The 56092-nt window shown below is 47.1% G+C and carries 68 protein-coding genes, 4 tRNA genes and 1 pseudogene (1 of these 73 cut by a window edge); 11 read left to right on the forward strand and 62 right to left on the reverse strand.

From position 1 onward, the window contains the following. Positions 1-104 precede the first annotated feature (104 nt). Positions 105-503: pseudogene (locus H9J30_RS12030) on the forward strand (IS630 family transposase); the annotation flags it as partial. 123 nt (positions 504-626) lie between these two features. Here H9J30_RS12030 and rplQ read toward each other — a convergent pair. From rplQ to H9J30_RS12255, 45 genes are all read right to left on the reverse strand, one after another. Further along, positions 627-1022, reverse strand: coding sequence for a 50S ribosomal protein L17 (gene rplQ / locus H9J30_RS12035; RefSeq protein WP_007644470.1), 396 nt, complete (start codon positions 1020-1022; stop codon positions 627-629). A gap of 40 nt (positions 1023-1062) precedes the next feature. Further along, entirely contained in the window at positions 1063-2052 is a 990-nt protein-coding gene (locus H9J30_RS12040) for a DNA-directed RNA polymerase subunit alpha (RefSeq protein ID WP_011070632.1), read from the reverse strand. A 24-nt stretch (positions 2053-2076) separates the two neighbouring features. Further along, complete coding sequence (rpsD, locus tag H9J30_RS12045) at positions 2077-2697, reverse strand: 30S ribosomal protein S4 (protein WP_037421477.1); 621 nt, start codon at positions 2695-2697, stop codon at positions 2077-2079. A gap of 31 nt (positions 2698-2728) precedes the next feature. Continuing rightward, positions 2729-3121, reverse strand: a complete 393-nt coding sequence (gene rpsK, locus H9J30_RS12050; RefSeq protein WP_006083577.1) for a 30S ribosomal protein S11 — start codon at positions 3119-3121, stop codon at positions 2729-2731. 14 nt (positions 3122-3135) lie between these two features. Further along, complete coding sequence (gene rpsM / locus H9J30_RS12055) at positions 3136-3492, reverse strand: 30S ribosomal protein S13 (RefSeq protein WP_011070630.1); 357 nt, start codon at positions 3490-3492, stop codon at positions 3136-3138. A 114-nt stretch (positions 3493-3606) separates the two neighbouring features. Then, a complete protein-coding gene (gene rpmJ, locus H9J30_RS12060; RefSeq protein ID WP_006083579.1) occupies positions 3607-3720 on the reverse strand; it encodes a 50S ribosomal protein L36 in 114 nt (37 codons plus the stop codon). 21 nt (positions 3721-3741) lie between these two features. Continuing rightward, positions 3742-5082, reverse strand: a complete 1341-nt coding sequence (secY, locus tag H9J30_RS12065) for a preprotein translocase subunit SecY (RefSeq protein WP_011070629.1) — start codon at positions 5080-5082, stop codon at positions 3742-3744. Positions 5083-5089: 7 nt separating this feature from the next. Continuing rightward, the gene (rplO, locus tag H9J30_RS12070; protein WP_011070628.1) at positions 5090-5524 is read right to left on the reverse strand and encodes a 50S ribosomal protein L15; all 435 of its coding nucleotides are present in this window, start codon (positions 5522-5524) and stop codon (positions 5090-5092) included. 3 nt (positions 5525-5527) lie between these two features. After that, the gene (rpmD, locus tag H9J30_RS12075; RefSeq protein ID WP_006083582.1) at positions 5528-5710 is read right to left on the reverse strand and encodes a 50S ribosomal protein L30; all 183 of its coding nucleotides are present in this window, start codon (positions 5708-5710) and stop codon (positions 5528-5530) included. A 6-nt stretch (positions 5711-5716) separates the two neighbouring features. Continuing rightward, the gene (gene rpsE / locus H9J30_RS12080; protein ID WP_007644438.1) at positions 5717-6220 is read right to left on the reverse strand and encodes a 30S ribosomal protein S5; all 504 of its coding nucleotides are present in this window, start codon (positions 6218-6220) and stop codon (positions 5717-5719) included. A 12-nt stretch (positions 6221-6232) separates the two neighbouring features. Beyond that, positions 6233-6583 (reverse strand): 50S ribosomal protein L18, encoded by a 351-nt coding sequence (gene rplR, locus H9J30_RS12085; RefSeq protein WP_011070627.1) that lies wholly within the window; start codon positions 6581-6583, stop codon positions 6233-6235. 10 nt (positions 6584-6593) lie between these two features. After that, a complete protein-coding gene (rplF, locus tag H9J30_RS12090; RefSeq protein ID WP_011070626.1) occupies positions 6594-7127 on the reverse strand; it encodes a 50S ribosomal protein L6 in 534 nt (177 codons plus the stop codon). A 10-nt stretch (positions 7128-7137) separates the two neighbouring features. Next, positions 7138-7530, reverse strand: coding sequence for a 30S ribosomal protein S8 (rpsH, locus tag H9J30_RS12095; RefSeq protein ID WP_007644434.1), 393 nt, complete (start codon positions 7528-7530; stop codon positions 7138-7140). Between the two features lie 24 nt (positions 7531-7554). Beyond that, positions 7555-7860, reverse strand: a complete 306-nt coding sequence (gene rpsN, locus H9J30_RS12100; protein ID WP_011070625.1) for a 30S ribosomal protein S14 — start codon at positions 7858-7860, stop codon at positions 7555-7557. 10 nt (positions 7861-7870) lie between these two features. Continuing rightward, positions 7871-8410: a 50S ribosomal protein L5 gene (gene rplE / locus H9J30_RS12105; RefSeq protein WP_011070624.1), complete on the reverse strand. Its 540-nt coding sequence runs from the start codon at positions 8408-8410 to the stop codon at positions 7871-7873. Between the two features lie 12 nt (positions 8411-8422). Beyond that, complete coding sequence (rplX, locus tag H9J30_RS12110; RefSeq protein WP_011070623.1) at positions 8423-8737, reverse strand: 50S ribosomal protein L24; 315 nt, start codon at positions 8735-8737, stop codon at positions 8423-8425. A gap of 11 nt (positions 8738-8748) precedes the next feature. Further along, positions 8749-9117: a 50S ribosomal protein L14 gene (rplN, locus tag H9J30_RS12115; RefSeq protein ID WP_006083590.1), complete on the reverse strand. Its 369-nt coding sequence runs from the start codon at positions 9115-9117 to the stop codon at positions 8749-8751. Between the two features lie 177 nt (positions 9118-9294). Next, the gene (gene rpsQ / locus H9J30_RS12120; RefSeq protein WP_011070622.1) at positions 9295-9543 is read right to left on the reverse strand and encodes a 30S ribosomal protein S17; all 249 of its coding nucleotides are present in this window, start codon (positions 9541-9543) and stop codon (positions 9295-9297) included. Next, positions 9543-9734, reverse strand: coding sequence for a 50S ribosomal protein L29 (gene rpmC / locus H9J30_RS12125; protein WP_007644429.1), 192 nt, complete (start codon positions 9732-9734; stop codon positions 9543-9545). The genes rpsQ and rpmC overlap by 1 nt, the downstream gene beginning before the upstream one ends. Continuing rightward, positions 9734-10144: a 50S ribosomal protein L16 gene (rplP, locus tag H9J30_RS12130; protein ID WP_006083593.1), complete on the reverse strand. Its 411-nt coding sequence runs from the start codon at positions 10142-10144 to the stop codon at positions 9734-9736. The genes rpmC and rplP overlap by 1 nt, the downstream gene beginning before the upstream one ends. An 11-nt stretch (positions 10145-10155) precedes the next feature. After that, entirely contained in the window at positions 10156-10848 is a 693-nt protein-coding gene (rpsC, locus tag H9J30_RS12135; protein ID WP_011070621.1) for a 30S ribosomal protein S3, read from the reverse strand. Positions 10849-10857: 9 nt separating this feature from the next. Further along, complete coding sequence (gene rplV / locus H9J30_RS12140; protein WP_006083595.1) at positions 10858-11190, reverse strand: 50S ribosomal protein L22; 333 nt, start codon at positions 11188-11190, stop codon at positions 10858-10860. Positions 11191-11205: 15 nt separating this feature from the next. Further along, positions 11206-11484: a 30S ribosomal protein S19 gene (rpsS, locus tag H9J30_RS12145; protein ID WP_006083596.1), complete on the reverse strand. Its 279-nt coding sequence runs from the start codon at positions 11482-11484 to the stop codon at positions 11206-11208. 14 nt (positions 11485-11498) lie between these two features. Continuing rightward, a complete protein-coding gene (gene rplB, locus H9J30_RS12150) occupies positions 11499-12323 on the reverse strand; it encodes a 50S ribosomal protein L2 (RefSeq protein ID WP_011070620.1) in 825 nt (274 codons plus the stop codon). A gap of 16 nt (positions 12324-12339) precedes the next feature. Further along, positions 12340-12642 carry a 50S ribosomal protein L23 gene (gene rplW / locus H9J30_RS12155; RefSeq protein WP_037421480.1) on the reverse strand — a complete coding sequence of 101 codons (303 nt, stop codon included), beginning with the start codon at positions 12640-12642 and terminating at the stop codon, positions 12340-12342. Continuing rightward, the gene (gene rplD, locus H9J30_RS12160) at positions 12642-13247 is read right to left on the reverse strand and encodes a 50S ribosomal protein L4 (RefSeq protein ID WP_011070618.1); all 606 of its coding nucleotides are present in this window, start codon (positions 13245-13247) and stop codon (positions 12642-12644) included. Before rplD ends, rplW begins: the two co-directional genes overlap by 1 nt. A 17-nt stretch (positions 13248-13264) precedes the next feature. Next, positions 13265-13903: a 50S ribosomal protein L3 gene (gene rplC / locus H9J30_RS12165; RefSeq protein ID WP_011070617.1), complete on the reverse strand. Its 639-nt coding sequence runs from the start codon at positions 13901-13903 to the stop codon at positions 13265-13267. Between the two features lie 27 nt (positions 13904-13930). Next, positions 13931-14242: a 30S ribosomal protein S10 gene (gene rpsJ / locus H9J30_RS12170; RefSeq protein ID WP_011070616.1), complete on the reverse strand. Its 312-nt coding sequence runs from the start codon at positions 14240-14242 to the stop codon at positions 13931-13933. Between the two features lie 334 nt (positions 14243-14576). Then, positions 14577-15761, reverse strand: a complete 1185-nt coding sequence (tuf, locus tag H9J30_RS12175; RefSeq protein ID WP_023266119.1) for an elongation factor Tu — start codon at positions 15759-15761, stop codon at positions 14577-14579. A 71-nt stretch (positions 15762-15832) separates the two neighbouring features. Next, complete coding sequence (gene fusA, locus H9J30_RS12180; RefSeq protein ID WP_240131256.1) at positions 15833-17929, reverse strand: elongation factor G; 2097 nt, start codon at positions 17927-17929, stop codon at positions 15833-15835. Between the two features lie 78 nt (positions 17930-18007). Next, the gene (gene rpsG / locus H9J30_RS12185; RefSeq protein ID WP_011070613.1) at positions 18008-18478 is read right to left on the reverse strand and encodes a 30S ribosomal protein S7; all 471 of its coding nucleotides are present in this window, start codon (positions 18476-18478) and stop codon (positions 18008-18010) included. Between the two features lie 80 nt (positions 18479-18558). Then, positions 18559-18933: a 30S ribosomal protein S12 gene (gene rpsL, locus H9J30_RS12190; RefSeq protein ID WP_011070612.1), complete on the reverse strand. Its 375-nt coding sequence runs from the start codon at positions 18931-18933 to the stop codon at positions 18559-18561. A gap of 179 nt (positions 18934-19112) precedes the next feature. Next, on the reverse strand, positions 19113-23330 hold the full coding sequence (gene rpoC, locus H9J30_RS12195; protein ID WP_240131257.1) for a DNA-directed RNA polymerase subunit beta': 4218 nt from the start codon (positions 23328-23330) through the stop codon (positions 19113-19115). A gap of 83 nt (positions 23331-23413) precedes the next feature. Next, positions 23414-27451 carry a DNA-directed RNA polymerase subunit beta gene (gene rpoB / locus H9J30_RS12200; protein ID WP_240131258.1) on the reverse strand — a complete coding sequence of 1346 codons (4038 nt, stop codon included), beginning with the start codon at positions 27449-27451 and terminating at the stop codon, positions 23414-23416. Between the two features lie 242 nt (positions 27452-27693). Beyond that, positions 27694-28062 (reverse strand): 50S ribosomal protein L7/L12, encoded by a 369-nt coding sequence (gene rplL, locus H9J30_RS12205; RefSeq protein ID WP_007644333.1) that lies wholly within the window; start codon positions 28060-28062, stop codon positions 27694-27696. Positions 28063-28116: 54 nt separating this feature from the next. Beyond that, complete coding sequence (gene rplJ, locus H9J30_RS12210; RefSeq protein ID WP_011070609.1) at positions 28117-28617, reverse strand: 50S ribosomal protein L10; 501 nt, start codon at positions 28615-28617, stop codon at positions 28117-28119. A gap of 265 nt (positions 28618-28882) precedes the next feature. Continuing rightward, positions 28883-29584 (reverse strand): 50S ribosomal protein L1, encoded by a 702-nt coding sequence (rplA, locus tag H9J30_RS12215; protein ID WP_011070608.1) that lies wholly within the window; start codon positions 29582-29584, stop codon positions 28883-28885. A 4-nt stretch (positions 29585-29588) separates the two neighbouring features. Next, on the reverse strand, positions 29589-30017 hold the full coding sequence (gene rplK, locus H9J30_RS12220) for a 50S ribosomal protein L11 (RefSeq protein WP_011070607.1): 429 nt from the start codon (positions 30015-30017) through the stop codon (positions 29589-29591). 127 nt (positions 30018-30144) lie between these two features. Continuing rightward, the gene (nusG, locus tag H9J30_RS12225; RefSeq protein WP_011715455.1) at positions 30145-30696 is read right to left on the reverse strand and encodes a transcription termination/antitermination protein NusG; all 552 of its coding nucleotides are present in this window, start codon (positions 30694-30696) and stop codon (positions 30145-30147) included. Between the two features lie 9 nt (positions 30697-30705). Next, positions 30706-31077: a preprotein translocase subunit SecE gene (gene secE, locus H9J30_RS12230; RefSeq protein WP_011070605.1), complete on the reverse strand. Its 372-nt coding sequence runs from the start codon at positions 31075-31077 to the stop codon at positions 30706-30708. Positions 31078-31352: 275 nt separating this feature from the next. After that, complete coding sequence (gene tuf / locus H9J30_RS12235; protein WP_023266119.1) at positions 31353-32537, reverse strand: elongation factor Tu; 1185 nt, start codon at positions 32535-32537, stop codon at positions 31353-31355. Between the two features lie 115 nt (positions 32538-32652). Then, positions 32653-32728 (reverse strand) — tRNA-Thr (locus H9J30_RS12240). A gap of 9 nt (positions 32729-32737) precedes the next feature. Beyond that, a tRNA-Gly gene (locus tag H9J30_RS12245) sits at positions 32738-32811 on the reverse strand. Between the two features lie 35 nt (positions 32812-32846). Beyond that, positions 32847-32931, reverse strand: a tRNA-Tyr gene (locus H9J30_RS12250). A gap of 7 nt (positions 32932-32938) precedes the next feature. Continuing rightward, positions 32939-33014: transfer RNA gene (locus tag H9J30_RS12255), tRNA-Thr, on the reverse strand. A gap of 234 nt (positions 33015-33248) precedes the next feature. Here H9J30_RS12255 and coaA point away from each other — a divergent pair. Then, on the forward strand, positions 33249-34199 hold the full coding sequence (coaA, locus tag H9J30_RS12260) for a type I pantothenate kinase (RefSeq protein ID WP_240131259.1): 951 nt from the start codon (positions 33249-33251) through the stop codon (positions 34197-34199). On the opposite strand, the gene birA is transcribed toward coaA, so the two are convergent. The 4 genes from birA to H9J30_RS12280 all read right to left on the reverse strand — a co-directional run bounded on the left by birA (position 34200) and on the right by H9J30_RS12280 (position 36848). Next, positions 34200-35159 (reverse strand): bifunctional biotin--[acetyl-CoA-carboxylase] ligase/biotin operon repressor BirA, encoded by a 960-nt coding sequence (gene birA, locus H9J30_RS12265; protein ID WP_240131260.1) that lies wholly within the window; start codon positions 35157-35159, stop codon positions 34200-34202. Then, entirely contained in the window at positions 35152-36177 is a 1026-nt protein-coding gene (gene murB, locus H9J30_RS12270; protein ID WP_240131261.1) for a UDP-N-acetylmuramate dehydrogenase, read from the reverse strand. Before murB ends, birA begins: the two co-directional genes overlap by 8 nt. A 104-nt stretch (positions 36178-36281) precedes the next feature. After that, positions 36282-36518 (reverse strand): hypothetical protein, encoded by a 237-nt coding sequence (locus H9J30_RS12275; protein ID WP_240131262.1) that lies wholly within the window; start codon positions 36516-36518, stop codon positions 36282-36284. 69 nt (positions 36519-36587) lie between these two features. Next, positions 36588-36848, reverse strand: coding sequence for a COG3415 family protein (locus tag H9J30_RS12280; protein WP_240131263.1), 261 nt, complete (start codon positions 36846-36848; stop codon positions 36588-36590). A 370-nt stretch (positions 36849-37218) separates the two neighbouring features. Between H9J30_RS12280 and H9J30_RS12285 the strand changes: the two genes are divergently transcribed. Both H9J30_RS12285 and H9J30_RS12290 read left to right on the forward strand, forming a co-directional pair. After that, entirely contained in the window at positions 37219-37731 is a 513-nt protein-coding gene (locus tag H9J30_RS12285; RefSeq protein ID WP_240131264.1) for a DUF1993 domain-containing protein, read from the forward strand. A gap of 335 nt (positions 37732-38066) precedes the next feature. Continuing rightward, the gene (locus H9J30_RS12290; RefSeq protein ID WP_240131265.1) at positions 38067-38276 is read left to right on the forward strand and encodes a hypothetical protein; all 210 of its coding nucleotides are present in this window, start codon (positions 38067-38069) and stop codon (positions 38274-38276) included. A 92-nt stretch (positions 38277-38368) separates the two neighbouring features. On the opposite strand, the gene H9J30_RS12295 is transcribed toward H9J30_RS12290, so the two are convergent. From H9J30_RS12295 to H9J30_RS12325, 7 genes are all read right to left on the reverse strand, one after another. Then, positions 38369-38833, reverse strand: a complete 465-nt coding sequence (locus H9J30_RS12295; protein ID WP_240131266.1) for a GNAT family N-acetyltransferase — start codon at positions 38831-38833, stop codon at positions 38369-38371. A 126-nt stretch (positions 38834-38959) separates the two neighbouring features. Further along, complete coding sequence (locus H9J30_RS12300; RefSeq protein WP_240131267.1) at positions 38960-40276, reverse strand: ATP-binding protein; 1317 nt, start codon at positions 40274-40276, stop codon at positions 38960-38962. Positions 40277-40278: 2 nt separating this feature from the next. Then, complete coding sequence (locus tag H9J30_RS12305; RefSeq protein ID WP_240131268.1) at positions 40279-40941, reverse strand: winged helix-turn-helix domain-containing protein; 663 nt, start codon at positions 40939-40941, stop codon at positions 40279-40281. Beyond that, positions 40941-41207: a PepSY domain-containing protein gene (locus H9J30_RS12310; RefSeq protein WP_011074114.1), complete on the reverse strand. Its 267-nt coding sequence runs from the start codon at positions 41205-41207 to the stop codon at positions 40941-40943. The genes H9J30_RS12305 and H9J30_RS12310 overlap by 1 nt, the downstream gene beginning before the upstream one ends. Next, positions 41200-41763: a diheme cytochrome c gene (locus H9J30_RS12315; RefSeq protein WP_240131269.1), complete on the reverse strand. Its 564-nt coding sequence runs from the start codon at positions 41761-41763 to the stop codon at positions 41200-41202. Before H9J30_RS12315 ends, H9J30_RS12310 begins: the two co-directional genes overlap by 8 nt. A 52-nt stretch (positions 41764-41815) precedes the next feature. Beyond that, complete coding sequence (locus H9J30_RS12320) at positions 41816-42250, reverse strand: DUF1924 domain-containing protein (protein ID WP_240131270.1); 435 nt, start codon at positions 42248-42250, stop codon at positions 41816-41818. Between the two features lie 33 nt (positions 42251-42283). Continuing rightward, positions 42284-42880 (reverse strand): cytochrome b/b6 domain-containing protein, encoded by a 597-nt coding sequence (locus H9J30_RS12325; protein ID WP_240131271.1) that lies wholly within the window; start codon positions 42878-42880, stop codon positions 42284-42286. A gap of 206 nt (positions 42881-43086) precedes the next feature. On the opposite strand from H9J30_RS12325, the gene H9J30_RS12330 reads away from it, so the two are divergent. Both H9J30_RS12330 and H9J30_RS12335 read left to right on the forward strand, forming a co-directional pair. Then, positions 43087-43509 carry a ribosomal maturation YjgA family protein gene (locus tag H9J30_RS12330; protein ID WP_240131272.1) on the forward strand — a complete coding sequence of 141 codons (423 nt, stop codon included), beginning with the start codon at positions 43087-43089 and terminating at the stop codon, positions 43507-43509. Between the two features lie 75 nt (positions 43510-43584). Further along, positions 43585-44088 carry a hypothetical protein gene (locus tag H9J30_RS12335; RefSeq protein ID WP_240131273.1) on the forward strand — a complete coding sequence of 168 codons (504 nt, stop codon included), beginning with the start codon at positions 43585-43587 and terminating at the stop codon, positions 44086-44088. Between the two features lie 80 nt (positions 44089-44168). Here H9J30_RS12335 and exaC read toward each other — a convergent pair whose 3' ends face one another. After that, positions 44169-45689: an acetaldehyde dehydrogenase ExaC gene (gene exaC, locus H9J30_RS12340; RefSeq protein ID WP_240131274.1), complete on the reverse strand. Its 1521-nt coding sequence runs from the start codon at positions 45687-45689 to the stop codon at positions 44169-44171. Positions 45690-46056: 367 nt separating this feature from the next. Here exaC and H9J30_RS12345 point away from each other — a divergent pair, with 367 nt between their 5' ends. Then, a complete protein-coding gene (locus tag H9J30_RS12345; RefSeq protein ID WP_240131275.1) occupies positions 46057-47907 on the forward strand; it encodes a sigma-54-dependent Fis family transcriptional regulator in 1851 nt (616 codons plus the stop codon). 77 nt (positions 47908-47984) lie between these two features. On the opposite strand, the gene H9J30_RS12350 is transcribed toward H9J30_RS12345, so the two are convergent. Both H9J30_RS12350 and H9J30_RS12355 read right to left on the reverse strand, forming a co-directional pair. Next, positions 47985-49334 carry an ATP-binding protein gene (locus H9J30_RS12350; protein ID WP_240131276.1) on the reverse strand — a complete coding sequence of 450 codons (1350 nt, stop codon included), beginning with the start codon at positions 49332-49334 and terminating at the stop codon, positions 47985-47987. 14 nt (positions 49335-49348) lie between these two features. Beyond that, positions 49349-50035 (reverse strand): response regulator, encoded by a 687-nt coding sequence (locus tag H9J30_RS12355; protein ID WP_069454037.1) that lies wholly within the window; start codon positions 50033-50035, stop codon positions 49349-49351. A 358-nt stretch (positions 50036-50393) separates the two neighbouring features. Between H9J30_RS12355 and H9J30_RS12360 the strand changes: the two genes are divergently transcribed. From H9J30_RS12360 to H9J30_RS12375, 4 genes are all read left to right on the forward strand, one after another. Then, positions 50394-50882, forward strand: coding sequence for a Spy/CpxP family protein refolding chaperone (locus H9J30_RS12360; RefSeq protein ID WP_240131392.1), 489 nt, complete (start codon positions 50394-50396; stop codon positions 50880-50882). Between the two features lie 50 nt (positions 50883-50932). Then, complete coding sequence (gene fieF, locus H9J30_RS12365; protein WP_240131277.1) at positions 50933-51823, forward strand: cation efflux pump FieF; 891 nt, start codon at positions 50933-50935, stop codon at positions 51821-51823. Positions 51824-51870: 47 nt separating this feature from the next. Beyond that, positions 51871-52212, forward strand: a complete 342-nt coding sequence (locus tag H9J30_RS12370; RefSeq protein ID WP_240131278.1) for a hypothetical protein — start codon at positions 51871-51873, stop codon at positions 52210-52212. Positions 52213-52435: 223 nt separating this feature from the next. Next, positions 52436-52993, forward strand: coding sequence for a porin family protein (locus H9J30_RS12375; protein WP_240131279.1), 558 nt, complete (start codon positions 52436-52438; stop codon positions 52991-52993). Positions 52994-53060: 67 nt separating this feature from the next. On the opposite strand, the gene glnG is transcribed toward H9J30_RS12375, so the two are convergent. The 3 genes from glnG to H9J30_RS12390 all read right to left on the reverse strand — a co-directional run. Continuing rightward, positions 53061-54476, reverse strand: a complete 1416-nt coding sequence (gene glnG, locus H9J30_RS12380) for a nitrogen regulation protein NR(I) (RefSeq protein WP_240131280.1) — start codon at positions 54474-54476, stop codon at positions 53061-53063. 37 nt (positions 54477-54513) lie between these two features. Then, positions 54514-55560 carry a nitrogen regulation protein NR(II) gene (gene glnL, locus H9J30_RS12385; protein ID WP_240131281.1) on the reverse strand — a complete coding sequence of 349 codons (1047 nt, stop codon included), beginning with the start codon at positions 55558-55560 and terminating at the stop codon, positions 54514-54516. Positions 55561-55681: 121 nt separating this feature from the next. Continuing rightward, positions 55682-56092, reverse strand: partial view of a DUF4124 domain-containing protein gene (locus H9J30_RS12390; RefSeq protein ID WP_240131282.1) — the 3' portion only. It continues 123 nt past the right edge of the window; 411 of the gene's 534 nt are visible here — the last part of the coding sequence; the start codon falls outside the window, past its right edge; it ends in the stop codon at positions 55682-55684.

The following is a 56092-nucleotide window of genomic DNA, read 5'->3' on the forward strand; positions in this document are numbered from 1 at the left end:
ACGCTTTTCTCGGATTTAACTGATGCAGCAATGTCAGGATGGCTCATGAGCTGGAAGCTTAGAAAGTGTTGGCTAATTAGATCACATAATTAAGGAGATTGGTATTATATGGCGCCGTGTGTCCGGCAACGGGGGCGACACAAGCGATTATTGCCCCGCATGCCAATAGCGAATATATGCACGAGCATTTAAAACTGATTTCAACCGCCACCGCATTTAGACGCCATGCGTTGGTCATCATGGACGGCGCGGGCTGGCATCAACAGGATTTGGCCGATGACTTTGATAATCTGACGCTTCTCAAGTTGCCGCCTTATTCACCAGAGTTAAATCCGATAGAGCAGGTATGGCAATGGTTGCGTCAACATGTGTTGGCTAATCGTTGTTTTAGTGGTTATGACGATATTGTCGAACAGTGCTCTATCGCATGGAAAATCTTCATTGAGAAGAAAGTAAGAGTGATAAAATTGTGCTCTAGACAGTGGACAATTTTGACCAGTTAGTTAATGGAATTGGTATTACTTGATACTGTCATAAAGAAGCATTCTTTTTAACTATTGCTTGGCGGGACAGCTAAACAAAAAAGCCGAGCTATGAGCTCGGCTTTTTAAACTTTGTAACCTTAATTACTCAGCAGCTTCAACATCAACAGCTTGAGCAGCTTCTGGACGACCTACTAGCTCGATGTAAGCCATTGGGGCTTTATCACCAGCACGTAAACCGCACTTAAGGATACGGGTATAGCCACCAGGACGTTCCTGGTAACGTGGACCCAATTCAGTGAATAACTTACCTACGACTTCAGCGTCGCGAGTACGTGCAAACGCTAAACGACGGTTTGCAACGCTGTCACTCTTAGCAAGTGTTATCAGAGGCTCAACTACGCGACGCAGTTCTTTCGCTTTAGCTACGGTTGTCTTGATAATCTCATGACGAACCAGTGAGCTTGCCATGTTACGGAACATAGCTTGGCGGTGGCTGCTGTTGCGGTTAAGTTGACGACCACTCTTACGATGGCGCATGACCTAATCCTTATAACCTAAATCTGTACAAACCTGAGACTTATAGGTCGTCTGCTAAACTAGCTGGAGGCCAGTTTTCCAGACGCATACCTAACGACAGTCCGCGAGAAGCTAAAACGTCCTTAATTTCAGTAAGAGACTTCTTACCTAAGTTAGGGGTCTTCAGCAACTCAACTTCAGTACGCTGTACCAGATCTCCGATGTAATGAATCGCTTCGGCTTTCAAACAGTTAGCCGAACGTACAGTTAGCTCTAAATCGTCGACAGGACGCAACAGAATCGGATCGAACTCCGGCTTCTCTTCTTTCATTTCTGGCTCAGTCACATCACGCAGCTCGACAAACGCATCCAGCTGTTCAGCTAAGATGGTTGCAGAACGACGGATAGCTTCCTCAGGATCGATAGTACCGTTAGTGGTCATATCGATAACGAGTTTATCCAAGTCAGTACGCTGTTCAACACGAGCTGCTTCTACATTGTAGGCAATACGTGCGACTGGCGAGAAAGAAGCATCAACCAGCAAACGGCCGATTGGGCGATCATCGTCTTCTGTCTGTGCACGAGCAGATGCTGGCACATAACCACGACCACGCTCAACGCGAATACGCATGCTGATATCATTGTTACCTGTTAAATGACAGATAACATGATCAGGATTCACGATAGTGACATCACCATCATGCGTGATATCTGCTGCGATGACAGGGCCTGCGCCGGACTTGCTTAATGTAAGCATAGCCTCGTCTTTACCCTCGATAGTCACTGCTAAGCCTTTTAGATTTAGCAAGATTTCAAGGATATCTTCTTGTACGCCTTCCTTACTGCTGTATTCGTGCAGTACGCCGTCAATCTCGACTTCGGTAACCGCGCAGCCGGGCATAGACGACAATAGGATGCGACGCAACGCGTTACCTAAAGTGTGGCCGAAACCACGCTCAAGCGGTTCCAAAGTAACCTTGGCACGTGTTGAGTTAACCTGCTCGATATCAACGAGACGCGGTTTAAGAAATTCTGTAACAGAACCCTGCATTGTGTCCTCTCTTGTTTGTTAGCCTTACTTAGAGTAAAGCTCGACGATCAGCTGTTCGTTAATTTCCGCAGACAAATCGCTACGTTCTGGAATACGCTTGAAAGCACCTTCCATTTTCGCGCTGTCGACTTCAACCCATGTAGGCTTCTCGCGTTGACCAGCCACTTCTAAAGCCGCTTTGATACGAGCTTGAGTGCGTGACTTTTCACGGATGCTTACAACATCATTCGCAGACACTTTGAATGACGGAATGTTAACAACACGACCGTTAACCATAACTGATTTATGGCTTACTAGCTGACGTGATTCTGCACGAGTCGCACCAAAACCCATACGATAAACAACGTTATCTAAACGAGTTTCTAAAAGTTGCAGCAGGTTTTCACCCGTGTTGCCTTTTAGACGTGCAGCCTCTTTGTAGTAGTTACGGAATTGTTTTTCTAACACACCGTAAATACGACGAACTTTTTGTTTTTCGCGTAACTGTAAACCGTACTCTGACAAACGTGGCTTACGAGCGCCATGCTGTCCTGGTGCTGATTCCAGTTTACACTTTGAATCGATTGCTCTCACACCGCTTTTTAAGAAAAGGTCAGTACCTTCTCGGCGGCTGAGCTTGAGCTTGGGACCCAAGTATCTTGCCATGATCTTTCTCCAACTATCCTAATGAAACGCGTTATACACGACGCTTTTTAGGAGGACGACAACCATTATGAGGGATCGGCGTCACATCGGTAATGTTGGTAATTTTGTAACCAACAGCGTTCAGCGCACGAATGGCTGATTCACGACCTGGACCTGGACCCTTCACAAACACTTCAAGGTTTTTTAAACCGTAGTCTTGAGCAGCAGCACCTGCACGCTCAGCAGCTACCTGTGCAGCAAATGGCGTAGATTTACGTGAACCACGGAAACCTGAACCACCTGAAGTAGCCCATGACAACGCATTACCTTGACGATCTGTAATGGTGACAATTGTGTTGTTGAAAGAAGCATGGATATGAGCCATGCCATCTGCAACCTGTTTACGTACGCGCTTACGCGGAGAACGTGACGGAACTTTAGCCATTGTCTACCTTCCCGTTACTTCTTGATTGGTTTACGTGGACCTTTACGCGTACGCGCATTGGTCTTAGTACGTTGCCCACGAAGAGGCAGGCTACGACGATGGCGGAGACCACGATAACAACCAAGATCCATAAGACGCTTGATGTTCATAGAAATCTCACGACGTAAGTCACCTTCTACTAAGTATTTGGCAACTTCTTCGCGTAGGGTGTCGATTTGAGCTTCGCTCAATTCCTTGATCTTAGCAGTTTCAGCGATTGACGTAGCTGCGCAGATTGCTCTAGCGCGAGTACGGCCGATGCCGAAAATTGCAGTCAATGCGATGACTGTATGCTTTTGATCAGGAATGTTAATGCCAGCGATACGGGCCACTATGCACTCCTTAAGTTAAAGGCCAACTGCGAAAAGCCCGAAAGGATACTCGACAGTTGACAGATTTGCAAACAATATTTGTTCAGCCCAACAGTGGGCTGAACAATTTCACTTTTAGCCTTGACGCTGTTTGTGTTTTGGTTCAACACAGATAACGCGCACAACGCCACTACGCTTGACGATCTTGCAGTTACGGCAGATCTTCTTCACGGAAGCTCGAACTTTCATTTCATCACTCCGTAAAGCTACTTAGCGACCAAAACGATCTAAATTCGCTTTGTTAACTAGGTTAGCTTTCTTCATCACAGACTCATACTGATGTGACATCATATGGGTCTGAACCTGAGCCATGAAGTCCATGATTACGACTACCATAATTAGTAGTGAAGTACCGCCAAAATAGAACTGTACTTTCCACGCAATTAACATGAACTCCGGAATTAAACAGATAAAGGTAATGTATAACGCGCCTGCTAATGTCAAACGGGTCATCACTTTATCAATGTAACGCGAAGTCTGTTCTCCAGGACGGATCCCAGGGATGAATGCACCACTTTTCTTCAAGTTATCTGCTGTTTCGCGTGGATTAAATACCAGCGCAGTATAGAAGAAACAGAAGAAAATAATTGCTGCCGCATATAATAATGAGTAAAGCGGTTGTCCAGGAGACACAGCCAGTGAAAAATCACTTAACCATGACATAGACTCATTTTGACCAAACCACTGAGCCAGTGTGCCTGGGAACAAAATGATGCTTGACGCAAAAATTGGTGGAATTACACCAGCCATGTTTATTTTCAACGGTAGGTGGGTACTTTGCGCAGCGAATACCTTACGGCCTTGCTGACGCTTAGCATAGTTTACAACGATACGACGTTGACCACGCTCCACGAATACCACGAAATAAGTCACAGCAAATATAATTACCGCAAGCAACAACAATACTAACACATTCAGGTCACCTTGACGCGCCTGCTCAGCCGTTTGGCCGATAGCGGAAGGTAATCCAGCAACAATACCTGCGAAAATTAAAATCGAGATACCATTACCTATACCTCGTTCGGTAATTTGCTCACCTAGCCACATCAGAAACATAGTTCCAGTAACTAAACTCACAACGGCAACAAAGTAGAAACCGAATCCAATATTGACCACGAGGCCTGGGACTAAGTTTGGTAACCCTGTTGCAATACCGACCGACTGGAATGTACCCAGCACTAACGTACCCCAACGTGTATATTGACTAATTTTTTTACGTCCAGACTCGCCTTCTTTTTTCAATTCAGCCAGTGCAGGATGCACAACAGTCAATAACTGCATAATAATCGATGCCGAAATGTACGGCATGATACCTAATGCAAAAATGGAAGCACGCTCAAGGGCACCACCCGAGAACATGTTAAACATGCCAAGGATGGTTCCACTTTGCTGAGCAAACAGCTCTGCTAATACAGCTGCGTCAATACCAGGAATTGGTACAAACGAACCGGCCCTAAAGACGATAATCGCACCAATCACGAACAGGAGGCGAGCTTTCAACTCAGAAAGTCCACCTTTCGCGCTTTTTAAATCAAGTCCTGGTTTTGCCATCGACGTATTATTCCTCGATCTTACCGCCAGCAGCTTCAATCGCTGCACGTGCACCTTTGGTTACCTTCAGACCTTTAACGGTCACAGGGCGCTCAATGGTACCTGAAAGAACGATTTTCGCAAACTGGATGTTGCGAGTAATAACGTTCGCATCTTTCAGAGCGTTTAAGTCGATAACATCACCGTTAACTTTAGCCAGTTCGAGTACACGAACTTCAGCTGTTACCATAGCGCGACGCGAGGTAAAACCAAATTTAGGTAAACGGATCTTAAGTGGCATCTGACCACCCTCGAAGCCTGGGCGTACACCGCCACCGCTACGAGATTTTTGGCCTTTATGACCACGACCCGCAGTTTTACCTAAGCCTGAACCCATACCACGGCCTACACGCTTTGGTGCATGCTTAGCGCCTGCAGCTGGAGATAGAGTATTTAAACGCATCTATTAATCCTCCACCTTAACCATGTAGTAGACCTTGTTGATCATACCGCGAACAGAAGGAGTATCTTCTAATTCAACAGTGTGACCAATGCGACGCAAACCAAGACCCGTTAGGGTAGCACGGTGCTTCGGTAAACGACCGATACCGCTTTTAGTTTGAGTAACTTTTACAGTTTTAGTTGCCATGGTGCATTACCCCCGAATTTCGTCAACATTCAGGCCACGCTTAGCTGCGATTTGCGAAGGTGACTTCATGTGCACCAATGCATCGACAGTCGCGCGAACGATGTTGATCGGGTTAGTAGAACCGTATGCTTTAGACAGAACGTTATGAACGCCTGCAACCTCTAATACGGCACGCATTGCGCCACCGGCGATAATACCGGTACCCTGTGATGCTGGTTGCATGTATACACGTGAACCAGTATGACGACCTTTAACTGGGTGATGCAGAGTGCCTGCATTCAACTCAACGGTCACCATGTTACGACGGGCTTTTTCCATAGCTTTTTGAATTGCTGCTGGAACTTCGCGCGCTTTACCATAGCCGTAGCCGACCTTACCATTACCGTCACCCACTACTGTTAGTGCTGTGAAGCTAAAGATACGACCGCCCTTAACTACTTTAGAAACACGATTAACTGCAATTAATTTCTCTTGCAGATCGTCTTTTTGCTGAGCTTCTAATTTAGCCATTTTTATAACCCCTTAGAACTGGAGGCCAGCTTCACGAGCAGCATCTGCTAGAGCAGCTACACGACCGTGATACTTGAAACCAGAACGATCGAACGCAACATTCGTTACGCCTTTTTCGATCGCGCGCTCAGCAACAAATTTACCTACTGCTTTAGCCGCGTCTACGTTACCGGTACTCTTCAGTTGCTCTTTAACCGCTTTTTCCACGGTTGAAGCAGCTGCCACCACCTGAGCTTCAGGATTGATCACCTGAGCATAAATGTGACGCGGTGTACGATGTACAACCAGACGGTTCACGCCCAGCTCTTGGATCTTCTTACGAGCGCGAATAGCGCGACGTAAGCGAGATGTTTTCTTATCCATATCGCGTTACCTACTTCTTCTTAGCCTCTTTACGGCGTACTTCTTCGTCGTCATAGCGAACACCCTTGCCTTTGTATGGCTCTGGTGGACGATATCCGCGAATCTCAGCAGCGACTTGGCCAATTAACTGTTTATCAACGCCACGTAGGACGATGTCAGTTTGGCTAGGGCACTCTGCAGTAACGCCTGCGGGCAGTTTGTGTACTAACGGATGAGAGAAACCTAAAGTCAGGTCAATGTCAGCACCGACGAGTTTCGCACGGTAACCAACGCCAACTAACTTTAATTTACGCTCAAAACCTTGAGATACACCAACAACCATGTTGTTTACTAATGCACGTGTTGTACCAGCCTGTGCCCAAGCGCCAACAGCGCCCTCAACAGGAAGGAATTTGATCACGCCATTTTCAATAACAACATTGACCGCATTGTTGATCACTCGAGTCAGACTTCCTTTCGCGCCTTTGACGGTCAGGGTCTGTTCGTTTAAGGTCACCTCTACGCCAGCTGGAATAGATACTGGTGCTTTTGCTACACGAGACATTCCTAGCTCCTTATGCTACGTAGCAGATAACCTCGCCACCCATGCCTGCAAGGCGGGCGGCACGATCAGTCATCAGGCCTTTAGAAGTGGACACAATTGCGACACCCAGTCCGCCCATCACTTTAGGAAGTTCGTTTTTACCTTTGTAAATACGAAGACCAGGACGGCTTACACGCTGGATAGTCTCAACGACTGGTTGGCCTTGGAAGTACTTTAACGTAATTTCCAATTCAGGCTTGGCTTCATCTGCTACGGCGTAATCAGCGATGTAACCTTCTTCTTTAAGCAGTTTCGCAATAGCGACTTTCAGCTTAGCAGAAGGCATCTTCACAGATACTTTGTTAGCAGCTTGGCCGTTACGAATACGGGTTAACATATCCGCAATAGGATCTTGCATGCTCATATTAGCTTACTCCGTGACAAGTGCTTACCAGCTAGCCTTACGCAGGCCAGGAACTTCACCACGCATGGTTGCTTCACGTAATTTGATACGGCTTAAGCCGAACTTACGTAGGAAACCATGTGGGCGACCAGTTTGATTACAACGATTGCGTTGACGCGATGCGCTGGAATCACGTGGTAGAGCTTGCAGCTTTAATACTGCATCCCAACGATCTTCATCAGAAGAAGCTGGACTTGCAATAATCACTTTCAGAGCAGCGCGCTTTTCAGCGAACTTAGCTACGAGCTGTGCACGCTTTGCTTCACGTGCTTTCATTGATGTTTTTGCCATTACGCTACCCTTATTTCTTGAATGGGAAGTTAAAAGCGTCTAACAAAGCACGACCTTCTTCATCAGTCTTCGCAGAGGTAGTGATAACAATATCCATACCGCGAATTTTATCGATTTTATCGTAATCGATCTCTGGGAAAATAATCTGCTCACGCACGCCCATCGCGTAGTTACCACGGCCGTCGAACGCTTTAGCGCTCAGACCACGGAAGTCACGGATACGTGGGATTGCGATGTCAACTAAACGCTCTAAGAATTCCCACATACGCTCACCGCGCAGGGTCACTTTACAGCCAATAGGGTAGCCTTCACGGATTTTAAAACCAGCAACTGATTTACGAGCAACAGTTACTACTGGTTTTTGACCAGCAATTGCAGTCATGTCACGAACAGCATGTTCCATAACTTTTTTGTCTGCAACGGCTTCGCCAACACCCATGTTCAGGGTGATTTTCTCAATCCGAGGGACTTGCATGACACTGGTATAACCGAACTTTTGAGTCAGTTCAGCGACAACAGTCTCTTGATATTTATCATGCAGTTTCGCCATCGTTTACTCCAGTTACTTAACGAGTTCACTGTTCGATTTAAAGAAACGAACTTTTTTGCCGTCTTCAAATCGGAAACCAACACGATCCGCCTTGCCTGTGACAGGGTTAAAGATCGCAACATTTGATGCTTGAATCGGTGCTTCTTTCTCAACAATACCACCGGCTACACCCAGTTGTGGGTTTGGCTTTTGGTGTTTTTTGACAAGATTGATGCCTTCAACAATTAACTTACCAGTAGGTAATACTTGAGCAACTTTAGCACGCTTGCCCTTGTCTTTACCTGCTAATACGATTACTTCGTCTTGACGACGGATTTTAGCTGCCATTTTGAAGCTCCTTACAGTACTTCTGGTGCCAGCGAGACAATTTTCATAAATTGCTCATTACGCAATTCACGTGTCACTGGTCCAAAGATACGAGTACCAATCGGCTGCAGGTTGTTGTTCAAAAGAACAGCTGCATTCCGATCGAAGCGAATGACAGAACCGTCTGGACGACGTACGCCTTTCTTAGTACGGACTACCACCGCGTTATACACATCACCTTTCTTCGCTTTAGCGCGAGGAATTGCTTCTTTAACAGAAACTTTGATGATGTCGCCGATACCGGCATAACGACGATGAGAGCCACCCAAGACCTTAATACACTGAACTCTGCGTGCGCCGCTGTTACATGCGACGTCAAGAGTCGATTGCATTTGGATCATTTTAAGTGCTCCGCTATCGTTACTACACAATTCCCACTATGGGACTATAAACACCATTTTTGCTTTGAATTTAGTCAAAAATGGGGCGCAAATATAACACCATAAACATGGAATGTATAGTATTAAAAAACAAACGGCCCCAAATACTGGAGCCGTTTACCTAAATACCTAATATGATTAGGCCTTTGATACTACTTCAACCAGGGTCCAAGATTTAGTCTTAGACAAAGGACGACATTCGCGAATCGCGACTACGTCACCTTCATTGCACTGATTAGCTTCATCATGTGCATGGATCTTAGTCGTACGCTTAATGTATTTCCCATAGATTGGGTGTTTCACTTGGCGTTCGATAGCGACAGTAATGGTTTTATCCATTTTGTTGCTAGTGACACGACCTTGCAAAGTACGGATTTTATCAGACATTATGCACCCGCCTTAGAAGTAATAATGGTCTTAACGCGCGCAATATTACGGCGCACTAATTTCAGTTGATGAGTCTGAGTCAACTGACCAGTGGCGTGTTGCATACGCAGGTTGAACTGCTCACGCAGCAGACCAAGTAGTTCAGCGTTCAGTTCTTCAACGCTCTTTTCTCTTAGTTCGCTCGCTTTCATTACATCACCGTCTTAGTTACGAAGGTAGTCTTGATTGGAAGCTTGGCAGCAGCTAAAGCAAACGCTTCACGAGCGATCACTTCAGAAACACCATTCATCTCATAAAGAACCTTACCAGGTTGAATCTGACATACCCAGTATTCAACGTTACCTTTACCTTTACCCATACGCACTTCAAGAGGCTTAGAGGTAATAGGTTTGTCCGGGAAAACTCGAATCCAAATTTGTCCCTGACGCTTAATGTGACGTGTCATGGCACGACGTGCAGATTCGATCTGACGTGCAGTTAAACGACCACGGCCGACTGCTTTCAGACCAAAAGTACCAAAGCTAACTTCGGTACCGTTCGCGAGACCGCGGTTGCGGCCTTTGAACATCTTGCGAAACTTCATACGTTTAGGTTGCAGCATTGCCGGCTCTCCTATTTACCACGAGGCTTGCGCTTAGGTTGCTGCTGTTTCGGCTCTTCAATCTGTGGCAGCATTCCGTCCAGAACTTCACCTTTGAAGATCCAAACTTTAATACCAATCACACCGTATTGAGTGTGACTTTCAGAGGTTGAATAGTCGATATCAGCACGCAGTGTGTGCAAAGGTACACGACCTTCACGGTACCACTCAGAGCGCGCAATCTCAGCACCGCCTAAACGGCCACTAACTTCAACTTTGATACCTTGAGCACCAATACGCATTGCGTTTTGTACCGCACGCTTCATCGCGCGACGGAACATAACACGACGCTCTAATTGCTGTGCAATAGAGTCAGCAACTAACTTGGCATCTAGCTCAGGTTTACGGATCTCAGCGATGTTAATTTGAGCAGGAGTGCCAGCCAGTTTTGAAACTGCAGCACGCAATACTTCAACGTCTTCACCTTTCTTACCGATCACAACGCCTGGACGGGCAGTGTGAATAGTAACGCGGATGCTTTTCGCTGGGCGTTCAATAACAATCTTAGATACTGACGCAGCTTGCAGTTTGTCTGCAAGATACTTACGCACTTCCCAGTCGCTGTTCAGGTTATTTGCATAATCTGACTTATCTGCGTACCAGGTAGAGATCCAAGGCTTGGTGATACCCAGACGGATACCATTAGGATGTACTTTCTGTCCCATTGCTCTCTCCTAGCGATCTGATACAACCACAGTGATGTGGCTGGTACGCTTCATGATACGATCAGCGCGGCCTTTAGCACGTGGCATGATACGCTTCATAGTTGGGCCCTCGTCAACGAAGACGGCGCCTACTTTTAGCTCATCAATATCAGCGCCTTCGTTGTGTTCGGCGTTTGCGATAGCTGAGTCAAGTACTTTTTTAACCAGTACGGCGGCTTTCTTTGGGCTGAAAGTCAAAATTTCGAGGGCCTTAGCAACAGGCAAACCACGAATTTGATCAGCAACGAGACGAGCCTTCTGCGCAGACGTACGGGCAAAACGATGTTTAGCTAAAACTTCCATCTTATTCCTCCCGTATTAACGCTTCTTCGCTTTCTTATCAGCAGCATGGCCGCGATAAGTGCGAGTTGGTGAGAATTCACCAAGTTTGTGGCCGATCATTTCGTCAGTTACGAACACAGGAACGTGCTGACGACCATTATGGACAGCGATGGTCAAACCAATCATATTTGGAATGATCATAGAGCGACGTGACCAAGTCTTAATAGGCTTCTTGTCACCTGCTTCCATCGCTTTCTCTACCTTCTTCAGCAAGTGCAGGTCAATGAAGGGACCTTTCTTGAGAGAACGTGGCATGGCGAATCCTCTTACTATTTATTACGACGACGTACGATGTACTTGTCAGTGCGCTTGTTACTACGAGTCTTATAACCCTTAGTTGGCACACCCCATGGAGTCACTGGGTGACGACCACCAGAAGTACGGCCTTCACCACCACCGTGTGGATGGTCTACCGGGTTCATTGCAACACCGCGAACTGTTGGGCGAATGCCTCTCCAGCGTTTAGCACCTGCTTTACCTAACTGGCGTAGCATGTGTTCGGCATTACCAACTTCACCAAATGTTGCGCGGCAATCAACTGGCACTTTGCGCATTTCGCCAGAGCGAAGACGTAAAGTTGCATATGCGCCATCACGAGCAACAACTTGCACATAAGCACCCGCTGAACGCGCGATCTGAGCACCTTTACCAGGCTTCATTTCTACAGCGTGCACAACAGAACCTACTGGAATGTTGCGCAGTGGCATTGCGTTACCGGTTTTGATTTCGGCTTCAACACCAGACTGGATTTTATCGCCAGCTTGCATGCCTTTAGCAGCAAGAATATAACGACGCTCACCATCCGCATACAGTACTAAAGCGATGTGCGCAGTACGGTTTGGATCGTATTCCAGACGCTCAATTTTTGCAGGGATACCGTCTTTATCGCGTTTGAAGTCGATTAAACGGTAGTGCTGCTTGTGACCGCCACCAACGTGACGAACTGTGATACGGCCAGTATTGTTACGGCCACCACTTTTAGATTTTTTCGCCAACAGGCCAGCAAAAGGTTTACCCTTGTGCAGGTCAGAGTTCACCACTTTAACTACGTGGCGACGACCTGGAGAGGTTGGCTTACACTTAATAACTGCCATGATAATTCTCCTTTGCTTACTCAGCGCCGCCGACGAAATCGATGTCAGCACCTGCAGCTAAAGTAACGTAGGCTTTTTTCCAATCGCTACGACGACCAGTACGGCCACCAGTGCGCTTAGTTTTGCCTTTGCTCACTAAAGTGCGAACTGACTCAACTTCAACTTCAAATAGCTTAGCAACAGCAGCTTTAATTTCAGCTTTAGTTGCATCGATAGCTACGCGGAAAACAACAGTGTTGTGCTTCTCAGCATTCACAGTGCTCTTTTCAGAGATGTGAGGAGCAAGAATTACTTTTAGCAAACGTTCTTCGCGGATCATCATGCTAGCATCTCCTCGATTTGCTTAACTGCATCAGCAGTCACAAGCACTGTGTTGAACGCGATTAGACTTACTGGGTCTAGACCCGCAACGTCACGAACGTCAACCTTGTACAGGTTGCGAGCTGCTAAGAATAAATTCTCGTCAACTTCTGAAGTCACAATTAACACGTCTTCAAGGTTCATTGCTTTCAGTTTAGCTTTCAGCTCTTTAGTTTTAGGAGCTTCAACGCTGAATGATTCAACAACCACCAGACGGTCTTGACGTACCAATTCAGACAGAATGCTTTTTAGCGCGCCGCGGTACATCTTCTTGTTAACTTTTTGGCTGTGATCTTGAGTTTTAGCAGCGAAAGTTACGCCACCGCCACGCCAGATTGGGCCCTTAACACCACCCGCACGAGCGCGGCCAGTGCCTTTTTGGCGCCATGGCTTTTTGCCAGAGCCAGTTACTTCCGCACGAGTCTTTTGAGCACGAGTGCCCTGACGCGCGTTTGCAGCGTATGCTACAACTACCTGATGAACCAGTGCCTCGTTAAAGTCACGGCCGAAGGTAGTTTCGGAAACTTCAAGAGCGCTTTGCGCGTCTTTCAATACCAATTCCATTACTATCTCCTCAGACCTTAAGCTTTAACTGCAGGCTTGATGATCAGGTCGCCATTAGTTGCGCCCGGAACAGCACCTTTAACCAGTAGCAGGTTACGTTCAACATCTACACGTACAACGTCCAGATTTTGAGTAGTAACACGCTCGGCACCCATGTGGCCTGACATTTTCTTGCCTTTAAATACGCGACCAGGCGTTTGGTTCTGACCGATAGAACCGTTCGAACGGTGCGACAAAGAGTTACCGTGTGTCATATCTTGAGTACGGAAGTTCCAGCGCTTAACACCGCCTTGGAAACCTTTACCTTTAGATTGACCAGTAACGTCAACTTTCGCTACATCAGCGAAGATACCTACGTTTAGCTCAGCACCAACTTCAATGCCTTCGCCTTCACCGTCTGCCAGACGCAATTCCCACAGTCCACGACCGGCTTCAACGCCGCTCTTAGCAAAGTGACCTGCTTCTGGTTTAGTGATGCGATTGGCTTTTTTGGTACCAGTAGTAACTTGAAGCGCGCGGTAACCGTCAGTTTCTAAAGTTTTCACTTGAGTAACACGGTTGCCAGCAACTTCAATTACTGTAACAGGTATAGAAACACCATCTTCAGTGAAGATGCGAGTCATACCAACTTTACGACCAATAAGACCGATAGCCATCTCTCAAACCTCTTCTAAGGATCTCAATTAACCCAAGCTAATCTGTACGTCGACACCAGCCGCAAGATCTAAACGCATTAGAGCGTCTACAGTCTTTTCAGTTGGCTCTACGATGTCAACCAGGCGCTTGTGAGTACGTAATTCGTACTGGTCACGAGCATCTTTATTAACGTGCGGAGAGATCAAAACGGTATAACGCTCTTTGCGCGTAGGTAGTGGAATAGGACCACGTACTTGGGCGCCAGTACGCTTAGCAGTTTCAACGATTTCCGCTGTAGACTGATCAATTAAGCGATGATCAAACCCTTTTAAGCGGATACGGATTCTTTGGTTCTGCATTGACCAGAGCTCCTAAAATGGACACATAAAAAATCACCCTCTAGCTTCTTCCTTACTGGAAAAGCAGAGCGAGATGATTTAACCGTTCGACTCCCAATCGGAGCCGCTATGATAATGATAAGTTCAAAGACTTATCATTTAATTCGTTAACCTTAGTCAACGAGGGGGCCATTATACTCATCTTAAATCAGATTTCAAGCCCGCTGTGCAAATAGTCATCAAAAACTATTCAGCTTCAGAATGGCGTGCATTTTACACAAATTTCAGAATAACACCAGCCCAAAATAAAAAAGGAAGCCTAAGCTTCCTTTTCAGCACGATAGCTAATTCGCGATTAAGCGAAAATCTTCGCTACAACACCTGCACCTACTGTACGGCCACCTTCACGGATTGCGAAGCGTAAACCTTCGTCCATCGCGATTGGGCAGATCAGAGTCACTTTCATCTTGATGTTGTCGCCTGGCATTACCATCTCTACGCCTTCTGGCAGTTCGATAGTGCCTGTCACGTCAGTTGTACGGAAGTAGAACTGTGGACGGTAGCCTTTGAAGAATGGAGTATGACGACCACCTTCTTCTTTTGACAGTACGTATACTTCTGATTCAAAAGTAGTGTGTGGGTTGATTGAACCTGGCTTAGATAATACTTGACCACGTTCTACGTCATCACGCTTAGTACCACGTAATAAAATACCACAGTTCTCACCTGCACGACCTTCGTCAAGCAGTTTACGGAACATTTCAACACCAGTACAGGTAGTTTTAGTTGTAGTACGGATACCAACGATTTCTACTTCGTCACCAACGCGTACAATACCACGCTCAACACGACCAGTTACTACTGTACCACGGCCAGAGATTGAGAATACGTCTTCGATTGGCATCAGGAATGGCTTATCGATATCACGCTCTGGTTCTGGAATGTAAGAGTCTAAAGCTGCTGCCAGCTCAAGGATCTTCGCTTCCCACTCTGGCTCGCCTTCTAGCGCTTTCAGAGCTGAACCTTGGATTACTGGTAAGTCATCACCTGGGAAGTCGTATTCTGATAACAGTTCACGTACTTCCATTTCAACTAATTCTAACAGCTCAGCATCGTCAACCATGTCACATTTGTTCATGAATACGATGATGAATGGTACGCCTACTTGGCGAGACAGCAGGATGTGCTCGCGAGTTTGTGGCATTGGGCCATCTGTAGAAGCAACTACTAGGATCGCGCCGTCCATCTGTGCAGCACCAGTGATCATGTTTTTAACATAGTCAGCGTGGCCTGGGCAGTCTACGTGTGCGTAGTGGCGAGTTGGTGTGTCATATTCGATGTGAGAGGTATTGATGGTAATACCGCGCTCACGCTCTTCTGGAGCGTTATCGATTTGAGAGAAGTCTTTAGCTTCACCACCGTAGGTCTTAGCCAGTACGTGAGAGATAGCTGCAGTCAGAGTGGTTTTACCATGGTCAACGTGACCGATGGTGCCCACGTTTACGTGAGGCTTACTACGTTCAAATTTAGCTTTTGCCACGATATATTCCTTTCTTTTCAGAATAATCCTGCATTCACAGGACCATATTACATTTATGTCGTAACTGGAAATTAGCTACGAGATTCAATAATCGCTTTCGCAATGTTTTGCGGTGCATCAGTGTACTTCAAGAACTCCATGGAGTAAGAAGCACGACCCTGAGTTGCAGAACGCAAATCAGTTGCATAACCAAACATTTCAGAAAGAGGCACTACTGCATGGATTATTTTGATGCCACCAAAGCCATCATCCATACCTTCAATCAAACCACGGCGACGGTTTAAATCACCAACAACATCACCCATGTAGTTTTCTGGAGTAGTTACTTCTACTTTCATGCAAGGTTCGAGCAACACAGGTTTCGCTTCAAGCGCACCCTTTTTGAAGCCCATAGAACCCGCAATTTTGAACGCCATTTCATTCGAGTCCACATCATGATATGAACCGTCGAACAGAGTGACCTTCACGTCCAACACAGGGAAGCCAGCGAGAACGCCATTCTTCATCTGCTCTTGGATACCTTTATCAACCGCTGGAATGAATTCACGTGGAACCACACCCCCAACGATTGCGTTGATAAATTCGTAACCAGCACCTTCTTCATTAGGCTCTAGTTTTAACCAAACATGACCGAATTGTCCACGGCCACCTGATTGGCGAACAAATTTACCTTCAGCCTCAACTGATCCCCGAATGGTCTCACGGTAGGCCACTTGTGGCTTACCTACGTTGCACTCGACACCGAATTCACGACGCATACGGTCCACAATGATGTCTAAGTGTAACTCACCCATTCCAGAAATCAGTGTTTGTGATGATTCTTCGTCTGTTTCTACCCGGAATGAAGGATCTTCAGCTGCAAGCTTTTGCAGTGCGATACCCATTTTATCTTGGTCAGCTTTCGACTTAGGCTCAACGGCAATGGTAATTACTGGCTCTGGGAACTCCATGCGTTCCAAGATCACTTTGTGATCGTTATCACAAAGTGTATCACCCGTGGTCACTTCTTTTAGTCCAATAGCCGCGGCAATATCACCCGCACGAACTTCTTTCAATTCTGTGCGATCGTTAGCGTGCATTTGCACGATACGGCCAATACGTTCACGTTTCTGTTTGACAGAGTTATAAACGCCAGAACCTGATTCAAGTACGCCTGAGTAAACACGAATAAAGGTCAAAGTACCCACGAACGGGTCTGTAGCAATCTTAAATGCCAACGCCGCAAAGGGGGCATTGTCATCTGATGGGCGCTCAACTTCTTGCTCATTGTCGTCAATGCCCTTAATTGGTGGCACATCGACAGGTGCAGGCAAGAATTCTACTACCGCATCAAGAACCGCCTGAACGCCCTTGTTCTTAAATGCAGAACCACAGGTCGCTAAAACGATTTCATTATTGATAGTACGCTGACGCAGTGCCTGTTTGATCTCTTCTTCTGACAGAGTGCCTTCTTCAAGGTACTTGTCCATCAGTTCATCAGAGGCCTCGGCGGCTGCCTCAACCAGATACTCATGCATTTCAGCCGCTTTTGCTGCTAAATGTGCAGGGATCTCTTCATAAGAGAAGGTCATACCCTGGTCCGCTTCGTTCCAGTTAATGGCTTTCATCTTGATTAAGTCGATCACGCCGGTGAAGTTTTCTTCTGCGCCGATGTTTAATTGGATCGGTACACAAGTTGCCCCAAGGCGAGTTCTGATTTGCTTCACTACACGTTCAAAGTCCGCGCCTGCACGGTCCATTTTGTTGACAAATACGATGCGTGGAACGCGGTATTTATCAGCTTGACGCCACACGGTTTCTGATTGAGGTTCTACACCTGAAGCACCACAGAAAACCACAACAGCGCCGTCAAGAACGCGCAAAGAACGTTCAACCTCAATAGTGAAGTCAACGTGACCAGGGGTATCGATGATATTGATGCGGTGTTCAGTGAATTGAGCATCCATACCACGCCAGAAAGTGGTTACAGCGGCCGAGGTGATAGTAATACCACGCTCTTGCTCTTGCACCATCCAGTCAGTGGTCGCGGCGCCGTCATGCACCTCACCGATTTTATGAGACAAACCGGTATAGAACAGAACACGTTCTGTTGTGGTGGTTTTACCTGCGTCCACATGAGCACAAATACCGATATTACGATAACGCTCAATTGGGGTTGTACGAGCCACGATTATACCCTCTCGACCAAGACGGTTGTCTTGGCAATATCAACAACAATGGTGTGGGCCTAAGCCCACACCATCAGATTACCAACGGTAATGAGCAAAGGCCTTGTTAGCTTCAGCCATGCGGTGCACGTCTTCACGCTTCTTAACAGCAGTACCTTTGTTTTCAGACGCATCTAGCATTTCACCTGCTAGACGTAAAGCCATAGATTTTTCACCACGCTTACGTGCAGCTTCAACTAACCAGCGCATCGCCAGTGCGTTACGACGCACAGGACGAACTTCACATGGTACCTGGTATGTAGAACCACCCACGCGACGAGATTTAACTTCGACTGATGGGCGAACGTTGTCCAGGGCTGCTTCAAGGATGTCTAAATGGTTAGCGCCTTTCTTTTCAGCGATAACATCAAGAGCCTTGTAAATGATTTTTTCAGCAGTCGACTTTTTGCCGTCCTGCATAATGACGTTGATGAACTTAGCCAGCAACTCACTGTGAAACTTTGGATCTGGTAGGATTTTACGTTGTCCTACAACGCGACGTCTTGGCATAACAATTCTCCGTATGCTTCAGGGATTTCCAAAACTGGAATTCTCAAAATAAACTAGCTTGGCCTTACTTAACGGATACGTTAAGACTTAGGACGCTTAGCACCGTACTTAGAACGGCTTTGGCGACGTGAAGTCACGCCTGCACAGTCTAATGCGCCACGAACAGTGTGGTAGCGAACACCTGGTAAGTCTTTAACACGACCACCACGGATCAAAATCACGCTGTGTTCCTGCAGGTTGTGGCCTTCACCGCCGATGTACGAAGTTACTTCGAAACCGTTAGTCAGACGCACACGAGCTACTTTACGTAGTGCAGAGTTAGGTTTTTTAGGGGTAGTTGTGTACACACGTGTACAAACACCACGCTTTTGTGGGCACGCATTCAACGCAGGCACATTAGTCTTGTCGACTTTTGGCGCGCGTGGCTTACGTACCAACTGGTTTACAGTTGCCATGTATAGCTCCGAGTCAGTTGAATCAAACTCAACGATAAGGTGTGAAAAATCTATATCCCACAATGGTGGGACGCGGAATTTTAGAAAGGTAAAGCCTAACTGTCAAGAAATAGCCAACTTTTGCGGCATATTCCAATGAAAAAGGCGCCAACGGCGCCTTTTTGTTACAAACTGATTACTTAATCTTGGCTACCAGCCAGGTTTAAGAGGTCTGCAAGGTTTTGTTCAGCTTCGCTTGCAGTGATCTTATTCACTACAACCGGCTCGTCTTTCTTAGCACGGGCATCATTACGGGTCTTGTGATAAGCGTAACCAGTACCGGCTGGGATCAGACGGCCAACGATAACGTTCTCTTTTAGACCACGTAAGTTATCTGACTTACCACCTACTGCAGCTTCTGTCAGTACGCGAGTTGTTTCTTGGAACGACGCTGCAGAGATAAACGATTCTGTTGCCAGAGACGCTTTGGTAATACCGAGCAGTTCACGTTCAAAGGTCGCAGGCACTTTGCCTTGTTCGACAAGTTCGCGGTTAGCGATCTTAACGCGAGACACTTCTACTTGTTCGCCTTCTAAGAACTCACTGTCACCAGCAGCAGTGATCACGCACTTACGCAGCATTTGACGGATAATCACTTCGATATGCTTATCGTTGATCTTCACGCCCTGTAGACGGTAAACGTCTTGTACTTCGTTCACAATGTAGTTCGCTACGTTGTGGATGCCACGTAGACGCAGAATGTCATGCGCCGCTTCTGGACCGTCAGCAATAACTTCACCACGTTCGACTTTTTCACCTTCGAACACGTTTAAGTTACGCCATTTCGGGATCATCTCTTCATACTGTTCGCCGCCATCGGCTGGTGTGATCACCAAACGACGCTTGCCTTTGGTCTCTTTACCAAATGAGATGGTACCAGAGATTTCCGCCAGAATTGCTGGCTCTTTTGGCTTACGGGCTTCGAACAAGTCGGCAACGCGTGGCAGACCACCCGTGATGTCGCGTGTTTTAGACGATTCTTGTGGAATACGTGCTAACGCGTCACCCACGGCGATTTGCGCGTTGTCGTCAAGGTTAACGATCGCACTGCCTGGTAAGAAGTATTGTGCTGGCACTTCAGTACCTGGGATCATCAGGTCGCTACCATCGGCGCCAACCAGACGGATCATTGGGCGCATTTCTTTACCCGCAGAACCACGTTGACCTACGTCTAGGATTACGATTGATGACAGACCTGTCAATTCGTCTGTTTGACGAGTCATGGTCACGCCGTCGATCATATCAACGAACTTAATACTACCCGCCACTTCAGTAATGATTGGGTGAGTATGTGGATCCCAGTTAGCGATGATATCACCCGCTTCTACTGATGCTTCTTCTAGCTTCTCGAGCACAGTACCGTAAGGCACTTTATAACGCTCTTTCTCACGACCTAATTCGTCGATGATTGCTAGTTCAGAAGAACGAGAAACGATAACCAGTTTACCGTCAGTGTTTGTTACGTACTTAGCGTTGTGCAGTTTCAACGAACCTGAGTTCTTCACTTGAACGTTGTTTTCTGCAGAGGCTCGTGACGCCGCACCACCGATGTGGAACGTACGCATCGTTAACTGTGTACCAGGTTCACCGATGGATTGTGCAGCCACAACACCAATCGCTTCACCGTGGTTGATGATATGGCCACGGGCCAAGTCACGACCGTAACAGGCAGCACACACACCGAAATCGGTATCACAGGTAATAACTGAACGAACAATCACTTCATCGATTGAATGCTCTTCTAACTTATCACACCATGCTTCATCGAGCAGGGTGTTACGTGGCGCAAGAACGTCTTCGGTGCCTGGATAGAACACATCAACAGCAACCACACGACCCAGTACGCGTTCACGTAATGGCTCAACCACGTCACCGCCTTCGATCAGCGGCTTCATGGTTAGACCTTCGTGAGTACCACAATCGTCTTCAATAACCACTAAATCTTGAGCAACGTCAACCAGACGACGAGTCAGGTAACCCGAGTTCGCTGTCTTCAATGCGGTATCGGCTAGACCTTTACGCGCACCGTGGGTTGAGATGAAGTACTGAAGAACGTTCAGACCTTCACGGAAGTTAGCTACGATTGGGGTTTCGATGATCGAACCGTCTGGTTTCGCCATCAGACCACGCATACCCGCTAACTGACGGATCTGTGCGGCACTACCACGAGCGCCCGAGTCGGCCATCATGTAAATGCTGTTGAACGAAGCTTGTTTTTCTTCAACGCCATCACGGTTAATCACTGTCTCAGTTGACAGGTTTTCCATCATCGCCTTAGAAACTTTTTCGTTCGCACTTGCCCAGATGTCGATAACTTTGTTGTAACGCTCACCCGCGGTTACCAGACCTGATTGGAACTGCTCTTGAATTTCGAGCACTTCGGCTTCAGCGTCAGCAACTAAGGTATATTTCTCGTCTGGAATAACCATGTCATCGATACCAACAGAGGCACCAGAGATGGTTGCAAAACGGAAACCGGTATACATCAGTTGGTCAGCGAAGATAACGGTATCTTTCAGACCTAATTGACGGTAACAAGTGTTCAATAGTTTAGAAATCTGCTTTTTGCCCATGTTCTGGTTAACCAGATCAAATGACAAACCTGCTGGCAGAATTTGTGACAGCAGAGCACGACCAACAGTAGTATCTACGATACGACGTTGCTCAGTACGCTCACCATTGTCACCGATAACGGTTTCAGTGATACGCACTTTCACGCGGGCATGCAGTTCAGCAGCGCCAGTTGCGTAAGCTTTTTCAACTTCAGCAACAGACATAAAGTACATACCTTCACCACGGCCGTTGATACGCTCACGGCTGGTGTAGTACAGACCTAATACCACGTCTTGAGACGGAGTGATAACAGGCTCGCCGTTCGCAGGTGACAGGATGTTGTTGGTAGACATCATCAGGGCACGAGCTTCAAGCTGCGCTTCCAGTGTTAACGGTACGTGTACCGCCATTTGGTCACCGTCGAAGTCGGCGTTGTATGCCGCACAAACGAGTGGGTGTAACTGGATGGCTTTACCTTCAATCAATACAGGTTCGAACGCTTGGATACCCAGTCTGTGAAGTGTTGGTGCACGGTTAAGCATCACTGGATGTTCGCGGATCACTTCATCCAGAACGTCCCAAACTTCCGCCACTTCACGCTCTACCATCTTCTTAGCCGCTTTGATGGTTGTCGCTAAGCCACGACCTTCCAGCTTGCCATAGATGAATGGCTTGAACAGTTCCAGTGCCATCTTCTTAGGAAGACCACATTGGTGCAGACGTAAAGTAGGACCTACGGTAATTACCGAACGACCAGAGTAGTCAACACGCTTACCTAACAAGTTCTGACGGAAACGACCTTGTTTACCTTTGATCATATCGGCCAAAGATTTCAGAGGACGCTTGTTAGAACCGGTAATAGCACGACCACGACGACCGTTATCTAATAGCGCATCAACAGACTCTTGTAACATACGCTTTTCGTTGCGTACGATGATGTCCGGCGCAGCTAAATCTAACAGACGCTTCAAACGGTTGTTACGGTTGATCACGCGGCGATACAGATCGTTTAGATCTGAGGTCGCAAAGCGGCCGCCATCAAGCGGTACCAGCGGACGTAAGTCAGGTGGTAACACAGGCAGTACTTTTAAGATCATCCACTCTGGCTTGTTGCCAGAAGTGTGGAACGCTTCCATCAACTTAAGACGCTTGGTCACTTTCTTGCGACGAGTCTCAGAGTTGATTGATGGCAGCTCTTCACGCATTTGTTCGATTTCTTTTTCGAGATCGATTGCGCGCAGCAGTTCTAATACCGCTTCTGCACCCATCTTGGCTTCGAATTCGTCACCGTATTCTTCTAATGCGTCCAGATAGTTTTCTTCTGTCAGCATTTGGCCACGTTCAAGGCTGGTCATGCCAGGCTCGATCACGACGAAAGATTCAAAATACAGTACGCGCTCGATATCACGCAGCGTCATGTCCAGCATTAGACCGATACGGGACGGCAGTGATTTCAAGAACCAAATGTGGGCAACTGGGCTAGCCAGTTCAATGTGACCCATACGCTCACGACGTACTTTAGTCTGGGTAACTTCTACACCACACTTTTCACAGATCACACCACGGTGCTTCAAACGCTTGTACTTACCGCACAAACATTCGTAATCTTTGACAGGGCCAAAGATACGCGCACAGAACAGACCTTCGCGCTCAGGCTTGAAGGTACGGTAGTTAATGGTTTCTGGCTTCTTAACTTCACCAAAAGACCAAGAACGGATCAGATCAGGCGATGCCAGACCAATTTTGATGCCGTTAAATTCTTCAGTCTTGCTTTGCTGTTTCAGAAACTTTAATAAGTCTTTCACGTTTCTCTCCTGAAGGAGTTAAACCGGGTGCTCCGCGACTGCGGAGCACCATTCTGTTGCCAAACGTTACCTTAAGGCGACGCTTATTCCTGATCCAACTCGATATTAATACCGAGTGAACGGATCTCCTTCAGTAATACGTTGAAGGACTCTGGCATGCCAGGCTGCATCTGATGGTTACCGTCGACGATGTTCTTATACATCTGAGTACGACCGTTAACGTCATCCGATTTCACGGTGAGCATTTCTTGAAGCGTATAAGCGGCACCGTATGCTTCGAGTGCCCACACTTCCATCTCCCCGAAACGCTGACCACCGAACTGAGCTTTACCGCCCAGTGGTTGTTGAGTCACTAAGCTGTACGAACCGGTAGAACGGGCGTGCATCTTGTCGTCAACTAAGTGGTTCAGTTTGAGCATGTACATGTAACCAACAGTTACTGGACGCTCAAATTCGTTACCGGTACGACCATCAAATAACTTCAGCTGACCAGAGGTTGGCAAGCCTGCAAGCTCAAGCATCTGCTTGATCTCTTTCTCTTTAGCACCATCGAAGGCTGGCGTAGCAACTGGGATACCGCCTTTCAGGTTGTTCGCTAAGCGCAGTAACTCATCGTCAGTGAATGAATCGATGTCGACGCGCTGCTGCACTTCATCACCTAATTCGTACACTTGCTTGATGTAGCTACGAACTTCTGCAAGTCCCTTCTCGCGCTGATCTTCCAGCATGGCAGCAATCTTGTTACCAATACCTTTAGCCGCAGCACCTAAGTGAACTTCAAGAACCTGACCGATGTTCATACGTGATGGAACGCCCAGAGGGTTCAACACGATGTCCACTGGGTTGCCTTGCTCGTCGTACGGCATGTCTTCAATTGGGTTAATCTTAGAGATAACACCCTTGTTACCGTGACGGCCCGCCATCTTGTCACCAGGTTGGATAGTACGTTTAACCGCTAAGTAAACCTTAACGATCTTCAGTACGCCCGGTGCCAAGTCATCACCTTGGGTGATTTTGCGACGTTTGATTTCAAACTTCTTATCGAAGTCTGCTTTCAGCTCTTCATGCTGTTCAGCTAATTGCTCAAGCTCAGTTTGTTTGGCTTCATCGTCAATGACTTGAACCAATACATCTTTACGTGGCAATGCAGCGATTTGCGCTTCAGTGAAACCAGCACTTAATAATAAGTTGCGTGCACGGCTCAATACGCCTTCTTCAAGGATCTTGAACTCTTCGCCTAAGTCTTTACGAGCTTGGGCAATGTGCATTTCTTCGATTTCAATGGCACGTTTGTCTTTCTCAACGCCGTCACGGGTAAATACCTGAACGTCGATGATGGTACCTTTAACAGAGTTAGGTACACGCAGTGAGCTGTCTTTCACATCAGACGCTTTCTCACCGAAGATGGCGCGCAGTAACTTCTCTTCTGGTGTCAGTTGTGTTTCGCCTTTTGGCGTCACTTTACCCACCAGAATGTCACCGCCCTTCACTTCTGCACCGATGTAAACAATACCTGACTCGTCGAGTTTCGACAGTGCAGATTCACCTACGTTTGGAATGTCAGCCGTGATTTCTTCGCTACCCAGTTTGGTATCACGAGCGATACAAGATAGCTCTTGAATGTGGATAGTGGTGAAACGGTCTTCCTGTGCAACACGCTCAGAAATTAAGATCGAGTCTTCGAAGTTGTAACCGTTCCAAGGCATGAACGCGATACGCATGTTCTGGCCAAGGGCTAAGTCACCTAAGTCAGTAGACGGACCGTCTGCTAACACGTCACCACGTACAACTGGCTCACCAACGCTGCAACATGGACGTTGGTTGATACAGGTGTTTTGGTTAGAACGGGTGTACTTAGTCAGGTTGTAAATGTCGATACCCGCTTCGCCTGGGCGCAGCTCGTCTTCATTTACTTTAACGACGATGCGGCTCGCATCTACGTAATCGATCACACCGCCACGTTTAGCGGCTACTACTACGCCTGAGTCCACAGCTAACGTGCGCTCAATACCCGTACCGACCAGAGGCTTCTCTGATTTCAGTGTTGGTACTGCTTGACGTTGCATGTTCGCACCCATCAATGCACGGTTGGCGTCGTCGTGTTCTAAGAACGGGATCAGTGACGCAGCAACAGAAATAATCTGTTGTGGCGATACGTCCATGTATTGAATGTCAGATGCGCGCATAAAGGTAGATTCACCTTTGTGACGACATGCGATCTGCTCTTCAACCATGCGGCCTTCAGAGTCAACTTCGATGTTTGCCTGTGCAATCACATAACGACCTTCTTCAATCGCTGACAAGTATTCCACTTCGTCAGTGATCACACCGTCTACCACTTTGCGGTATGGTGTTTCTAAGAAGCCGTATGAGTTAGTACGGGCAAAGCTTGCTAATGAGTTGATTAGACCAATGTTTGGACCTTCAGGGGTCTCAATTGGACATAAACGACCATAGTGCGTTGGGTGTACGTCGCGGACTTCGAAGCCTGCACGCTCACGGGTCAAACCACCTGGGCCTAGAGCAGAAATACGACGCTTATGCGTTACTTCTGACAGCGGGTTGTTTTGATCCATGAATTGTGACAGCTGAGAAGAACCGAAGAACTCTTTCACTGCAGCAGAAATTGGCTTAGCGTTGATTAAGTCTTGTGGCATCAGCTCGTTCAGATCGCCTAATGACAGACGTTCACGCACGGCGCGCTCAACACGGACCAGACCAACACGGAATTGGTTTTCAGCCATTTCACCCACAGAACGAATACGACGGTTACCTAAGTGGTCGATATCGTCCACTTCGTCGAAGCCGTTACGGATGTGAATGATGTTCTTCATTACGGCAACGATGTCTTCTTTAGATAGTACACCGCTACCTTCGTCATCAGGAATACTGAGACGACGGTTGAACTTCATACGACCTACTTTAGACAGGTCATAACGTTCTTCGCTGAAGAATAAGTTTTGGAACAGGGCTTCTGCAGCATCTTTGGTTGGTGGCTCACCAGGACGCATCATACGGTAGATCTCAACTAACGCTTCTAAGCGGTTAGTGGTTGGATCAATACGCAGAGTGTCAGAGATGTAAGCACCGTGGTCCAGCTCGTTGATGTATAACGTGCTCAGCTCTTTGATGCCTGCCAGTGATAACTTCGCTAAGTCTTCTAAGCTGATTTCACTGTTAGCAGAAACTAATACTTCACCTGTATCAGGATCGATGTAATCTTGAGCAGCATATTTGCCCATGATGTACTCTACTGGTACTTCGAGTTCTGTGGTGTTAGTTTTTTCAAGTTGGCGAATGTGGCGTGCAGTCACGCGACGGCCCGCTTCAACCAATACAGTACCTTCAGCATCCTTGATGTCGTAGCTGGCGGTTTCGCCACGCAGACGCTCAGGAACTAAGGTCATAACCAGAGTATCTTTCTTGATCTTAAACTCAACACGTTCGAAGAACAGGTCCAGGATCTCTTGAGTAGAGTACTCTAATGCACGCAGAATGATGGTCGCTGGTAATTTACGGCGACGGTCGATACGTACGAATAATGCATCTTTAGGATCGAATTCAAAGTCTAACCAAGAACCACGGTAAGGGATGATACGTGCGTTATACAGTACCTTACCTGATGAGTGGGTTTTACCACGGTCGTGATCGAAGAATACGCCTGGGCTGCGATGTAATTGAGAAACGATTACACGCTCAGTACCGTTGATAACAAAGGTACCGTTGTCAGTCATCAATGGGATATCACCCATGTAGACTTCTTGTTCTTTAATATCTTTTACAGTGCCGGCCGCTGCTTCACGGTCATACAACACCATGCGTAATTTAACGCGCAGTGGAGCTGAATATGTAACACCACGGATCTGACACTCTTTCACATCAAAAACAGGCTCGCCAAGCTTATAGCTGACGTATTGCAGTTCTGAGTTACCAGAAAAGCTCTTGATGGGAAAAACGCTACGGAAGGCGGCTTCAAGACCGCGCTCACCGGTAGGATCTTGATCGGTGAACTTCTTAAAAGAGTCTAACTGAATAGACAAAAGGTAAGGAATATCCAACACCTGTGGACGCTTACCAAAGTCTTTGCGAATACGCTTCTTTTCAGAATAGGAGTAAACCATGGGTTTCCTCTGCTTACGAGATGTGACCAAGACTGAATCAATAACTTAAGTTATTACATTCAGCACGTTTGCCCATCACCGTTGATGGCAAGAACCTAACCAGTAATCTCTGCTAGGGACTGCAAAATCTGGCGACAAACGGTGAAAAAAAATCGCCGGCGCATATAGCGCAAAAAAGGCCGACGGTTAAAAAACCGCCAGCCTCCACCCAAGTGGCTTGGGTGAGCAAGCTAGATAATAGCTTACTTGATTTCTACTGAAGCACCAGCTTCAACTAGTTCTTTCTTCAGAGCTTCAGCTTCTTCTTTAGAAACGCCTTCTTTAACTGCTACTGGAGCAGCTTCAGACATTGCTTTAGCTTCTTTCAGGCCTAAACCAGTTGCGCCACGGATGGCTTTAATAACTGCAACTTTGTTGTCGCCGTGTGCAGTCAGAATTACGTTGAATTCTGTTTGCTCTTCAACAGCAGCAGCAGCTTCGCCACCACCAGAAACAACAGCAGCAGCGGCAGAAACGCCAAACTTCTCTTCCATTGCTTCGATCAGTTCAACAACTTCCATTACAGACATAGCTGCAAAGGCTTCTAAGATTTGGTCTTTAGTGATAGACATAACAAATGTTTCCTATTGTTCTGAATTCAATTCTATTAAGCAGCCAGCTTGAAATTAAGCGGCTTCTTGTTTTTGATCGCGCAGGGCGGCCAGTGTACGAACGAACTTGCCAGCAGATGCTTCTTTCATAGTCATCATTAACTGTGCTAGTGCTTCTTCGTATGTTGGCAGTTTCGCCAAACGATCAATGTCAGCTGCAGGGATGAAATTCCCTTCAAAGGCTGCGCCTTTAACTTCGAAATTAGCTTGCTCTTTAGCAAAGTCTTTTAACAGACGAGCTGCAGCACCTGGGTGCTCGTTAGAGAAAGCAATCAAAGTTGGGCCAGTGAACGTTTCTGCTAGGCACTCAAATGCAGTACCTTCAACAGCACGACGAGCCAGAGTGTTACGTACTACACGTACATAAACACCAGCTTCGCGAGCTTTTTTACGCAGACCGGTCATAGCACCTACAGTTACACCGCGTGAATCAGCGGCTACTGCAGATAGCGCACCTTTGGCAGCTTCGTTGACTTCAGCAACAATCGCTTTTTTGTCTTCGAGTCTTAATGCCATTGGCTTTACTCCTGGATTCTACCTAGGGTATTCCCTAGTATTTACCATACTAAATACTTATGTATTTAGTGACTTACGGTGCAGATTATCCAGTAAAAAAATTTAGCTGGGGCCTGACACCGTCTACGCAGGAAATTAAGTAAACCGTTAAAGTAAACACCTGCGGTCTTGGACGGAAGCCTAATTAATGATGCTTAAAGCATCAAAAACAGGCTTCAACCCACAAAGTGCGCGCATTATAGACTAATGCGCGTACCTTGTAAAATTAGTTAGCTGTTTCGAGAGAAGCTTGGTCAACAGCAACACCTGCACCCATAGTGGTAGAGATGCTTACTTTTTTCACGTATACACCTTTTGCAACTGCAGGCTTAGCCTTTTTCAGTGCAGAGATTAACGCTTCCAAGTTTTCTTTCAATTGAACTGGTGTGAAATCCACTTTACCGATAGTAGTGTGGATAATACCGTTCTTGTCGTTGCGGTAACGAACTTGACCAGCTTTAGCATTCTTAACTGCTTCAGCAACGTTTGGCGTTACTGTGCCAGTTTTTGGGTTAGGCATTAAACCACGTGGGCCTAAGATTTGACCTAACATACCAACAACGCGCATTGCGTCTGGAGATGCGATAACTACGTCAAAGTTCATTTCACCGGCTTTGATTTTCTCAGCCAGATCATCCATACCAACAAGTTCAGCACCAGCAGCTTTAGCAGCTTCAGCATTTGCACCTTGTGTAAATACTGCAACGCGAACGTCACGACCAGTACCGTGTGGCAACACAGTTGCACCACGAACGTTTTGGTCAGATTTACGTGGGTCGATACCCAGGTTAACAGCAACGTCAACACTTTCAACGAACTTAGCAGTTGCTAATTCTTTTAACAGAGCAACAGCATCGTTGATTTCGTATAATTTAGTACCGTCAACTTTCTCGCGGATTACGCGCATGCGTTTAGTTAGTTTTGCCATTATATTAACCCTCTACAACCAAACCCATTGAACGCGCAGTACCTTCGATTGAGCGAGTCATCGCTTCAACATCAGCACCAGTCATATCGGCGGCTTTCATTTCAGCAATTTCCTGAATCTTAGCACGAGCGATAGTACCTACTTTCTGAGTGTTTGGACGTGGAGAACCTGATTTCAGGCCTGCAGCAGTCTTCAGTAAGTAAGAAGCTGGCGGAGTCTTAGTTTCGAAAGTGAATGAACGGTCACTGTATACAGTGATCACGACTGGAATAGGCATGCCTTTTTCCATTTTTTCTGTACGGGCGTTAAACGCTTTACAGAATTCCATGATGTTCACACCTTTCTGACCCAGAGCTGGACCAACTGGTGGTGAAGGGTTCGCAGAACCTGATTTCACTTGTAGCTTAATATAAGCATCAATCTTTTTTGCCATTTGACATTTCCTCAGTTTGGGTTCAAACGCATATCAGCGACATGCCAACATGCTCCCCCGAAAACAACGGGTGCGGATTATATAGAAATCCGCACCCGTTGCCAAACGGATTTTGTATTTAATTTAATCAGCCTTTTTCGACCTGATTAAAGTCGAGCTCGACCGGTGTAGAACGACCAAAGATCATTACTGACACTTTTACGCGGCTCTTGTCATAATCCACTTCTTCAACAGTACCGTTAAAGTCAGCAAATGGACCATCACATACACGCACCACTTCGCCCGGCTCGAAAATAACGCGATGCGTTGGCGAAGCTGTGGTTTCTTGTAAGCGACGCAGAATTGCATCGGCTTCTCTATCTGAAATTGGCGCTGGGCGATCAGAAGTTCCGCCAATAAAGCCTAAAACACGCGGGATGCTTTTGACTAAATGCCAGCTGTCATCGTTCATTTCCATCTGGACCAGAACATAACCAGGGAAAAACTTACGCTCACTCTTACGACGCTGACCTGCACGCATTTCAATAACTTCTTCAGTCGGAACTAATACTTCACCGAAGTACTGTTCCATGCCGTGCATTTTAATATATTCAATCAGTGACTTACAAACTCGGCCTTCATAGCCTGAGAATGCCTGCACTACATACCATCTCTTTTTAGCTTCTTTAGCTTCAGTCATTCGAGGTGCCTATACGCCAGTGATAAAATTGACAATTCGCATTAACACGGCATCCATACCCCAAAGGATAAGAGCTAAGATACCTGTCGCTGCAAGGACAATAAAAGTGGTGTTAAGCGCTTCTTGGCGTGTTGGCCATACGACCTTGCGCACTTCAATTTGCGACTCACGCGCGAAAGCTAAGGCTTTTTTACCCTTTTCTGTCTGTAGGACAATAAAACCAGCAATAGCGAATGCAACGATAACAGCTAGTGCACGGATCACAGCACTCGCCTCGCTATACATTTGATTGCCAATAACAGCAGCGGCCAGCAATAGGATTGCTAAACCCCACTTCACGATATCCAGAGAGTTAGTCTGGTTTTCAGTATTTGTTGTCATCGGTTATTCCGTTACTCAATACGGCCTGAGCTTGAGCACAATAATTAGGGACATACGACCCAGTTACAATACGCTTTAGATACTCTGAATTCCGAATACCCTTAGAAACGCATGTTGCATAAGCTCAGGGTCAAAAATCGGCCATAGATTGTATTCTTATTCGACTTTGTTAGCAAGGATGCACAACGGTTGCATCCCACAAAACCCAGTAAATAATCGACTTAAACAAAAAAGGAAGCCTAAGCTTCCTTTTCAGCACGATAGCTAATTCGCGATTAAGCGAAAATCTTCGCTACAACACCTGCACCTACTGTACGGCCACCTTCACGGATTGCGAAGCGTAAACCTTCGTCCATCGCGATTGGGCAGATCAGAGTCACTTTCATCTTGATGTTGTCGCCTGGCATTACCATCTCTACGCCTTCTGGCAGTTCGATAGTGCCTGTCACGTCAGTTGTACGGAAGTAGAACTGTGGACGGTAGCCTTTGAAGAATGGAGTATGACGACCACCTTCTTCTTTTGACAGTACGTATACTTCTGATTCAAAAGTAGTGTGTGGGTTGATTGAACCTGGCTTAGATAATACTTGACCACGTTCTACGTCATCACGCTTAGTACCACGTAATAAAATACCACAGTTCTCACCTGCACGACCTTCGTCAAGCAGTTTACGGAACATTTCAACACCAGTACAGGTAGTTTTAGTTGTAGTACGGATACCAACGATTTCTACTTCGTCACCAACGCGTACAATACCACGCTCAACACGACCAGTTACTACTGTACCACGGCCAGAGATTGAGAATACGTCTTCGATTGGCATCAGGAATGGCTTATCGATATCACGCTCTGGTTCTGGAATGTAAGAGTCTAAAGCTGCTGCCAGCTCAAGGATCTTCGCTTCCCACTCTGGCTCGCCTTCTAGCGCTTTCAGAGCTGAACCTTGGATTACTGGTAAGTCATCACCTGGGAAGTCGTATTCTGATAACAGTTCACGTACTTCCATTTCAACTAATTCTAACAGCTCAGCATCGTCAACCATGTCACATTTGTTCATGAATACGATGATGAATGGTACGCCTACTTGGCGAGACAGCAGGATGTGCTCGCGAGTTTGTGGCATTGGGCCATCTGTAGAAGCAACTACTAGGATCGCGCCGTCCATCTGTGCAGCACCAGTGATCATGTTTTTAACATAGTCAGCGTGGCCTGGGCAGTCTACGTGTGCGTAGTGGCGAGTTGGTGTGTCATATTCGATGTGAGAGGTATTGATGGTAATACCGCGCTCACGCTCTTCTGGAGCGTTATCGATTTGAGAGAAGTCTTTAGCTTCACCACCGTAGGTCTTAGCCAGTACGTGAGAGATAGCTGCAGTCAGAGTGGTTTTACCATGGTCAACGTGACCGATGGTGCCCACGTTAACATGGGGCTTAGAACGTTCAAATTTAGCTTTAGCCATGGTATTGCCTCAATCCAAGAGTCTTGGTGATGAAAACATACATATAGAAAAAATCCGATGCATATAAATGACATCGAACCGATTATTTAGGTATAGGAGCTTAATTTAGAAAGGCTGGTGCTGATAGGCAGATTCGAACTGCCGACCTCACCCTTACCAAGGGTGTGCTCTACCAACTGAGCCATATCAGCAACTAAATTTGGAGCGGGCAGCGGGAATCGAACCCGCGTTATCAGCTTGGAAGGCTGGAGTAATACCATTATACGATGCCCGCGCAACCTAACTAAGGCTACCTAACTACCTAGAAAATGGTGGAGGGAGAAGGATTCGAACCTTCGAAGGCGGAGCCGTCAGATTTACAGTCTGATCCCTTTGGCCACTCGGGAACCCCTCCAGTAAAATGGTGCCGGCACCAAGAGTCGAACTCGGGACCTACTGATTACAAGTCAGTTGCTCTACCAACTGAGCTATGCCGGCAAATCATTTCGGAACGGGATATTAGGTAAATGCGTGCCTAAGTGCAAGTGAAAATCGACGATTTGTTTAAAAAAAGCAATCAAATGATGCTTTTTTACCCTCGAAACGACGTTATCGGACATTTATCCAGCAAATACGATCAGATGAAACAGAAACCAAGCTACCGCAATTGATTTTATATTGTCGATACTTAAGTCATGGTGTACTGTGCGATTCCTAAGTCGAGGAAAGCCAATGACGTCAAAGAATCCAATTCAAAAAGCACTCTATCTTGCCTTTGAGCGCGCACAATGGTCAGTTTTAAGGGACGCAGTGCCAATGACACTGAGTGAACAAGACTTGGAGAATCTTCGAGGGATTAATGAGAAGGTTTCCCTCTCAGAAGTCACCGATATCTATCTGCCGCTCAGCAGGCTGCTTAACTTAATTGTCAAAGCCAAACAACAACGTGGTTTAGTCCTTGATGAGTTTCTCGGGCAAAAGCCCTCAAGTAGCCCTTATATTATTAGCATTGCTGGTAGTGTCGCCGTAGGTAAAAGCACCACAGCACGTATTTTACAGGCGTTATTAAGCCAGTGGCCTGAGCACCCAAAGGTTGATTTAGTTACGACAGATGGTTTTCTTTATCCGCTGGCCGACCTAAAGCGAAAAGGCTTATTACAGCGTAAAGGCTTTCCTGAAAGTTACGATATGAAGATGTTGGTTGAATTTATTTCGGCGGTAAAATCGGGGCTAGCCCACGTGAATGCGCCTATCTATTCCCACGTAACCTACGACCGCATTCGTGGCCAGCATCAAACCGTCTCGCAGCCCGATATATTGATCCTTGAAGGACTCAATGTACTGCAAACTGGCTTAGACTCACCTGTAGATATACGTCGTCCCTTCGTCTCCGACTTTGTCGATTTCTCCATTTACGTCGATGCCGAAGAGCACTTATTAAAGCAGTGGTATCAGGAGCGCTTTTTGCAATTTCGCAAAGGTGCCTTTAGTGATGAAAAGTCGTATTTCCACCACTATGCCAGCCTAACAGATGATGAGGCGAATGCGATTGCGGCGAAGATTTGGGACACAATCAACGGCCCTAATCTACAACTCAATATTCAACCAACAAGAGAGCGAGCACATCTGATCCTGCAAAAAGGCCAGGATCACTTGATGTCCCACGTATTGTTACGCAAATAGCTATATTGGTCTCAAACTGATTTCGCCGCCGATGTATGCCTGTGTGCCATCGGCGGTTTCAAGTAGCACAGCGCCCTGTTCGTCGACGCCGCGGCAAATTCCATCGACATGATTTTCACCCATGAGCAAACGGATTTCCTTGCCATAGAATAAATCAGCAGCCTGCCAACGCAGTTTGAATGCATCCAGCCCTTCTCGCTCAAATAATTGAATGTCTTTCTTAAGCTGCTTTTGCAGCGCAATAACGAGATCCGTTTTATTCGGCATAGTCGCTAAGGCGGATAAATCGCTCCAAGGCTGATCGATACCTTTCCCTTGGTCTTCCGACATGGCCATATTGACGCCAATACCAATGATCAATTGGCACTCACTGTCCGCCTGACCTGACATCTCAATCAAAATCCCTGCAAGCTTTTTATAATTAAGGTAAATGTCGTTTGGCCATTTCACGCCGATATGATCAACACCAAAGGATTTCAATACCTCGACTAAACTACAAGCCACCACTAGGCTTAAGCCCATTGCCTGCGCCATCCCCTGTGGGAATGACCAAAACTGCGAGAAATATAAATGATGCCCATAGGGAGAAACCCAAGTGCGACCACGGCGACCTCGCCCTGCCGACTGGTATTCAGCTACACACAGGTCGCCACTCTTAAGCTCACCTGTGTGACTTAACATAAAGCCGTTAGTACTTGAGATCTCATCAAAATAAAAGCAGCGATTATCAATCGACTGAATTAACCGAACCGAGTCGATAAGGGAGATAGGATTCGCTAACTTGTAACCACGGCCTTTGACACTGTAAATCGCTACGCCATAGTCTTCCAAAGCATCCACATGCTTACTCACCGCCGCACGAGAAATACCCAGTTGCGTCGCCAATTCTTCACCCGAGACAAAATGTTCGCTCGACAACAATCCCAGTATTTCGCGTTTTCTCACCCAATTATCAGACATCGAGACTCGTCTCCCCTGTTAATCCCATTATTCTTGGTTCGGCTTCGAGCTTAACGCCAAAAACCTCATTCACCCGCGCAATCACATGCAATGCTAATCGACAAATATCTTGCCCAGTTGCATGGCCTAAATTGACTAATACTAAGGCTTGCTTCGCATGCACTCCCGCATTTCCGAGGGTAAAACCTTTAAGACCTGCATGCTCAATCAGCCAACCCGCAGCCAGTTTAACCTCTCCATTGGGTTGAGCATAACCGACGATACTCGGGAAACGCGCCGCAAGTTGAATATAAGTCGCTGCGCTCACGATAGGATTCTTAAAGAAACTGCCAGCATTCCCTAGCAATTCGGGGTTAGGTAGCTTTTCGCTCCTCACCTCACAGACACGGTCAAAAATCTCCCTTGGGGTTACTGTCTCAGCGGTAAATGATTGCAACGGACCATAGCTTAATTTTGGTTGCCAAGCTTTAGGAAGACGCAAACCAACGGCGGTAATCACAACTCTGTCGCGTAAACGGCCCTTAAATATCGACTCCCGATAAGCAAACTCACACTCACCAACAGCAATCCTCAGCAAGTCGCCAGACTCGAGATCCAAATATTCGACCCAGTCACAAATATCGCATAGCTCAACACCGTAGGCACCGATATTTTGAATCGGAGCCGCGCCAACCGTACCAGGGATCAGCGCTAAGTTCTCAAGTCCTGGCATGTTCTGATTTAAGCTGAATTGGACCAGCTCATGCCAATTCTCACCCGCCTCAACAGCAAGATAAAAGTAAGTATCATCTTCAGAGCAGGAAATACCCTTAGTTAATATACGCACTACAGTGCCATTAAAATCATCGGTGAATACGATATTGCTGCCGCCACCAAGTACAAGCATAGGTCGCTTAGACTGATATAAGGATAAGCAGTTCGACTGCAGCTCTTCCTTAGAATGGACTTCAATCAATGATATGCAGGATTGCTCCACGCCAAAAGTATTAAACGGCTTTAGCGAATATGGAAAAGACATGATGATGTTCTGCTGCGACAAAAGCGACATTGTAAACACTTCCCCCTAGAATTGCAGCAAACTGAGGTCGATCGGTCAAAGCAGATAGATTATACCAATCCGCATTAAAGTTCAGTCACCATCACCACGACAGCATGGCGGCCAGGTTTGGTGCGTTTTGCTATCAGCTCCAAGTGCTGGTGCATGATGTCCTTATTAACGAATGGCGTGATGATGGCTTCAGTTTCTCCTGTTGCAGGACAGACTGCGCCGAAGAGATGCACATATTCAAACTGCTGCTGTCTTAGCGCTTTTGGTCTACGAGAAAGCTGTTTTCTGGAGCGGCTGGTTATCCAACACAATCCCGTGCTCTTGAGTAGCTTGTAGATGTGATTGGGATAGTACTCGACATTAAACTCACTCGAGATGTATTACTGGATGTCGACCCCAATTAGTCCGCCGCCCTCATCTGATTTTGCTTTGCACTCTATGTATCTGGCGAGTCTCCTTTTTTGCTTATTTGACAATGACGGCTTCTTCCCTGGGCGTGGTTTGTCTTCAAGCCCAGCCAGTCCTTGCTCAAGATAGCTGGAGGCCCATAAGTTGACGCTAGCTTTGGCCGCCTTCAACTGGCTTGCCGCCTGAGTGCGGTTATGGCATTGCAAAAATAGCGGTACCGCGAGTAATTGCATGCGCTTATGCTGATTTTTCTCTTTTGGAGAGGCTAAGCAGATTTTCAGCCGTTTCAGGTTTTATCATCCAATTTTAAGCTGTTGGGTTGCTTGCTATTAGTTCAGACATCAATGCGGAATGGTATAAGACCAATACTTGGCGATATTAAGCCATAAATACTGGGGTGAATGTATTTGTTGTAAGGTGTTTTTTTCATTTCGCCCTTCAGCAACGACTCTTATCCGCTGAACCTATTTCCAATCAGTCACTGATGGCGAATCACACTGTCACTGAATAAATCTTTATTTTTCTCTGTTGAAAAGAATTGATTTGCCCCAAGATAGTCTCAAGTGCTGCAATCTAGTGGCGTTTATTACAGGAGTTTATGTCATGCTTTATGATTTAACGGCTGTCCAATTTAGCAAGATGCTGAAAAACTTGAGTCTTATTCTGGAAAAGGGTGAGATTTTTGCCAACTTGAAGAAGGTCGATATGGCGGTGTTATTGCATTCTCGGTTAGCGCCCGATCAATTCAATCTTATCCGACAGATCCAGATTGCCTGTGATACGGCCAAAATCGGTGTAGCACGTTTAACGGGTAATTTAGAGACTGTACCTAAACATGATGATACTGAGACCACATTGCCAGAGCTACAGGCGCGTATTACCTCGGTTATTGATTATCTAGCCCAGTTTACTGAGGCGGATTTTGCAGCTGCGGCGACAATTCATGTTTCTCAACCCCGTTGGGAAGGTAAATATTTAACAGGTTATGAGTTTGCAATTGAGCATGCAATTCCAAACTTATACTTCCATATAACAACAGCCTATGCCATTTTGCGTCATAATGGTGTGGATATTGGTAAAAAAGACTATTTAGGTCCTATGCCATATAAGTCGTAAACCCTTCTCAAATGTAGTACTGTTGCGTGGCTTTAATGCGACGTAGCAGTATTTACAGTCAGTTTAGCGCTATGTTGTTTCGTTTATTTTTAACCTGTTAGCCTCGAGTCTTCGAGTCATATTGCGCTATTGGCTTGTCTTCATGGTCTTTGGCTGTGTTTGTGTTATAGGCAGGGGCATTTTCTGGCTTAAGTTTTACTTTTGTAGCATCAGATGATGGGCTGCATTGATGTGACGTTGTCTCATGTTGATAGCAAATTGATGGTTTCCTCTTCTACAAAGATCCAATATTTACGGAAAGATCCTATTTTAGGTGGCAATTAAAGGAGTTAATAATGTCTAGTGAATCGACGCTGTTGCAGCATCCTGCTTCTACTGGGGACGTAGATTTGTTAATTGAGGGACGCAAAGCTAAAAAAGCTAAGGCCGCCAATGGAATACGTGTAAAGGATAAGTTGGCGCAAGATACCCGCAGACGCATTGAACTTCTACATGAGCAGCGAGAATTGTCTGATCTATATGGTATCGAGATTGATATAGACTAGCGGCTTGGCTAGCAACTTAATATAGGCCCATTATCAAGTGTCTTTGCAAGGATGATCGCTTGATGGAATGGTTCAGGGCCGATGTTGCTTCACTATTTGACTAATTGGTACGCCATGATTGTCACCATCTCGCCCTTGTAGTCTTCTTCTGAGACGATCATCCACCCCTGCGCGCGATAGAAATCTGCTTTGTCGGGGGTAAAGAGGTAGATTTTTTTCAATCCTAAGGTTTGTGCATGGGCAATAACGGCGTTAACTAACAGTTTTCCCAGCCCTTTGTTTCGCTGGCTTGCATGAACATAGACATTTGCGAGCCACGGACTTAGGTCGGTGCGCGTGTCCATATCCGCTGCAACTAATGATGATGACCCTGTGATGCTCCCTTGTGATTCAGTGATAAACATTTTAGGAATGCCGTCGCCAGTGAGGTAGGCATTCATTTGTTCAATGAGCGTGCTTTCGGATAATTCTGGGCTAAGGTGGGCCCATTGCTGATAATGCCACTGTGCAAGTTGGGGGATATGCTGTGGTGCGGCAATGAGATCGATTACATTCATGGAGTTCTCTAAATGTTGTCGTATGAAATTGATGTTGCTTATCGCGATGTTTGCTTGAAGATCTTCACATGTCACGGCGAGTGAGATGCGGTTAGATACATCAGCATGATTTGGCGAGTATACCATTCAATTTGGGAGTGGCAGAAACACCTTGGCTTCGAGTCCACCTTGTTTGGCATGGTTAAAGTGAAGCTCCCCCTGATAGCTGTCGACAATGTCTTTGCAGATTGAAAGCCCTAAGCCATGCCCTTGAATGCTTTCGTCTAGCCTAATACCGCGCTCAACTATGATGGACATTGCGGCATCAGAGACGCCTTCGCCGTCATCACTTACTATGATCTCATAACCGGCGGTTGGTATTGGTTGTTGCATAATGCAGAGTTCGATGTGTTCGTGACCATGCTTACAGGCGTTATCCAGCAAATTGCCGAGGAGTTCAAGTAAGTCATCTCTATCAAAGGGCATGACGAGATCTTGATCGTAGTGGCAGCTAATCCGCCTTTGGGGATAAATGCGTTGCATGACTTGGATCAGCGGCGGTAGATCATCATTAAGCACAGTGAAACGCCCCGGCGTTGAAAGCCCGACGATTTTGGTTCGCTTAAGCTCTCGTTCGATAATATGGTGCAGTTCGGCCAGCACTTTACGACCTTCGTGTCTTTGTTCTGGTGCTTGGCTATCGAGGTAGGATTGCAGCCCTTGCAGAGGGCGTTTCATTTCGTGGGCAAGATTACCAAGGGCATTGCGTGAGCGTTGAACTCTTTGGCCGAGCTGGTTTACTAGGCGATCGATTTCAGCAATCAAAGGGGTTATCTCGCAGGGCGTCAGCAGAGTATCAATCTCTCTTCCTTGGAGTCGCATTTGTCTGATAGCTTCAGGTATCTTTTCGAGTGGTTTAAAACCCCGTTTGAGGAGTTGGTGTTGGGCAAAAAGTAAGATCAAAATCGTTAGCAGCACCACTAAGGTCGCAAAACCTAAAAAGCGTAACTGGGTTTGCTCAAGTGAGCTAATGTCTTCTGTCACCCAAAGGCAAATAGATTGCCCATTTTTGACGATTGTCTGGCTGAACATCAGCCAATGTTCTTGGCCAACATTTTGGGTGGCTTGCTGCTGTTCCCCGACCTTCAGGCTTGGCAGGGTAACGGCATGATCAAACAATGAGCGGGAGCGTAGTTGTTGTTCGCCGATTTGAATCGCAAAGTAGTGACCCGAGTTTACCCTGTGATACACATTAGGTAGGCGATCGGCATTGAGTGACCAAGTGCCATCTACTTGCAACTCGAGGGCGGAAATCAGACTATCGGCATCGTGCTGCAAACGCGAGGCTACAAAGTCTTGGGTTAAGATTTGAATGCCTTGAAACAGCAAATACAACAATAACGCCATGGCGCAGGTGAGGGTGATAAGCAGGTTACGCGTAAGATAAGCCTTAAGTGAATACACGCTTATGCATCCTTGAGTCGATAGCCTTGGCCGCGGCGAGTCTCGATATAATCCTTGCCTAAGCGTTGGCGAAGTCGGTTAACGTACACTTCAATCACATTGCTGTCTTTGATTTGATCTTCTTCGTAAATACGTTCACTGAGTTCGGACTTAGAGACTATTTTGCTGGGATTGGCCATTAAGTAATGCAGCAAGCGGTATTCAATTTTAGTGAGTTCGATAACTTCCCCTTCGGCATTGGTGGCGGTTTGTTTATCAACATCGAGGGAGACGCCGGCGTGTTGTAATAGGTTATCGGCACGGCCAAAGTGGCGGCGGATCAGCGCTTCTAATCTGGCGAGTAACTCTTCGACATGAAAAGGCTTACCAAGATAATCATCGGCGCCGGCCTTGAGGCCATCAACGCGTTCGTGCCACGCATCGCGGGCGGTAAGGATAAGGATGGGCATAGCCAAGCCTTTTTGACGCCAGTGACTCAGCACGCTTAAGCCCGGCTTACCGGGCAATCCTAAGTCTAGGATCACCGCCTCAAATGCTTCTTCTTCGCCAAGAAAGGCGCCATCGATACCGTTATCGGCATGTTCAACCGTATAGCCCGCTTTGTTAAGTGCGGGAATAAGGCGAGCCACTAAGTCGATATCATCTTCAATCAGCAGTAAGCGCATTAGTCGACCTTTTCCTTTAACCATTCGCCGGTTTTAGCATCGATCTTAATTTCATAAACTATGCCGTCATCACGGAGGATTTCGAGTTCGTAGATGATACGATCATGTTTTTGTTCGACTTCAAGATCGAGCAACCGTCCCTTTAGCCGTGATTCATAACGTTGCATTATGGTGTCGAAGGGCAATACTTTGCCCTCCTTGACCCATTCGACCACTTTGCTAGAGAGGTCTTCATCATGGGCGAGACAGCTTGGGCTGTTAATCATCCCAACGACCAAGGCCAGGAATATTAACGGTATCTTCATCGAATATGCCCTTCTCTGCGAGGTTGTGGCAATTGCTGCATTGGCTGAATGAGCCTACTTTAGGGTTATCTTGCACCATGTGCCTTGGGATCTGATCGTGCTTACTAATAAAAAATGCCTGCTCGGTAATTTTTTGCGGCCCCATTCCGGCAATCAATGGTTTGCTATTTTTCATCACCTTACCATTTTGTGCCGCATGTTGAGTGAGATATTGCTCAATTCTCGCCGTTGCCTCAGGTGTGAGACTGGCATTATCGCCAAAGTGGTTGTTTAGATTGCCCGTGATCGCCTGCCACTTGTCGGCGGGCAGTAAATTTGCAGGATACGCCATGTGGCAACTACCGCATTCTGCCGAGTATTCTGCATTTTGTGGGATGGCTTGATTCAGCTCGCGACCATCGTCGGCATAACCTGTGCTGGTAAAGGTTAAGCTGAGCCCTACGACGCCTATCGCAAGGGCTAGGGCAGTAAGTGTGGAACCGGCAATCCAGCTTAGGGGATGGGTTGGTTTCGTCATGGTATTTCCTTAATTTTTACTAAAATGACTTTCGATACAAAGTGATGGACTTTTATTGCAGGCTGAGCCAAAGGAGAACATCGCCTTTTTCCTGCGCTGTACACTCGCGTTTAAAGGTCCAGTTACAGTTGCGGCTAAACCATTTCTCTATCTTGGCTGCGTCGGTTAAACGGTTACTGGTGAGCGACGGCGCCATGGCCTCAATGGGCTTTCGGGTGTTTTGATGTATCCCTTGCGCGGTCGCTTTGGCGGTATGGCAGCTGGTGCAGCTGCGATCTTCACTCTGCTGTAGCCACAGCGCCAGTCCTGCATCGGCGCTAAAGGGACCTGCACCTTGTGCTTGATATTGTTGCAGTTGTAAGCCAATTCGCTCGGCACTGAGTGGCAAGCTGGCGACTTTGGTATTGGCGGCACTGGCATTAAAACTACAGAGCAGTAGTGCAGTGAGTGCCAGTCCGATGTTGTGTTTATTCACGTGGTTGTTCATTTCTGACTCCTTTGAACGGTCGGGTTGCGACGGTTATTGATGTTCATCTTGCTGAATGATCGGACGCTGCTTTTTACCTGTTACCATGGCTCTGATAAGGTTTTCTTTGTGCAACAGGCTGCTGACAATCACGCCGCCGATATGGGTAGCTATTAGGAACAGGCTGAAGTTGGCAAAAAACTCATGAACCTCTTTCAGTGCTCCTTCGGGCCAAGTGGCAAAAAAGCTTGTGGCCAGTGGACCTTGGCCATCGGTGGCATAGAGCGCCATGCCGGAAAAGCCCGCGACCGCGATGGACGTGATCAAGGCGACTATCATCAGTGCGCCCGCGGGATTGTGGCCGATGTAATCTTTGGCGTTACCAGAAAAGAGTTGCTTAAGGTATGTCCAAGCGATACTTGGACGGGTGATAAAGTGATTAAAACGCGCATGGTGAGTGCCAATAACGCCCCATAACAACCGGAATACCAGTAGCGTTAAAATGCTATAGCCGGCGTAACTGTGGATGTTCATCCACTTGTCTTCCCCTTCGGTAAGGTAGGCTAAGGTAAAAAAGCCCACCAATGACCAGTGAAAGATTCGGATCAAGGGATCCCAGACATTGATAGTTTGCTGCATATTTGAAGACATGATCTGTTGCTCCTAAGGTGGTGTAGTTGCAGGCTACTAAAGCCAAACTTAAACGGCGCTTAAATTTTGCCGGAGCAAATTGCGCGGTTCTCTCGTTGATAAACCTTGGGGGCAGGATAAAAATCCATCAAAGGATGCTTGTTAAGCTATTGGCATTAAGATAGATTTTGCCGCTTCATCTTCAAAGTGATAGGGAGTAGCGTGTTATGCCTGTTAACGTTTTTAGCCGTCAGCCCGATCGAAAATCTTTTTTAATTTATGCCGTGTTGCTGTTTGTTATCGAAGTATTGATTGCACGCTATGCGCCTTCTGGGTTTATTCGCGGCTTTGTCGGTGACGTATTGGTGGTGCTCCTGTTGTTTTGCATGGCGCGATCGGTCGTGCCCGTGATGAATTCAAAAGGTCATTTAATCAATCGGTTATGTCATACACCTTGGTTGGCCTTAGCCGTGTTGCTGTTTGCCTTTACCATTGAGTTTGGTCAGTATTGGGGCTTGGTCGATAAGCTTGGGCTCGGCGGAAATCGCTTGGCGCGAATTGTGATTGGTAGCCATTTTGACCCACTCGATTTGCTGGCTTTTTTTGTGGGATACCTGATATTGATCGGAATTTATTGGAAGCGACATTAGGGCGTGTTGACGTTTCGAGATTAGATTTTGTTCGTTCTGGCAAGCACATGCTCGCGAAACGAGGAATGATTAAGGATGCAGGCGATAGCCGAGTTTACTCTGGTGGTTTCTGATGCTGAGGCGTTAACTCAGCCTTTGTATGTTAATCAACAGGATACTGGTGTATCGATTGCGGGGGTACAGATAGAAGCCCAGTATCGTTGCCAATTACCCAATGGTGCTCAAGGTTATCTACTGCTGACCTCATACGATTGCCCCTTTGAAGAATCCCTAGAATTTAGCTTGCTTGATGATGAACTTGGTTTGGTGACCACAGCATCCTTAGCGAGGGAATATGCCTCATTGTTGCTTTACGCTCACTGGCCTATGGCTGAAAACCGCTTAAGACTGCACTTTTACAACCAGTTGGTAGTGGATTTAGTGATTGAGCCTCGCTCGTATTGGTTTAGCTTGTCACCCAAATTGTTACTGGCTGATGTCGTGGCTCCTCAAGATGATCCGCATACTAAAGCCTCGATGGGAGCATTGGCGCAGCGTTTTGCTGATGCCAGTCAATCACATGATATACATCAAAAATAAAGGGCGCATCGGTGCGCCCTTTGGGGGGTGCGAACCTTATCATCCATAAAGAGAGGATGATATTCGTGTTTATCCTATCCTTAGAAGAAACCGAGCGGATTGATATCGTAGCTGACTAACAGGTTTTTGGTGTTTTGATAGTGATTGAGCATCATCTTGTGGGTTTCACGGCCGATACCCGACTTTTTATAACCGCCAAAGGCCGCGTGGGCAGGATAGGCGTGGTAGCAGTTAATCCATACGCGGCCAGCCTGAATGCCTCTGCCCATACGTTGGGCACGGTTCATATCCCGCGTCCATACACCCGCACCAAGGCCGTATTCGGTATCGTTGGCAATTGCCAAAGCTTCGGCTTCATCCTTGAAGGTGGTGACCGAAATAACTGGGCCAAAGATTTCCTCTTGGAAAATCCGCATCTTATTATGGCCTTTCATAATCGTTGGGCTGATGTAATAGCCTTTGCTTTGATCGCCTTCGAGCTGGCAGAGCGAGCCACCTAAGAGCACCTGCGCGCCTTCATCTTTACCAATCGCGAGATAGCTTAAGATCTTATCGAATTGTTCCTGTGAGGCCTGCGCGCCCACTTGGGTGGCGGTATCCAGCGGGTTACCTTGCTTGATGGTTTGCGCACGGGCGAGGACTTTTTCGATAAAGCGATCGTAAATCGACTCTTGGATCAACACCCGCGATGGGCAAGTACAGACTTCACCTTGGTTGAAGAAGGCCAGCAACATGCCTTCGACGGCCTTATCTAAGTATTCATCTTCATGATCCATCACATCGGCAAAATACAGGTTTGGCGATTTACCACCGAGTTCGACGGTAGAGGGGATTAGCGATTCGGCGGCGCATTTTAAGATGTGAAAACCCACTTCGGTGGAACCGGTAAAGGCCAGTTTGGCGATACGTTTGCTGGTGGCGAGGGCTTGGCCCGCTTCGGCGCCAAAACCGTTGACGACGTTAAGCACGCCGGGCGGCAGCAGATCTTCAATCAGCTCGAGCAGCACAAGGATAGATACGGGCGTTTGCTCGGCGGGTTTGAGCACCACACAGTTACCTGCGGCTAAGGCGGGGGCGATTTTCCATGCTGCCATTAATAGCGGGAAGTTCCACGGGATGATTTGCCCGACCACACCTAAAGGTTCAGGGAAGTGATAGCTGACAGTGTTGGCATCAATATCGGCGGCGCAGCCTTCCTGCGCTCGAATACAGCCAGCGAAATAGCGGAAATGATCCACAAATAATGGTAAGTCGGCATTGAGGGTTTCACGTACCGCTTTACCGTTTTCCCAAGTTTCGGCAACCGCTAAGTACTCGAGATTTTGCTCAACGCGATCGGCGATGCGTAGCAGTATATTTGAGCGCTCAGTGACCGAGGTTTTGCCCCAAGCGTCTTTGGCTGCGTGGGCAGCATCGAGTGCCAGTTCAATATCTTGTGCGTCGGAGCGGGGAATTTTACAGAAGTTTTGCCCATTGACGGGGGAGCGATTATCGAAGTATTCGCCGTTGACTGGGGCGACCCATTTGCCACCGATAAAGTTGGCGTATTTTTCTTTGAAGTTAACGAGTGCACCTGCGGTTCCGGGTTGAGCATAGATCATAGTGTTATTCCTTCTGTAGCCGCTTGCGTGCAAAAAGCGATGCGTTTAAGCGGCAGTCTTGTTGAAATGGTGGTAAGCACTGTTGTTATTTTTATCCTTTGCCAATCGGATTGACTGGCAAAGCTATTGATTAAGTTGGTGTTCTCTTACGCAACACTTGAGTACTGCGTATAAACAGACATCGCAAGGACAGTGCCAAACTGGCAGGAGTTGTACACTTGTTGAGCTAACAGTATGATGAAACGCTAATTTTGCAGATCCAAATCAATAGGGCATTCAAGGAAAGAAAGATGCCCAATAGTCATTTTGTCATTCAGTGGCACACTGTAACTGTGCCGAAGCGGAACACTGCTCGGGGAGCACGGCTATGACAGCAAAACCGCATTTTCCAACAATACAACCATGGCTAGCCGATTCGTGGCAACGCAGTATCGGCGCAGGCTTGTCGGAGTTTCATGCCGCCGATGATCTTAGGCTTTCTCATGCAGACCTTAAGCATAAACATGAGCAATATCAGCAGCTCATCGAGCTGGTGCAATCCCATGCTTTACCCTTATTTAACCAACTCATGGCGCAATCCAATAGCCGATTATTGCTCTCCGATGCTGACGGTTATGTGCTTAAACATTGGGGCGTGAGTCGTTATTCCAGTAAGTTAGCGGATGTAGCGCTTGATATTGGGGTTAACTGGCTTGAACAGTATAAGGGCACCAATGCCATAGGCACCGCGCTCATGGCCAAGCAAGCGGTCTCAGTGGTTGGAGAGCAGCATTTTATCCGCCAAAATCGTTTTATGAGTTGTACTGCTTGCCCGATTTTTTCGCCCCAAGGCGACATGCTCGGGGTGCTCGATATCACCAGTGAGCAACAGCGGCATTCACAGCAGACCTTAATGTTAGTGTCGAGTCTGGCGCAGCAGGTCGAAACGGCGCTGCTGTGTCATCTGCCCGATAGTCACTATCGGATTGATTTAGCAGCCGAGCCGAGTTTATTAAGTTCTGGCTGGCAAGGCATAGTGATCGCCGACAGTGATGGCCGAATTGTGGGTTGTAATCCCATGGCTAAACAATTGCTGAGTCAAGCTAAGCTGGGCGATAGCCTAGAGCTGCATTTGGGGGATAGCTGGACGCGTGCGGGGGGCTTTAATCAGTATTTAGCCTTGCACTTACACACTCAGGCGTTAGGTGTTACGCAGACCAAAAATGCCAAGACGATTCAAGATAAGCCGCAGAGTCAATTGGGGGTAAGGTTTCGCGATCCTTTACTTGAGCGGGCTTGGCAGCAAGCGAATAAGGTCATCACTAAACAAATCCCTTTGCTGGTGCTCGGTGAAACTGGGGTGGGTAAAGAGCAGTTTGTCAAAAAGCTCCATGCCCAGAGCTCGCGCCGCGCGCAGCCGTTAGTGGCGGTGAATTGCGCCGCCTTGCCCGCCGAGCTGGTTGAGTCTGAGCTATTTGGTTATCAGGCGGGCGCTTTTACCGGTGCTAATCGAACCGGTTTTATCGGTAAGATCCGCCAAGCCCACGGTGGCTTTTTGTTCCTCGATGAAATTGGCGAGATGCCGCTGGCGGCGCAAAGCCGATTACTCAGGGTGTTGCAGGAGCGTGAGGTCGTTCCCGTCGGCAGCAATCAAAGTGTTAAGGTCGATATTCAGATCATCGCCGCGACTCACATGGATTTAGAATCGCTGGTGGCGCAGGGATTGTTCCGCCAGGACTTGTTTTATCGGCTAAATGGATTGCAAGTGCGATTACCTGCGCTGCGTGAGCGGCAGGATATTGAGCGTATTATCCATAAATTGCACCGTCGCCATCGCAGCGGCCCACAAACCTTATGTACTGAGCTCTTGGCGCAACTGATGCGTTACGATTGGCCCGGCAATTTGCGAGAGTTAGATAATTTGATGCAGGTGGTTTGTTTGATGGCCGAAGGCGATGAAGTGTTAGTAATGGCGCATTTGCCCGAACACTTAGCCAAAAAGTTAGTCAGTATGCCACCTGATCCCCATGTTGTTTGCGGGAAGCATCATATTGAAAATCCGCGTGATGAGGATGATAGCGATCGTCACTCGGCCGACTCGCTCCACGGAGCGATAAATCAGAATGTGCTGCAAGCTTACCGAGCCTGCGAAGGCAATGTCAGCCAATGTGCTAAGCGTTTAGGTATTAGCCGTAATGCCTTGTATCGCAAATTAAAACAGCTTGGGATTAAAGATTAAGTTTGCTAACCCGCTTTAACTGCAGCGCCTCGTTTGCACCATGCGAGCCCGATAACTGTAGCTATCGGGCGTGTATTTTAGGTGGGTAAACTGATATTGACTTCAAGGCCGTGTGGCTCACGGTTTTCGGCTTTAATCTTACCTTTATGGGCGCTAATCGCGGCTTCAGTAATTGCTAGCCCTAGCCCCCAACCACCACTTTCCCGCTGTCTTGCGGAGTCTGGGCGATAGAAAGGTTTGAAAATTGACTCAAGCTCCGCAGGATCAATACCAGGACCGTCATCCTTTATCGTAATTTGGACTTGGCCACCTGTTTGACTTGCGTGCAGATGAATGTCGCTCTTGGCGTAACGAATCGCGTTGCGCAGCAGGTTTTCTATCGCACGGGAAAGGGACTTAGGATAATGGCTGAGTTCGATGGCTTCATCGATATCGATAGTGATCTTTTTGCCTTGCTGATCGGCTTCAAACTCGGCGTCATCCAATACTTGGCTTAGCGACTCGGCTAAACCGAGACATACTTTAGTTTCATTGGTGCTGAGTTTGACCCGTGATAGCTCTAGCAGCTCGGCAATCAGTTGCTCTAATTGCTCAGCTTCGTAGGCGATACGGTCGGTTTCTGTGGTTTGTTGGCCTTTTTTACGGGCCAGCGCGAGTGAAAGTTGCAGGCGGGTCAGCGGTGTCCTCAGCTCGTGGGAAATATCTCCCATTAATCGCTGCTGATTTTTGACCATGGCCTCAATCGAGTCCGCCATGCTGTTAAACGCAGTGGCGAGTTGGCCGATTTCATCGTTACGTTGGGTGGTTGCCTTATCCACCCGATTGCTGAGATCACCTTCGGCGAGGGCATCTGCACTTTTCTTGAGTGAACTGAGTGGCTTACCCAAATGCCAAGCGAGTAGGGCGCAGAGTAATCCCGACATCAGTATGGCCAAACTGAGGGTGAGCAGTTTGTTTTCTATAAAGAAGAAGAACCAAGGCCGAGGATGGGTATCTGGTAGTCGTCCATAGAGATAATAGGTTTCACCCTCAAGGGTAAATTGGTGAGGACCAAATACTAATTCATCTTTAAATTGATGACTAATTGGCTGCTTTTCTTCATCAGCCATCAGCATAAAACTGCGCACACCACGGCTGACTCGGTTGGTATTAATCACTTGGCCTTGGCTGTTGGTCAGATAAAGCCGCAGTGGTTTGCCTTCCATATCTCGATGCCTTTCCCAACGGCGCAGGAAATCGGACTTAAGCAGTGTTGGATTTTCCTGAATGCGCTGCGCTATGGTCGCTAGCACTTTTTGCAGATGGGGCGGGATTGGGGCGCGGTCATGATTTTGCTGCAGCAACGGCAGCAAACCGACTAAGGCGATAATCAGCGAACTGCAGAGCCAAAATCCGAGCAGTAACTTGATAAATAAGCGATTAGGCACAGTTGTTCCCGCCGTTATGGTAGCCAGATATAACCTTTACCACGAATGGTTTTCACCCTTGGTCTGCCATCGCTACGCTCGGGAAGTTTTTTGCGTAGATTCGACAAATGCATGTCTAGGCTACGATCGAATGGCATCAATTTTTTACCTAGCACTATTTCATTGAGTTCTTCTTTATTCATCAACTCGCCAGCATGGAGCGCTAAGGTGTGCAGCAGAGTAAATTCGGTGCCCGTGAGGATAATAAGTTGCTCATTACAATAGGCTTCTTGGCGTGAAGGGTCTAAACGTAAATCACCAAACTCCTGTGCGGGAGTGGCATGGATTTCTTGGGCGGTTAAATGGGAGCGGCGAATGATGGCGCGAATTCGGGCGATTAGCTCTCTGTCATTAAAGGGCTTGGGTAAATAGTCATCGGCGCCGATTTCAAGACCTACTACGCGGTCAATCTCATCACCTCTGGCGGTGAGCATCAACACTGGGGTTTGCTTATGTTGCCGCAGGGCGCGAAGCACTTCAAAGCCGTTTAACTTAGGCAGCATCACATCGAGTAAGATCAAATCGTAATCTGCTGCCAAGGCAAGTTCTAAACCTTGTTTGCCATCGTAGGCTAATGTGAGTTTGAACCCTTCGAGTTCGAGTAATTGTCCAAGAAGTTCCGATAAACCGAGATCATCATCGATTAATAGTATTCGACTCATAGTGTTCCTTAATCTGGATGAACGGGTGCTGCAGACCGACATTGACTCGCTAAACTGCAGGCACTTTTAGTACTTTGCCTGAGTATACCCTTTTTGATGTCAATTGCTGTGTAGCAATGTAAGCCAAAGTAAAGAATAGGGAATCTGTATACCCAAGCTACCTCAAGAGTCGAGTTTCAGCATTTTGAGGATGTTTGGGTATTGTTATTGGCGCAACTTTACAATGATTTACTCAGGTCACGCCCTCACTTACATATGACGCTTTAGACTGTAATCGTCGAAAGTGATTCGGCTTTTAAATGGGTCGTCACTATCTCTGGTCTTTACAACATGAAGTTGAATTATTGAGGTTAATATGATGAAAACATTATCTCCTTTAAAAGCTAGCCTGTTTGCCATCTTAGCAAGCTCGGCGGTATTGGCGACAACAGTGAACGCTGAACCTGGCCAAGAGTGCGATCATCCTCGTGGTGAGTTCCATAAACGTGGCGACCGCATGGGCCATGACGGCATGCACAAAATGTTTGAAGGATTGGATTTAACCGATACACAAAAGGCGGACATTAAAAAACTGTTTGCCGAGCAACGTGCTGCACGTAGTGATGATAGACCTTCGAAGGAAGAGCGTTTAGCGCACCGAACTGAAATGCATGGGTTGATCACCTCGGCCACCTTCGATGAAGCGCAAGCTAAAGCATTACTGAGTACTCAGCAGGAAAAACGCCAAGCGCAAGCCGTTGAAAGAATGAAGATGCAGAATCAAATTTACAATCTGCTGACGCCTGAGCAACAAGCTAAGTTTAAAGCGCGATTTGAAGCACACGCTGGTAAAGAACCTCGCAGTTAAGCCTGTAAGCTGATATACAATAGAGTCATAGCTTCCCGATATAGACCCCTATGACTCACTCTTCCCAATACGATTTTTGGGTCAAACTGGCTAGTCGCGCTTCCGTGGCTACCGCTTTGACCCTTATTACAATCAAACTGTTAGCTTGGTTGTATTCCGGCTCGGCCAGTATGTTGGCATCCTTAACCGATTCCTTTGCCGATACGCTTGCCTCGATTATCAATTTTATCGCCATTCGTTATGCCATTGTCCCTGCTGATCATGACCATAGATACGGCCATGGTAAAGCTGAGCCATTAGCAGCGCTGGCGCAATCGGCCTTTATTATGGGCTCGGCGTTTCTGCTGTTGTTTTATGGTGGTGAACGTTTATTAAATCCCGCTCCCGTTGAAAATGCGACCATAGGTGTGGTGGTTTCTGTGGTTGCGATTGTACTGACATTAGCCTTAGTCTTGCTGCAAAAGCGGGCGCTGGCGGCGACCAATAGCACTGTGGTTGAGGCCGATTCGCTACACTATAAGTCGGATTTATTCCTCAATGCGGCGGTACTTTTAGCGTTAGTGCTGTCCCAATATGGCTGGTGGTGGGCGGATGGTTTATTTGCCGTGCTCATAGCTTGTTACATTGGTCAGCAGGCTTTTGATTTGGGGTATCGTTCGATTCAAGCGTTGTTAGATCGTGAGTTAGATGAAGACACTCGCCAGCGGATCAAACAAATCGCTAAAGAAGATCCAAGGGTGTTGGGGCTACATGATTTACGGACGCGCCAAGCCGGTAAGACGATTTTTATTCAATTCCATTTAGAGCTTGATGGTAATTTGAGCCTAAACGAAGCCCACAGTATTGCTGATACGACAGGGCTTAGGGTGAAAGCCGCCTTTGAAGATGCCGAGGTGATTATTCACCAAGATCCTGTGCAGGTGGAACCAACGACTCAATAACCGTGGGTAACACCGAAGCGATTATTTTTACAACCAAAGGAGTGGTTATGTCATGGATGCAGCAACAGACTCACCCGTTTACTGACAATAAGCGAATTATTTGTCGTTATCATCGATTGTCGACACGCTTTGAGCTAATCGCTGAACAACCCCCCGCCGCGAGTGAATCGAGCGGGGCGCTTATGCCACCAGCAATGACGGAAAACTCTGCGACTGCTCGTCCCGATGGCGTTATACATGAGCTTATTCTGCACCAATGCCTCTATTTTTTACCAAGAAAGATTTCATTTAGCATTGATCAACGGGGCTACCAATTGCATATTTGGCCGTTGTTTTTATGGCGCATGTGCCGTCTCAGGGCGAGCAGTCATTCACGAATGCCTCGATGAGCGCAAGCGTCGCTCAATTATTCGTTGGTGTTATTTCACCATCCTGAATCTGCTGAGAATCATCAGTTAATGCTTAGATTTTAGCTGTTAATTGCGAGCTTATTTAAAGCTGAATGCTTGCTGTATAAAGTGTATTTAGCATTGGCAGGCTATCACGGTTATTTTTTGTTTGTTGTATTATCCGCAGCGTTTACTACTTAAGTTAACTCATTAGGGAAATATAATGAAAAAACTATCTTTAGTTGCGGGTTCTTTATTATCTGTATTAGTGGCAAGCCAAGCTGTAGCGGCAACTGACACCACGGGTTTTTATGTGGGTGGTGCACTAAACCGTGTGACTGTTGATGTGGTTGATGATGCAGAAACAGGGACAGGTTTCGGCGTATATGGTGGTTACAACTTTAACGAGTGGTTTGGTTTAGAAGCCAATTTATTTGCGACTGGCGATTTAGGCGATGAGAATGTCGATGTTGCTGCGGGCGCACTTACCTTTACACCTAAGTTTACGCTGCAAATCAATGATATGTTCTCAGCATATGCAAAAGCAGGTGTTGCATCTATGGCTATGAATATTGACGGTTTTGGTGCTGATGAAGACTTCACTGGCTTTGGTTGGACTTACGGTGTCGGTATTAACGCTGCAGTGACAGAGCATTTAAATGTTCGTTTGAGTTATGATGTCACTAGCGGTGATTTAGATGCCGATCGCAGTTATTTAAATATTAAAGATATTGATACTGATATTAAGCAACTGGCTATTGGTGTGCATTATCAGTTTTAATTAGTTAGTGCGAGCTTTAAAATAAAAAAGGGATAGTGATATCCCTTTTTTGCATTTACTTGACGGCTTAATCCATCGATAGTTCTTTTAGTTTTCGTGTCAGTGTATTTCGTCCCCAGCCCAAACGTTTTGCCGCTTCTTGTTTATGCCCTTGGGTATGACGTAATGCCGTTTCAAGCAAAATACGCTCAAAAGCGGGCTGCACTTCGGTTAATAAATCACTATTTCCTTCGGACAGTTTTTGGTCGATCCACTCGGTGAGTGCCGATTGCCAATCTTGGCTGCCTTTGGCCATTGGATTGATAGTGGTTGGTTCCTTAAGTAACTCGGGCGGTAAGTCTTGGGGCAGGATTTCTTGTCCTGAGGCCATGACGGTGAGCCAGCGGCAAGTGTTCTCGAGTTGCCTAACGTTGCCCGGCCATGGCAGTTGTGACAGCTTTGCTGCTGTCTCTTTGGTGAGGATTTTGGCTTCGACACCAATCTCTTTGGCGGCAGAGGCTAAAAAGTGGCTTGCAAGCTGTGGTATGTCCTCACGGCGTTGTGACAGCGGTGGCAAATGGATACGGATCACATTGAGGCGGTGGAATAAGTCTTCCCTAAATCCGCCTTTTAGGACTAATTGCTCAAGATCTTGATGGGTGGCAGCAATGATGCGCACATCCACTTGTACAGCACTGTGGCCGCCGACACGATAAAACTGCCCATCGGCGAGAACCCGTAGTAAACGGGTTTGCACGTCCAGCGGCATATCGCCGATTTCATCTAAAAATAGGGTGCCGCCATTGGCTTGCTCGAAGCGCCCTTGACGCACGTTAGCCGCGCCAGTAAAGGCGCCTTTTTCATGGCCGAATAGTTCGGATTCGATTAAATCCTTAGGAATCGCCGCCATATTTAAGGCGATAAAAGGTTTATCCTTGCGCGGACTGTGCTTATGCAGTGCGCCTGCAACCAGCTCTTTACCTGTGCCTGATTGGCCATTGATCAGCACGCTGATTGAAGAGCGTGACAGCCTACCGATAGCGCGAAACACCTCTTGCATGGCGGGAGCTTCACCGATGATTTCGGGGGTTTTAACTTGAGTATCTTGCGCAACTGGCGTAGGGCTTTGCTCTGTTGCATGGGTCAGCGCGCGCTCAACGAGAGAAATCGCCTCATCGATATCAAAGGGTTTAGGTAAATACTCAAATGCACCAGCCTGATAGGCACTCACTGCACTGTCTAAGTCCGAATGCGCCGTCATGATGATCACGGGAATATGCGGATAGTGGATTTGCAGTCTTTCAAGCAGGGTTAAGCCATCAGTACCCGGCATTCGAATATCCGAGACGATGACCCGTGGCTGGGAAATTTCTAATGCTTGCCAGAGTGATTCTGCTGCGGCAAAGCTGGCGGTACTGAGTTTTGCGCCTTGGAGCGCTTTTTCGAGCACCCAACGTATTGAGCTGTCATCGTCGAGGATCCACACTTGTTCACTGATTCGCATTTTGCTTCCTCATACGGTATGTGTTGGTTTTGCTTGATTATTTTGCACTTAAAATCGGTAACGAGATAATAAATTCAGTGTGTCCTGGGCTGGAGACGCAATCAATCCTGCCCGAGTGTAATCTGGCAATGTTGTGGGCAATCGACAGGCCAAGCCCCGAGCCCTGTTCGCGACTGGTTACCATGGGATAAAACAATGTGTCCATGAGCTCTGGTGGTATACCTGGGCCATTGTCGATAATGGACAGGGTCAGTACGAGCTTGTGGCGCTGCGAACCGATAGTGACCTGATGTTGTGTTCGGGTGCGGATCAGGATTTCGCCACCTGTGTGTTCGAGGGCTTGCACCGCATTCTGCAAAATATTCAACACCGCTTGCTGCATTTGATCTGGGTCCATCTCGATATCGGGGATCGAGGGATCATAATCCCGCTTCAACTGGATATTGGCTGGCAGTGCGATTTCCACCAGTTTATATACTTTTTGCACCACTTGATGAATGTTATGCAGGCTATGTTGAGTGGGACGCTGCGGGCCAAGTAGCCTATCGACTAAGCTACGCAGACGATCAGCTTGTTCGATGATGAGATTAGTAAATTCCTTTTGCGCGGGATCGTCCAGTTCCCGCGAGAGCAATTGAGCAGCGCCACGCAAGCCGCCTAAGGGGTTTTTAATCTCATGGGCCAAGTTACGCACTAAGAATTGTGCAGCCTGTTGCTGTGCGTCTTGGCTGAGTTGCTGGTGGATACGTCGTTGTTGGTCGACTTGCCTAAGCTCAAGTAGACTCAGCAGCGCTTCATCCTCTAGTGGAATAAGCGTCAGATCGACGGTGTGATGCTGAGCATCTAAGGTGACTAACGTCGCGGTGTTAACGGTGAGACTTTGCCCAGCTTTTACCGCATCGCTAAGGAGCTGTGTGTCGACACCGAGCGCTTGATAATGCTCTGGCAATGCTTGTTCGACCAGCCTGTGGCTACCGACACCTAAAAGTTGCTCTGCAGCGGCGTTGGCATAACAAGGCTTAAGATCCTTATCGATGACAAGTACCGCGGTCACTAAATGATTGAGCAGAGTCTCTTTATCCATCTACCGTTCCTGAAAATAGGGTTGCACCCTTATGTTGCACCGATTTGGTGCATGCTGCAACTCGACTTCATCAAACGGCTCAATTTATTGCTGACAACTTAACTAATTATTATTAAACCATTTAATTGGATCTTGGCTGCTTTTTAGGTGCAGGAGTCATCGCCGCTTGATGAAGAAATATCTTTCTTGGAGAGCTAGATGCAAAGACTTTGCCGTTTTGAGTCATCGCATCGACAACAATGGTATGTTCACCTCTGTCGATGTTACTTAACTTAAATGTGCCGCCGATTTGGGGTTGGCCGATGGTTTTGCCATCGAGTTTAAGGGCCATCAAATATTGGCTCTTGATTTCAGGGGTGACTGTTGCTGTGACTTGGAAATCGCCATTATTGTCTCTGACGGTTTCCTCTTCTTCAGGTGAAGTAATGACGACTTGATACTTGATTTGCTCAATGACTTGCGAATCAGTGGAGTCAGCGCTTACTGGTGGCAAGGTAATTTGATTTTGCGTTTTTTCTTTTAATTCAACAAT

Origin of the sequence: Shewanella cutis (genome assembly GCF_022410515.1) — a bacterium.
In the GTDB taxonomy this organism is placed as follows: domain Bacteria; phylum Pseudomonadota; class Gammaproteobacteria; order Enterobacterales; family Shewanellaceae; genus Shewanella; species Shewanella cutis.

Coding starts and splice junctions, on each gene's coding strand:
- rplQ (WP_007644470.1), bottom strand. CDS start 1,022: ATGCGCCATCGTAAGAGTGGTCGTCAACTTAACCGCAACAGCAGCCAC.
- H9J30_RS12040 (WP_011070632.1), bottom strand. CDS start 2,052: ATGCAGGGTTCTGTTACAGAATTTCTTAAACCGCGTCTCGTTGATATC.
- rpsD (WP_037421477.1), bottom strand. CDS start 2,697: ATGGCAAGATACTTGGGTCCCAAGCTCAAGCTCAGCCGCCGAGAAGGT.
- rpsK (WP_006083577.1), bottom strand. CDS start 3,121: ATGGCTAAAGTTCCGTCACGTTCTCCGCGTAAGCGCGTACGTAAACAG.
- rpmJ (WP_006083579.1), bottom strand. CDS start 3,720: ATGAAAGTTCGAGCTTCCGTGAAGAAGATCTGCCGTAACTGCAAGATC.
- secY (WP_011070629.1), bottom strand. CDS start 5,082: ATGGCAAAACCAGGACTTGATTTAAAAAGCGCGAAAGGTGGACTTTCT.
- rplO (WP_011070628.1), bottom strand. CDS start 5,524: ATGCGTTTAAATACTCTATCTCCAGCTGCAGGCGCTAAGCATGCACCA.
- rpmD (WP_006083582.1), bottom strand. CDS start 5,710: ATGGCAACTAAAACTGTAAAAGTTACTCAAACTAAAAGCGGTATCGGT.
- rpsE (WP_007644438.1), bottom strand. CDS start 6,220: ATGGCTAAATTAGAAGCTCAGCAAAAAGACGATCTGCAAGAGAAATTA.
- rplR (WP_011070627.1), bottom strand. CDS start 6,583: ATGGATAAGAAAACATCTCGCTTACGTCGCGCTATTCGCGCTCGTAAG.
- rplF (WP_011070626.1), bottom strand. CDS start 7,127: ATGTCTCGTGTAGCAAAAGCACCAGTATCTATTCCAGCTGGCGTAGAG.
- rpsH (WP_007644434.1), bottom strand. CDS start 7,530: ATGAGCATGCAAGATCCTATTGCGGATATGTTAACCCGTATTCGTAAC.
- rpsN (WP_011070625.1), bottom strand. CDS start 7,860: ATGGCAAAAACATCAATGAAAGCACGTGAAGCAAAGCGTGCACAGCTC.
- rplE (WP_011070624.1), bottom strand. CDS start 8,410: ATGGCGAAACTGCATGATAAATATCAAGAGACTGTTGTCGCTGAACTG.
- rplX (WP_011070623.1), bottom strand. CDS start 8,737: ATGGCAGCTAAAATCCGTCGTCAAGACGAAGTAATCGTATTAGCAGGT.
- rplN (WP_006083590.1), bottom strand. CDS start 9,117: ATGATCCAAATGCAATCGACTCTTGACGTCGCATGTAACAGCGGCGCA.
- rpsQ (WP_011070622.1), bottom strand. CDS start 9,543: ATGTCTGATAAAATCCGTACTTTGCAAGGTCGTGTCACTAGCAACAAA.
- rpmC (WP_007644429.1), bottom strand. CDS start 9,734: ATGAAAGCGAGCGAACTAAGAGAAAAGAGCGTTGAAGAACTGAACGCT.
- rplP (WP_006083593.1), bottom strand. CDS start 10,144: ATGCTGCAACCTAAACGTATGAAGTTTCGCAAGATGTTCAAAGGCCGC.
- rpsC (WP_011070621.1), bottom strand. CDS start 10,848: ATGGGACAGAAAGTACATCCTAATGGTATCCGTCTGGGTATCACCAAG.
- rplV (WP_006083595.1), bottom strand. CDS start 11,190: ATGGAAGTTTTAGCTAAACATCGTTTTGCCCGTACGTCTGCGCAGAAG.
- rpsS (WP_006083596.1), bottom strand. CDS start 11,484: ATGCCACGTTCTCTCAAGAAAGGTCCCTTCATTGACCTGCACTTGCTG.
- rplB (WP_011070620.1), bottom strand. CDS start 12,323: ATGGCAGTTATTAAGTGTAAGCCAACCTCTCCAGGTCGTCGCCACGTA.
- rplW (WP_037421480.1), bottom strand. CDS start 12,642: ATGATCCGCGAAGAACGTTTGCTAAAAGTAATTCTTGCTCCTCACATC.
- rplD (WP_011070618.1), bottom strand. CDS start 13,247: ATGGAATTGGTATTGAAAGACGCGCAAAGCGCTCTTGAAGTTTCCGAA.
- rplC (WP_011070617.1), bottom strand. CDS start 13,903: ATGGCTATCGGTCTTATTGGTCGTAAAGTTGGTATGACTCGCATCTTC.
- rpsJ (WP_011070616.1), bottom strand. CDS start 14,242: ATGCAGAACCAAAGAATCCGTATCCGCTTAAAAGGGTTTGATCATCGC.
- rpsG (WP_011070613.1), bottom strand. CDS start 18,478: ATGCCAAGACGTCGCGTTGTAGGACAACGTAAAATCCTACCAGATCCA.
- rpsL (WP_011070612.1), bottom strand. CDS start 18,933: ATGGCAACTGTAAACCAGTTGGTACGTAAGCCACGCGCGCCAAAAGTC.
- rpoB (WP_240131258.1), bottom strand. CDS start 27,451: ATGGTTTACTCCTATTCTGAAAAGAAGCGTATTCGCAAAGACTTTGGT.
- rplL (WP_007644333.1), bottom strand. CDS start 28,062: ATGTCTATCACTAAAGACCAAATCTTAGAAGCCTTTGCAGCTATGTCT.
- rplJ (WP_011070609.1), bottom strand. CDS start 28,617: ATGGCATTAAGACTCGAAGACAAAAAAGCGATTGTTGCTGAAGTCAAC.
- rplA (WP_011070608.1), bottom strand. CDS start 29,584: ATGGCAAAACTAACTAAACGCATGCGCGTAATCCGCGAGAAAGTTGAC.
- rplK (WP_011070607.1), bottom strand. CDS start 30,017: ATGGCAAAAAAGATTGATGCTTATATTAAGCTACAAGTGAAATCAGGT.
- nusG (WP_011715455.1), bottom strand. CDS start 30,696: ATGACTGAAGCTAAAGAAGCTAAAAAGAGATGGTATGTAGTGCAGGCA.
- secE (WP_011070605.1), bottom strand. CDS start 31,077: ATGACAACAAATACTGAAAACCAGACTAACTCTCTGGATATCGTGAAG.
- tuf (WP_023266119.1), bottom strand. CDS start 32,537: ATGGCTAAAGCTAAATTTGAACGTTCTAAGCCCCATGTTAACGTGGGC.
- coaA (WP_240131259.1), top strand. CDS start 33,249: ATGACGTCAAAGAATCCAATTCAAAAAGCACTCTATCTTGCCTTTGAG.
- birA (WP_240131260.1), bottom strand. CDS start 35,159: ATGTCTGATAATTGGGTGAGAAAACGCGAAATACTGGGATTGTTGTCG.
- murB (WP_240131261.1), bottom strand. CDS start 36,177: ATGTCTTTTCCATATTCGCTAAAGCCGTTTAATACTTTTGGCGTGGAG.
- H9J30_RS12280 (WP_240131263.1), bottom strand. CDS start 36,848: ATGCAATTACTCGCGGTACCGCTATTTTTGCAATGCCATAACCGCACT.
- H9J30_RS12285 (WP_240131264.1), top strand. CDS start 37,219: ATGCTTTATGATTTAACGGCTGTCCAATTTAGCAAGATGCTGAAAAAC.
- H9J30_RS12290 (WP_240131265.1), top strand. CDS start 38,067: ATGTCTAGTGAATCGACGCTGTTGCAGCATCCTGCTTCTACTGGGGAC.
- H9J30_RS12295 (WP_240131266.1), bottom strand. CDS start 38,833: ATGAATGTAATCGATCTCATTGCCGCACCACAGCATATCCCCCAACTT.
- H9J30_RS12305 (WP_240131268.1), bottom strand. CDS start 40,941: ATGCGCTTACTGCTGATTGAAGATGATATCGACTTAGTGGCTCGCCTT.
- H9J30_RS12310 (WP_011074114.1), bottom strand. CDS start 41,207: ATGATTAACAGCCCAAGCTGTCTCGCCCATGATGAAGACCTCTCTAGC.
- H9J30_RS12315 (WP_240131269.1), bottom strand. CDS start 41,763: ATGACGAAACCAACCCATCCCCTAAGCTGGATTGCCGGTTCCACACTT.
- H9J30_RS12320 (WP_240131270.1), bottom strand. CDS start 42,250: ATGAACAACCACGTGAATAAACACAACATCGGACTGGCACTCACTGCA.
- H9J30_RS12325 (WP_240131271.1), bottom strand. CDS start 42,880: ATGTCTTCAAATATGCAGCAAACTATCAATGTCTGGGATCCCTTGATC.
- H9J30_RS12330 (WP_240131272.1), top strand. CDS start 43,087: ATGCCTGTTAACGTTTTTAGCCGTCAGCCCGATCGAAAATCTTTTTTA.
- H9J30_RS12335 (WP_240131273.1), top strand. CDS start 43,585: ATGCAGGCGATAGCCGAGTTTACTCTGGTGGTTTCTGATGCTGAGGCG.
- exaC (WP_240131274.1), bottom strand. CDS start 45,689: ATGATCTATGCTCAACCCGGAACCGCAGGTGCACTCGTTAACTTCAAA.
- H9J30_RS12345 (WP_240131275.1), top strand. CDS start 46,057: ATGACAGCAAAACCGCATTTTCCAACAATACAACCATGGCTAGCCGAT.
- H9J30_RS12355 (WP_069454037.1), bottom strand. CDS start 50,035: ATGAGTCGAATACTATTAATCGATGATGATCTCGGTTTATCGGAACTT.
- H9J30_RS12360 (WP_240131392.1), top strand. CDS start 50,394: ATGAAAACATTATCTCCTTTAAAAGCTAGCCTGTTTGCCATCTTAGCA.
- fieF (WP_240131277.1), top strand. CDS start 50,933: ATGACTCACTCTTCCCAATACGATTTTTGGGTCAAACTGGCTAGTCGC.
- H9J30_RS12370 (WP_240131278.1), top strand. CDS start 51,871: ATGTCATGGATGCAGCAACAGACTCACCCGTTTACTGACAATAAGCGA.
- H9J30_RS12375 (WP_240131279.1), top strand. CDS start 52,436: ATGAAAAAACTATCTTTAGTTGCGGGTTCTTTATTATCTGTATTAGTG.
- glnG (WP_240131280.1), bottom strand. CDS start 54,476: ATGCGAATCAGTGAACAAGTGTGGATCCTCGACGATGACAGCTCAATA.
- glnL (WP_240131281.1), bottom strand. CDS start 55,560: ATGGATAAAGAGACTCTGCTCAATCATTTAGTGACCGCGGTACTTGTC.